Annotated in this window: 58 protein-coding genes (2 of these 58 running past the window's edge); 33 read left to right on the top strand and 25 right to left on the bottom strand. The window is 74.6% G+C overall.

Features of this window, described 5'->3' with window-relative positions; genetic code table 11:
* A protein-coding gene (locus tag LN652_RS21760; protein WP_230444788.1) for a sensor histidine kinase crosses the window boundary here: on the bottom strand, positions 1–116 show its 5' end (the start). Its footprint begins 1621 nt before the window's first position; the window shows 116 of its 1737 coding nt (coding positions 1–116); the start codon lies at positions 114–116; the stop codon falls past the left edge of the window.
* Positions 117–296: 180 nt separating this feature from the next.
* Here LN652_RS21760 and LN652_RS21755 point away from each other — a divergent pair, with 180 nt between their 5' ends.
* The 11 genes from LN652_RS21755 (at position 297) to LN652_RS21705 (ending at position 14292) form a co-directional block, all read left to right on the top strand.
* Complete coding sequence (locus LN652_RS21755) at positions 297–980, top strand: hypothetical protein (RefSeq protein ID WP_230442663.1); 684 nt, start codon at positions 297–299, stop codon at positions 978–980.
* Between the two features lie 24 nt (positions 981–1004).
* Positions 1005–2585, top strand: coding sequence for a Y-family DNA polymerase (locus LN652_RS21750; protein WP_230442662.1), 1581 nt, complete (start codon positions 1005–1007; stop codon positions 2583–2585).
* Positions 2586–2628: 43 nt separating this feature from the next.
* Positions 2629–6024, top strand: coding sequence for an error-prone DNA polymerase (locus LN652_RS21745; protein ID WP_230442661.1), 3396 nt, complete (start codon positions 2629–2631; stop codon positions 6022–6024).
* 35 nt (positions 6025–6059) lie between these two features.
* Positions 6060–6701: a TetR/AcrR family transcriptional regulator gene (locus LN652_RS21740; protein ID WP_230442660.1), complete on the top strand. Its 642-nt coding sequence runs from the start codon at positions 6060–6062 to the stop codon at positions 6699–6701.
* Positions 6701–7696: an NADP-dependent oxidoreductase gene (locus LN652_RS21735; protein WP_230442659.1), complete on the top strand. Its 996-nt coding sequence runs from the start codon at positions 6701–6703 to the stop codon at positions 7694–7696. The genes LN652_RS21740 and LN652_RS21735 overlap by 1 nt, the downstream gene beginning before the upstream one ends.
* Complete coding sequence (locus LN652_RS21730) at positions 7693–8535, top strand: SDR family oxidoreductase (RefSeq protein ID WP_230442658.1); 843 nt, start codon at positions 7693–7695, stop codon at positions 8533–8535. The genes LN652_RS21735 and LN652_RS21730 overlap by 4 nt, the downstream gene beginning before the upstream one ends.
* A 9-nt stretch (positions 8536–8544) precedes the next feature.
* Positions 8545–9438, top strand: a complete 894-nt coding sequence (locus LN652_RS21725; protein WP_230442657.1) for an alpha/beta fold hydrolase — start codon at positions 8545–8547, stop codon at positions 9436–9438.
* Positions 9435–10898 carry a protein adenylyltransferase SelO gene (locus LN652_RS21720; protein WP_230442656.1) on the top strand — a complete coding sequence of 488 codons (1464 nt, stop codon included), beginning with the start codon at positions 9435–9437 and terminating at the stop codon, positions 10896–10898. The genes LN652_RS21725 and LN652_RS21720 overlap by 4 nt, the downstream gene beginning before the upstream one ends.
* A gap of 61 nt (positions 10899–10959) precedes the next feature.
* On the top strand, positions 10960–12525 hold the full coding sequence (locus tag LN652_RS21715; RefSeq protein WP_230442655.1) for a peptide chain release factor 3: 1566 nt from the start codon (positions 10960–10962) through the stop codon (positions 12523–12525).
* An 85-nt stretch (positions 12526–12610) separates the two neighbouring features.
* A complete protein-coding gene (locus LN652_RS21710) occupies positions 12611–13618 on the top strand; it encodes a permease (RefSeq protein ID WP_230442654.1) in 1008 nt (335 codons plus the stop codon).
* A complete protein-coding gene (locus tag LN652_RS21705; RefSeq protein WP_230442653.1) occupies positions 13606–14292 on the top strand; it encodes a TIGR03943 family putative permease subunit in 687 nt (228 codons plus the stop codon). The genes LN652_RS21710 and LN652_RS21705 overlap by 13 nt, the downstream gene beginning before the upstream one ends.
* Here the strand turns inward: LN652_RS21705 and LN652_RS21700 are convergent.
* The gene (locus LN652_RS21700) at positions 14289–15455 is read right to left on the bottom strand and encodes a YibE/F family protein (protein WP_230442652.1); all 1167 of its coding nucleotides are present in this window, start codon (positions 15453–15455) and stop codon (positions 14289–14291) included. The genes LN652_RS21705 and LN652_RS21700 overlap by 4 nt on opposite strands.
* 106 nt (positions 15456–15561) lie before the next feature.
* A complete protein-coding gene (locus LN652_RS21695) occupies positions 15562–15837 on the bottom strand; it encodes an HU family DNA-binding protein (protein ID WP_211732232.1) in 276 nt (91 codons plus the stop codon).
* A 159-nt stretch (positions 15838–15996) separates the two neighbouring features.
* Between LN652_RS21695 and LN652_RS21690 the strand changes: the two genes are divergently transcribed.
* Positions 15997–16416, top strand: a complete 420-nt coding sequence (locus tag LN652_RS21690; protein WP_230442651.1) for a Fur family transcriptional regulator — start codon at positions 15997–15999, stop codon at positions 16414–16416.
* An 18-nt stretch (positions 16417–16434) separates the two neighbouring features.
* On the opposite strand, the gene LN652_RS21685 is transcribed toward LN652_RS21690, so the two are convergent.
* Positions 16435–16926, bottom strand: coding sequence for a hypothetical protein (locus tag LN652_RS21685; RefSeq protein WP_230442650.1), 492 nt, complete (start codon positions 16924–16926; stop codon positions 16435–16437).
* A gap of 117 nt (positions 16927–17043) precedes the next feature.
* Here LN652_RS21685 and LN652_RS21680 point away from each other — a divergent pair, with 117 nt between their 5' ends.
* The 9 genes from LN652_RS21680 (at position 17044) to LN652_RS21640 (ending at position 21236) form a co-directional block, all read left to right on the top strand.
* Positions 17044–17298 (top strand): type B 50S ribosomal protein L31, encoded by a 255-nt coding sequence (locus tag LN652_RS21680; RefSeq protein WP_230442649.1) that lies wholly within the window; start codon positions 17044–17046, stop codon positions 17296–17298.
* Positions 17295–18368 (top strand): CobW family GTP-binding protein, encoded by a 1074-nt coding sequence (locus LN652_RS21675; RefSeq protein WP_230442648.1) that lies wholly within the window; start codon positions 17295–17297, stop codon positions 18366–18368. The genes LN652_RS21680 and LN652_RS21675 overlap by 4 nt, the downstream gene beginning before the upstream one ends.
* Positions 18369–18409: 41 nt before the next feature.
* A complete protein-coding gene (rpmF, locus tag LN652_RS21670; RefSeq protein ID WP_230442647.1) occupies positions 18410–18610 on the top strand; it encodes a 50S ribosomal protein L32 in 201 nt (66 codons plus the stop codon).
* Positions 18607–18729 carry a type B 50S ribosomal protein L36 gene (ykgO, locus tag LN652_RS21665; RefSeq protein WP_230442646.1) on the top strand — a complete coding sequence of 41 codons (123 nt, stop codon included), beginning with the start codon at positions 18607–18609 and terminating at the stop codon, positions 18727–18729. Before rpmF ends, ykgO begins: the two co-directional genes overlap by 4 nt.
* Before the next feature lie 37 nt (positions 18730–18766).
* A complete protein-coding gene (gene rpmB, locus LN652_RS21660) occupies positions 18767–19003 on the top strand; it encodes a 50S ribosomal protein L28 (protein ID WP_230442645.1) in 237 nt (78 codons plus the stop codon).
* Positions 19003–19173, top strand: a complete 171-nt coding sequence (rpmG, locus tag LN652_RS21655) for a 50S ribosomal protein L33 (RefSeq protein ID WP_230442644.1) — start codon at positions 19003–19005, stop codon at positions 19171–19173. The genes rpmB and rpmG overlap by 1 nt, the downstream gene beginning before the upstream one ends.
* Positions 19173–19475, top strand: coding sequence for a 30S ribosomal protein S14 (gene rpsN / locus LN652_RS21650; protein WP_230442643.1), 303 nt, complete (start codon positions 19173–19175; stop codon positions 19473–19475). The genes rpmG and rpsN overlap by 1 nt, the downstream gene beginning before the upstream one ends.
* A gap of 121 nt (positions 19476–19596) precedes the next feature.
* Positions 19597–20856, top strand: coding sequence for an MFS transporter (locus LN652_RS21645; RefSeq protein WP_230442642.1), 1260 nt, complete (start codon positions 19597–19599; stop codon positions 20854–20856).
* A 122-nt stretch (positions 20857–20978) separates the two neighbouring features.
* Positions 20979–21236, top strand: a complete 258-nt coding sequence (locus LN652_RS21640) for a hypothetical protein (RefSeq protein WP_230442641.1) — start codon at positions 20979–20981, stop codon at positions 21234–21236.
* A 6-nt stretch (positions 21237–21242) separates the two neighbouring features.
* Here the strand turns inward: LN652_RS21640 and LN652_RS21635 are convergent, their stop codons facing one another.
* The 7 genes from LN652_RS21635 to LN652_RS21605 form a co-directional block, all read right to left on the bottom strand.
* Positions 21243–22466 carry a glycoside hydrolase family 16 protein gene (locus LN652_RS21635; RefSeq protein ID WP_230442640.1) on the bottom strand — a complete coding sequence of 408 codons (1224 nt, stop codon included), beginning with the start codon at positions 22464–22466 and terminating at the stop codon, positions 21243–21245.
* A gap of 51 nt (positions 22467–22517) precedes the next feature.
* Entirely contained in the window at positions 22518–24332 is a 1815-nt protein-coding gene (locus LN652_RS21630; protein WP_230442639.1) for an ATP-binding protein, read from the bottom strand.
* Positions 24329–24742, bottom strand: a complete 414-nt coding sequence (locus LN652_RS21625) for a response regulator (protein WP_230442638.1) — start codon at positions 24740–24742, stop codon at positions 24329–24331. The genes LN652_RS21630 and LN652_RS21625 overlap by 4 nt, the downstream gene beginning before the upstream one ends.
* Positions 24743–24898: 156 nt before the next feature.
* Positions 24899–26707 carry a sensor histidine kinase gene (locus tag LN652_RS21620; protein WP_230442637.1) on the bottom strand — a complete coding sequence of 603 codons (1809 nt, stop codon included), beginning with the start codon at positions 26705–26707 and terminating at the stop codon, positions 24899–24901.
* Between the two features lie 20 nt (positions 26708–26727).
* Positions 26728–27123, bottom strand: coding sequence for a response regulator (locus tag LN652_RS21615; protein ID WP_230442636.1), 396 nt, complete (start codon positions 27121–27123; stop codon positions 26728–26730).
* Between the two features lie 192 nt (positions 27124–27315).
* Positions 27316–27696: a response regulator transcription factor gene (locus LN652_RS21610; protein WP_230442635.1), complete on the bottom strand. Its 381-nt coding sequence runs from the start codon at positions 27694–27696 to the stop codon at positions 27316–27318.
* Between the two features lie 164 nt (positions 27697–27860).
* On the bottom strand, positions 27861–29468 hold the full coding sequence (locus LN652_RS21605; protein WP_230442634.1) for an amidohydrolase: 1608 nt from the start codon (positions 29466–29468) through the stop codon (positions 27861–27863).
* A 57-nt stretch (positions 29469–29525) separates the two neighbouring features.
* Between LN652_RS21605 and LN652_RS21600 the strand changes: the two genes are divergently transcribed.
* Both LN652_RS21600 and LN652_RS21595 read left to right on the top strand, forming a co-directional pair.
* Positions 29526–30953 (top strand): short-chain fatty acid transporter, encoded by a 1428-nt coding sequence (locus LN652_RS21600; RefSeq protein ID WP_230442633.1) that lies wholly within the window; start codon positions 29526–29528, stop codon positions 30951–30953.
* A 248-nt stretch (positions 30954–31201) separates the two neighbouring features.
* Positions 31202–31495, top strand: a complete 294-nt coding sequence (locus LN652_RS21595; protein WP_230442632.1) for a hypothetical protein — start codon at positions 31202–31204, stop codon at positions 31493–31495.
* A 6-nt stretch (positions 31496–31501) separates the two neighbouring features.
* Here the strand turns inward: LN652_RS21595 and LN652_RS21590 are convergent, their stop codons facing one another.
* The 6 genes from LN652_RS21590 to LN652_RS21565 form a co-directional block, all read right to left on the bottom strand.
* Positions 31502–34960 (bottom strand): ATP-binding protein, encoded by a 3459-nt coding sequence (locus tag LN652_RS21590; protein WP_230442631.1) that lies wholly within the window; start codon positions 34958–34960, stop codon positions 31502–31504.
* Positions 34957–35718, bottom strand: a complete 762-nt coding sequence (locus LN652_RS21585; RefSeq protein ID WP_230442630.1) for a DUF4194 domain-containing protein — start codon at positions 35716–35718, stop codon at positions 34957–34959. Before LN652_RS21585 ends, LN652_RS21590 begins: the two co-directional genes overlap by 4 nt.
* Positions 35715–37235, bottom strand: a complete 1521-nt coding sequence (locus LN652_RS21580; RefSeq protein WP_230442629.1) for a DUF3375 domain-containing protein — start codon at positions 37233–37235, stop codon at positions 35715–35717. Before LN652_RS21580 ends, LN652_RS21585 begins: the two co-directional genes overlap by 4 nt.
* Positions 37236–37331: 96 nt before the next feature.
* Positions 37332–38294, bottom strand: coding sequence for an SDR family NAD(P)-dependent oxidoreductase (locus LN652_RS21575; protein ID WP_230442628.1), 963 nt, complete (start codon positions 38292–38294; stop codon positions 37332–37334).
* Positions 38291–39472 carry a zinc-dependent alcohol dehydrogenase gene (locus LN652_RS21570; protein ID WP_230442627.1) on the bottom strand — a complete coding sequence of 394 codons (1182 nt, stop codon included), beginning with the start codon at positions 39470–39472 and terminating at the stop codon, positions 38291–38293. Before LN652_RS21570 ends, LN652_RS21575 begins: the two co-directional genes overlap by 4 nt.
* Entirely contained in the window at positions 39469–40011 is a 543-nt protein-coding gene (locus LN652_RS21565; protein ID WP_230442626.1) for an SRPBCC family protein, read from the bottom strand. The genes LN652_RS21570 and LN652_RS21565 overlap by 4 nt, the downstream gene beginning before the upstream one ends.
* A 161-nt stretch (positions 40012–40172) precedes the next feature.
* On the opposite strand from LN652_RS21565, the gene LN652_RS21560 reads away from it, so the two are divergent.
* Genes LN652_RS21560 through LN652_RS21550 form a run of 3 tightly spaced genes read left to right on the top strand, consistent with a single transcriptional unit; the run spans position 40173 to position 42611 of the window.
* Positions 40173–40997, top strand: a complete 825-nt coding sequence (locus LN652_RS21560) for a sigma-70 family RNA polymerase sigma factor (protein WP_230442625.1) — start codon at positions 40173–40175, stop codon at positions 40995–40997.
* Entirely contained in the window at positions 40994–41845 is an 852-nt protein-coding gene (locus tag LN652_RS21555; RefSeq protein ID WP_268932280.1) for a GAF domain-containing protein, read from the top strand. Before LN652_RS21560 ends, LN652_RS21555 begins: the two co-directional genes overlap by 4 nt.
* A 43-nt stretch (positions 41846–41888) precedes the next feature.
* Positions 41889–42611, top strand: a complete 723-nt coding sequence (locus LN652_RS21550; protein ID WP_230442623.1) for a GAF and ANTAR domain-containing protein — start codon at positions 41889–41891, stop codon at positions 42609–42611.
* A gap of 6 nt (positions 42612–42617) precedes the next feature.
* Here LN652_RS21550 and LN652_RS21545 read toward each other — a convergent pair whose 3' ends face one another.
* From LN652_RS21545 to LN652_RS21525, 5 genes are all read right to left on the bottom strand, one after another.
* Complete coding sequence (locus LN652_RS21545) at positions 42618–42995, bottom strand: DUF2256 and DUF3253 domain-containing protein (RefSeq protein WP_230442622.1); 378 nt, start codon at positions 42993–42995, stop codon at positions 42618–42620.
* Positions 42996–43012: 17 nt separating this feature from the next.
* Positions 43013–43876 (bottom strand): universal stress protein, encoded by an 864-nt coding sequence (locus LN652_RS21540; RefSeq protein WP_230442621.1) that lies wholly within the window; start codon positions 43874–43876, stop codon positions 43013–43015.
* Between the two features lie 114 nt (positions 43877–43990).
* Positions 43991–45034, bottom strand: a complete 1044-nt coding sequence (locus tag LN652_RS21535; protein ID WP_230442620.1) for an NAD(P)-dependent alcohol dehydrogenase — start codon at positions 45032–45034, stop codon at positions 43991–43993.
* Complete coding sequence (locus LN652_RS21530; protein ID WP_230442619.1) at positions 45031–45846, bottom strand: iron-sulfur cluster assembly protein; 816 nt, start codon at positions 45844–45846, stop codon at positions 45031–45033. Before LN652_RS21530 ends, LN652_RS21535 begins: the two co-directional genes overlap by 4 nt.
* Before the next feature lies 1 nt (position 45847).
* The gene (locus tag LN652_RS21525) at positions 45848–46891 is read right to left on the bottom strand and encodes an amidohydrolase family protein (protein ID WP_230442618.1); all 1044 of its coding nucleotides are present in this window, start codon (positions 46889–46891) and stop codon (positions 45848–45850) included.
* A 179-nt stretch (positions 46892–47070) separates the two neighbouring features.
* Here LN652_RS21525 and LN652_RS21520 point away from each other — a divergent pair, with 179 nt between their 5' ends.
* The 4 genes from LN652_RS21520 (at position 47071) to LN652_RS21505 (ending at position 51751) form a co-directional block, all read left to right on the top strand.
* The gene (locus tag LN652_RS21520; protein WP_230442617.1) at positions 47071–48609 is read left to right on the top strand and encodes an AAA-type ATPase lid domain-containing protein; all 1539 of its coding nucleotides are present in this window, start codon (positions 47071–47073) and stop codon (positions 48607–48609) included.
* A 111-nt stretch (positions 48610–48720) separates the two neighbouring features.
* On the top strand, positions 48721–49752 hold the full coding sequence (locus LN652_RS21515) for an acyl-CoA dehydrogenase family protein (protein WP_230442616.1): 1032 nt from the start codon (positions 48721–48723) through the stop codon (positions 49750–49752).
* Positions 49749–51056, top strand: a complete 1308-nt coding sequence (locus tag LN652_RS21510; protein WP_230442615.1) for a bifunctional PIG-L family deacetylase/class I SAM-dependent methyltransferase — start codon at positions 49749–49751, stop codon at positions 51054–51056. The genes LN652_RS21515 and LN652_RS21510 overlap by 4 nt, the downstream gene beginning before the upstream one ends.
* A complete protein-coding gene (locus LN652_RS21505) occupies positions 51053–51751 on the top strand; it encodes a glycosyltransferase (protein ID WP_230442614.1) in 699 nt (232 codons plus the stop codon). The genes LN652_RS21510 and LN652_RS21505 overlap by 4 nt, the downstream gene beginning before the upstream one ends.
* A gap of 73 nt (positions 51752–51824) precedes the next feature.
* Here the strand turns inward: LN652_RS21505 and LN652_RS21500 are convergent, their stop codons facing one another.
* The gene (locus LN652_RS21500) at positions 51825–52484 is read right to left on the bottom strand and encodes a nucleotidyltransferase domain-containing protein (RefSeq protein WP_230442613.1); all 660 of its coding nucleotides are present in this window, start codon (positions 52482–52484) and stop codon (positions 51825–51827) included.
* A 131-nt stretch (positions 52485–52615) separates the two neighbouring features.
* Here LN652_RS21500 and LN652_RS21495 point away from each other — a divergent pair, with 131 nt between their 5' ends.
* Together LN652_RS21495 and LN652_RS21490 are read left to right on the top strand one after the other, a co-directional pair.
* Positions 52616–53134 (top strand): chloramphenicol phosphotransferase CPT family protein, encoded by a 519-nt coding sequence (locus LN652_RS21495; RefSeq protein ID WP_230442612.1) that lies wholly within the window; start codon positions 52616–52618, stop codon positions 53132–53134.
* Between the two features lie 16 nt (positions 53135–53150).
* Entirely contained in the window at positions 53151–54152 is a 1002-nt protein-coding gene (locus LN652_RS21490) for a 5'-3' exonuclease (RefSeq protein WP_230442611.1), read from the top strand.
* Between the two features lie 21 nt (positions 54153–54173).
* Here the strand turns inward: LN652_RS21490 and LN652_RS21485 are convergent, their stop codons facing one another.
* Complete coding sequence (locus LN652_RS21485; RefSeq protein WP_230442610.1) at positions 54174–54497, bottom strand: putative quinol monooxygenase; 324 nt, start codon at positions 54495–54497, stop codon at positions 54174–54176.
* A gap of 17 nt (positions 54498–54514) precedes the next feature.
* Positions 54515–55174: a GOLPH3/VPS74 family protein gene (locus LN652_RS21480; protein ID WP_230442609.1), complete on the bottom strand. Its 660-nt coding sequence runs from the start codon at positions 55172–55174 to the stop codon at positions 54515–54517.
* Positions 55175–55328: 154 nt separating this feature from the next.
* Here LN652_RS21480 and LN652_RS21475 point away from each other — a divergent pair, with 154 nt between their 5' ends.
* Positions 55329–55705: the beginning of a PhoX family protein gene (locus LN652_RS21475; protein ID WP_230442608.1), read on the top strand. Its footprint extends 1669 nt past the window's final position; only the first 377 of its 2046 coding nucleotides appear in the window; its start codon is at positions 55329–55331; the stop codon falls past the right edge of the window.

Genomic DNA, 55705 nt, shown 5'->3' with positions numbered 1-55705 from the left:
TCACCGACGACGTAGACGGCCACGGCCGTCAGGACCGACGCGGCCGAGAGCCACTCCCAGCCGGACAGCCGTGTGCCGCGCGGACGTGCGCCGCGGTCCACGACCCCGCGGTTCATCGTCACGGCACCACCCCCCTCGGACACCGGCAGAACTCTCGCACGGCGCGGCCCTCGCTCCGTGCGGATCCCGCGCACGTGGCCCGTTCGGGCCATGGTCGACTGACCCGGTGGCGGGGGTGGTCCCCGGGAGGTGCAACCCCGCTTGACTCGTTCGAACGCCTGTTCGATGATGGACCCATGTCCTCCGCCCGCTCGATCACGACGCTCGACCCGTCGAGATCGGTGGTCGAGCAGCTGCGCGAGCGGGTCGCCGCCATGGAGCGCAAGCCGGCGGGCGAGCCGGTCGCGACCCTACCCGGGCTGGCCGACGCCGTGCCCCTGCGTGCCGGGGCGACCTACGCCGTGGACTCCGCCTCGCTGGGCCTCGCGCTCGCCGCCGGGGCGTCGCGCGCCGGCGAGTGGGTGGGCTTCGCCGGGTGCGCCGACTTCGGTGCCGAGGCGGCCGCCGAGCTGGGCGTCGAGCTCGCCCGCACGGTGCTGGTCCCCGACCCCGGCGAGCACTGGCTCGAGGTGACCGCCGCCCTCGTCGACGTGCTGCGCGTCGTCGTGCTCCGGCCTCCCGGACGGGTCGACGAGCGCACGGCCGGACTCCTCGAGTCGCGGCTGCGGACCCGGTCGTCGGTGCTCGTGGTGCACGGTGCCTGGCCGCGGGTGGAGGCGCGGCTGAGCACCGAGGAGTCGGGCTGGTTCGGCCCCACCTCGGGGCCGGGCGTGCTCCGCGAGCGCCGGGCGCGGGTGCTGGTGCACCGCGGCGCCCGCCCGCCGCAGCGGCTCGACCTGACCTGGCCGGGCGTGCACCGGCTCGACGCCCCGGTGCGCGAGGTCCGCGAGGTCCGCGAGGTCCACCGTGCCTCGGGGTGAGGCGCCTGCGGTCGGGTGTGCACGATGCGGGTGATGGTGTTGTGGTGCCCCGACTGGTCGGTCGTGGCCGCGCTCGACGAGGCCGGGCGGTCGCTGCGCGCGCCCGCCGCCGTGCTCGCCGCCAACGTGGTGGAGGTCTGCAACGGCCCGGCGCGCGCCGAGGGCGTACGCCGCGGCCACCGCCGCCGCGACGCGCAGGCGCGCTGCCCCGAGCTGCTCCTCCTGCCCGCCAACCCCGACCGCGACGCGCGCGCCTTCGAGCCGGTGCTGGCCACCGTGGAGGACCTGCGTCCCGGGGTCGCCGCGCTGCGGCCCGGGCTGCTCGCCGTCCGGGCGCCCGGCAGCTGGTACGGCTCGGAGACCGACGCGGCCGCCACGACTTGCCAGGCGGTCGTCGAGACCGGCGTCTGGGACGTCCGCATCGGCATCGCCGACGACCTGTTCACCGCCGAGCAGGCGGCCCGGACCGCCGACGTCCAGTCGTGGGTGGTGGTCCCGGAGGGGGGCTCGGCGACGTTCCTGCGCGGGCTGCCCGTGCACGTGCTGCAGGACGACGGGCCCCGCGGCCGCGAGCTCGTCGGGCTGCTGCAGCGGCTCGGGCTCCGCACGCTCGGCGACCTCGCCGACCTGCCCGGCGACGCCGTCGAGCACCGGCTCGGCGCCTACGGCGCCTCGGTCCGCCGTCGGGCGCGCGGCGAGGACCGCGCCCTCTTCGCCGCCCGCACCCCGCCGCCCGAGCTGGAGGTGGAGGTGCCGTTCGAGCCGCCGCTGGAGTCGGTGGAGGCGATCACCTTCAGCGTCCGCATCACGACGGAACAGTTCGTGGAGCAGCTCGCCCGCCACCAGCTCGTGGCGACCGCGGTGCGCATCGAGGCGTGGTCCGACGGCGTCGTCTGCTCCTCGCGCGCCTGGCTGCACCCGCGCCACTTCACCGCGCGCGACCTCGTCGACCGGGTCCACTGGCAGCTGCAGTCCGCCGGCACCGTCGAGGGGGCCGGCGGCGCGCTCCGGGCGCGCAAGGACTCCGGCGCGGTCCGCGCGCCGGTCGAGCGCGTCCGGTTCGTCCCCGAGGTCGTGGAGCCCGCCGCGGCCCACGGCGAGGCACTCTGGGGCACCGCCTCCGACGACCTCGTCGAGCGCGGCGTGGCCCGCGTGCAGGGCATGGTCGGCTTCGAGTCGGTGCGGCGCCCCGTCCTCCAGGGCGGCCGCAGCCCCGCCGCCCGGCAGGCGCTGGTGCCGTGGGGCGAGCGACCGGTCGACCTGCGCCCGCTCGACCGGCCGTGGCCGGGGAGGGTCCCGGGGCCGGCGCCGGTCCGGGTCTTCGCCGCTCCCCCGGCCGCCGAGGTCGTGGACGACAGCGGCCACCTCGTCGCGGTCACCGACCGCGGCGTGGTGAGCGGCGAGCCGCGGCGCTTCCGCGTCGCCGGCGGCGTCCTGCCCTGGCAGCCGGTGACCGCGTGGGCCGGCCCGTGGCCCACCGACGAGGGCTGGTGGTCCGGTGGCGCCGGGCCGACCGCCAGGTTCCAGGTCGTCGGCGCCGACGGCCGAGCCTGGCTGCTCGTCCGCTCCCCGGAGGGCTGGTCCCTGGAGGCGGCCTATGACTGACCTGTCGGCACCGCAGCGAGGAACGAGCGGAGGTGCCATCTAAATGGGCTGGAACAACCCCGCCATGCACTGGAAGGAGCTCGAGCGCCGGCTCAGCGGGCTCCCCGGCGCCGACGACGCCCCCGTCTCGCGGCGCAAGCGCCCGGCCGTCGAGCCCGTCCGCGTCGAGCGTCCCGCACGGGTCACCCCCTACGCCGAGCTGCACTGCCACAGCCACTTCAGCTTCCTCGACGGCGCGAGCTCGCCGGCCGAGCTGGTCGAGGAGGCGGTCCGGCTCGGCCTGCACGCGCTCGCGATCACCGACCACGACGGGTTCTACGGTGCGCCGATGCTCGCCGAGGCCGCGGCGGCCCACGACCTGCCGACGGTCTTCGGCGCCGAGCTGTCGCTGGGGCTCGGGGGCCCGCAGAACGGCGTGCCCGACCCCGAGGGCAGCCATCTGCTGGTGCTGGCGCGCGGGGTCGAGGGCTACCACCGGCTCGCGGCCGCGATGACCGACGCCCACCTGCGCGGCGACGAGAAGGGCCGCCCGGTCTACGACCTCGACGAGCTCGGCGCGCAGGGGCGCGGCCACTGGGTGGTGCTGACCGGCTGCCGCAAGGGCCTGGTGCCGCAGGCGCTGGCCGCGGGCGGCGACGGCGCGGCCTCGGAGGCGCTCGACCGGCTCACCTCGCTGTTCGGCCTGCGCGACGTGCTCGTCGAGCTCTCGCCGCGCCCCGGCGCCGACGCCACCAACGACGCCCTGGCCCGCCTCGCCGGCGTCCACGGCCTCGACCTGGTCGCGGCCGGCAACGTCCACCACGCCACCCCCCAGCGGCACCGCCTCGCCTCCGCGATGGCCGCCGTCCGGGCCAGGCGCAGCCTCGCCGACATGGACGGCTGGCTCGACCTGGGCGGCTCCGCCCACCTGCGCAGCGGCGCCGAGACCGCGGCGGCCCTGGCGGCCCACCCCGACGCGGTGACCCGCAGCGTCACCCTCGCCGACGAGCTGACCTTCGACCTGCGCAAGGCCTCGCCCGCCCTGCCCAAGCGGCAGATCCCGGAGGGGCACACGGCCGACACGTGGCTGCGGGTGCTGGCCGAGCGGGGCTTCGCCGAGCGCTACGCCGGGGTGCCCCACGAGGCCGAGGCCCGCGCGCGGCTCGAGCACGAGCTGCGGGTCATCGCCGAGAAGGACTTCGCCGGCTACTTCGTGATCGTCCACGACATCGTCGCGTTCGCCCGCGAGCGGCGGATCCTGTGCCAGGGCCGTGGGTCCGCCGCGAGCTCCGCGGTCTGCTACGCCCTCGGCATCACCGCCGTCGACGCGGTCTTCTACCGGCTGCCGTTCGAGCGCTTCATCTCCGCCCACCGCGACGAGGAGCCCGACATCGACGTCGACTTCGACTCCGACCGGCGCGAGGAGGTGATCCAGTGGGTCTACGACACCTACGGACGCCGCAACGCAGCCCAGGTCGCCAACGTCATCGCCTACCGCCCGCGGATGGCGGTGCGCGACGCCGCCAAGGCGCTCGGCTTCTCCCCCGGCCAGCAGGACGCCTGGTCCAAGCAGGTCGACGGGTGGCGGTCGGTCGTGACCGGAGACGCGGGCGACCCGTCCGCCCACGACGTCCCGGCACCGGTCGTCGCGCTCGCCGAGGAGCTGATGGGCGCGCCGCGCCACCTCGGCATCCACTCCGGCGGCATGGTGCTCACCGAGCGGCCGATCGGCGAGGTCTGCCCGATCGAGCGCGCCCGGATGGAGCGCCGCACGGTGCTGCAGTGGGACAAGGACGCCTGCGAGTCGATGGGGCTGGTGAAGTTCGACCTGCTCGGGCTCGGGATGCTCGGCGCGCTCGACCACATGATGCGCCTGGTCGCCGAGCACCTCGGCGAGGAGTGGGACCTCGCCTCGATGCCCAAGGAGGAGCCGGCCGTCTACGACATGCTGTGCCGCGCCGACTCGATCGGCGTCTTCCAGGTCGAGAGCCGCGCCCAGATCGGCACCCTCCCCCGGCTGCGACCGCGCGAGTTCTACGACCTCGCCATCGAGATCGCGCTGATCCGACCCGGCCCGATCCAGGGCGGCGCGGTCCACCCCTACGTCCGTCGCGCCACCGGCCAGGAGCCGGTGACCTACGACCACCCCGAGCTGGTGCCGGTCCTCGAGCGCACCAAGGGGGTGCCGCTGTTCCAGGAGCAGCTGATGGCGATGGCCGTCACCCTCGGCGACTGCAGCCGCGACGACGCCGACCTGCTGCGCCGGGCGATGGGCTCCAAGCGCGGGGTGGAGCGGATCGAGTCGGTCAAGCAGAAGCTCTACGCCGGCATGGAGCGGCGCGGCATCACCGGCGACCTCGCCGACTCGATCTACGTCAAGATCCTGTCCTTCGCCAACTTCGGCTTCGCCGAGTCGCACGCGCTGTCGTTCGCCCTGCTGGTCTACGCCTCCTCCTGGTTCAAGCTCCACTACCCCGCCGCGTTCCTCGCCGGGCTGCTGCGCAACCAGCCGATGGGGTTCTACTCCCCGCAGTCGCTGGTCGGCGACGCGCGCCGCCACGGCGTCGAGGTGCGCCGTCCCGACGTCACCCGGTCGGCCGCCCAGGCCGACCTCGAGCCGCTGGTCGTCGGGCCGGCTCGGGCGGGCGGGCTGGACTCGTGCTGCCTCCCGCGGTTCGAGCGGGTCGAGTGGGTGCCCGGCACCCCCGACCCGGTCCCGGCGCACCGCCGCGACGGCGGCCACGCCGTACGCCTCGGGCTCGACTCGGTGCGCGGCATCGGCCTCGACGTGGCGCGGCGGGTCGTGGCGGCCCGCGAGGAGGCACCGTTCACCGGGATCACCGACCTGTCCCGGCGCGCCGGGCTGACCTCCACCCAGCTCGAGGCGCTGGCCACGGCGGGCGCCTTCGACGCCTGGGGGCTGCAGCGGCGCGAGGCGCTCTGGGCGGCCGGCTTCGCCGAGGGCGCCGACCACCTCCCCGGGGTCACGCCCTCCCCCGCCGCCCCGACGCTGCCCGGCATGAGCGAGCCGGAGATCACGCTGGCCGACCTCTGGGCCACCGGCATCTCGCCCGAGCGGCACCCCGTCGAGCACCTGCGCGACCAGCTGCGCAGCGCGGGGGTGCGCTCGGTCGCCGAGCTCGCCACCGCCGAGTCCGGACGTCGCGTCCACGTCGGCGGGCTGGTCACCCACCGCCAGCGCCCCGGCACCGCGATGGGCGTCACCTTCCTCAACCTCGAGGACGAGACCGGGATGCTCAACGTGGTGTGCTCCGTCGGGGTGATGAAGGCCCACCGCCACGCCGCCCGCAACCGGGTCGCGGTGGTGATCCGTGGCCGGCTCGAGCGCAACGAGGGCGTCACCAACCTCGTCGCCGACCGGGTCGAGCCGATCGACGTGGTCGTGCCCGGCGCCGGCGCGGTGCTGCAGGCGCGGGCGTCCTCGCGCGACTTCCGGTGAGCGTTCGACCTTGATTGGATTATGACCGTAATGCTATGGTCCTCGACACCACCGAGGAGAGGCACGACATGGCGAGGTACGGACCCGACCACAAGCGCGAGACGCGGCGACGCCTGCTGGACACGGCGAGCCGACGCTTCAAGACCGACGGCTTCGACGGCTCCGGGATCGCGACCCTGGTCTCCGACGCGGGACTGACCAACGGCGCCTTCTACGGGCACTTCGCGTCGAAGGACGCGCTGATCGCCGAGGTCCTGGCCGAGCAGCTGGCCCACCAGGCCGAGCAGCTGGAGTCCGCCCCGGCCGGACACGACTCCCTCGCCGCCTTCATCGGCGACTACCTGTCCCCCGCCCACCGTGACGACCGCGCCGGCGGCTGTCCGTCCGCTGCCCTGCTCGACGAGGTGGGGCGCGAGGCCCTCGCCGCTCGCGAGGCCTACACCACCGGGGCGGCACGGCTCGTGGCGGCGGTCGCAGGCCACGTCGCGGCCGCGGTGGACGTGCCCGCCGACGAGGCGACCTCCCGCGCGATCGGCGTGCTGAGCCTCCTGGTCGGCGCGCTTCAGAGCGCTCGGGCCGTCACCGACCCGACGCTGTCCGAGCACGTCCTGGCCGCCGCGCGCACCCACGCGCTGAGCCTCGCCACCGCTCCCGCACCGACGCCCGAGGCCTCGTGATGAGGGCCTTCGCCGTCACCGCCTACGGGCCCGACGGCCTCCGGGAGATCGACGCGCCGCGACCCACCCTCGGCGCCGGTGACGTGCGCGTCGAGGTCCGGGCCGCCAGCATCAACCCGCTCGACATGCTGGTCCGCAACGGCGAGTTCAAGCTGCTCATCCCCTACGACCGCCCGTTCGTGCTCGGCCACGACCTCGCCGGGGTCGTCACCGAGGTGGGCGCCGGCGTCACCGGGTTCGCGGTCGGGGATGAGGTCTGGTCCCGACCGCGCGACGGACGCATCGGCGCCTTCGCCGAGGAGGTGGCGATCGACGCCGCCGACGTCGCCCTCAAACCGGCGGCGCTGACCTTCGCGGAGGCGGCCGCCGTGCCGCTGGTCGCCCTCGCCGCGTGGCAGGCACTCGTGGAGCTCGCGGGCGTCTCGGCGGGTGACCGGGTCCTGGTCCACGCAGGCGCCGGCGGCCTCGGCGCCACCGCCGTCCAGCTCGCGAAGCACCTGGGCGCCCACGTCGCCACCACCGCCCACACCCGCGACCTCGACCTGGTGCGCGACCTGGGTGCCGACGTGGCGATCGACTTCACCGCCCAGTCCTTCACCGAGGTGGTGTCGGGCTACGACGTGGTGCTCGACTCGCTCGGGCCCGCGAGCCTCGAGAAGTCGCTGACCGTCCTGAAGCCGGGCGGGCTGGCGATCAGCGTGGTCGGACCTCCCGACCCAGCCTTCGCCCGGCAGCTCGGCAAGCCGCTGCTCGCACCGGTGATGGCGGTGCTCAGCCACCGGGTCCGCCGCCGCGCGAAGAAGCTCGGGGTCCGCTACTCCGCCTTCTTCATGCGCGCCGACGGCGCGCGACTCGCGGCGCTGGCCGGCCTCTACGACGACGGCACGCTGCGGCCCGTCCTCGACCGCACCGCCTTCGGCTTCGACGACACCCTCGCGGCCGTGGCGCACGTCGAGCAGGGCAAGGCGCGCGGCAAGGTCGTGGTGACCCGATGACCGGCCCCGGCCCGCAGCCGTCGGCACTCGTCACCGGGGCCGGCCGCGGCATCGGCCTCGCCCTCACCCGACACCTGAGCGAGCGCGGCTGGACCGTCCATGCCACGGCGCGGTCCGCCGAGGACCTCCGCGCGCTCGGCGCGCTGCCGCACGTCCACCCGGTCCGGCTCGACGTCACCGACAGGGCGGCGGTCGCCGGCCTGCGCGACCAGCTCCCCGCCTCGCTCGACGCGGTGGTCAACAACGCCGGCATCATCGTCCAGGGCCCGGTGGAGACCGTCCCCCTCGACGACCTGGCCCGGCAGCTCGACGTCAACGTCACCTCGCAGGTCGGCGTCGTCCAGGCGGTCCTGCCGCTGCTGCGCGAGTCGCGTGGCCGGATCGTGTTCATGTCGTCGGTCAGCGGACGGGTCACGCTCCCCGGCACCGGCGCCTACAGCGCGTCGAAGTACGCCCTGGAGTCCGTGGCCGACGCCCTGCGGGTGGAGCTGCGTCCCTGGGGGATCCCCGTCTCGCTGATCGAGCCCGGCCCCACCCGGACCGACATGTGGGGCGGCGCGCTCGACGACCACGACCGCATGACGGCCAGCATGAGCGCCGAGCACCGCGAGCTCTACGCCGCGCACCTCGCCGGCACCCGCGCCCTCCAGGGCCGCACCCAGAAGTGCGTGGGCGACCCGGCCAGGGTCGTGCGGGCCGTCGAGAAGGCGCTCACCGCGCGGCACCCGCGTGCCCGCTACCGCTGCGACAACGCCAGCCGCGTCCAGCTCGCCCTCGCAGCGCTCGCACCCACCACCGTGTTCGACGCGGTCCTCGCGTCCGCCACCACCAGGTCCTGAGGAGGACGCATGAGCTCCACCGCAGGACCCGTGACCACGTCGTACGCCCTGGCCCCGACCCGCACCGTCGACGTCGACGGCACGACCTACGCCTACCGCGAGCTCGGCCCACGAGGTGGCGTCCCGGTCGTCTTCCTCGTGCACCTCGCGGCGACGCTCGACAACTGGGACCCGCGGATCATCGACCCGGTGGCCCGGGGGCGCCACGTCATCGCGTTCGACCAGCGCGGCGTCGGTGCGTCGACCGGCCGGGTGGCCCGCACCATCGAGGAGGCCGCCGAGCACGCCCACGAGCTGATCCGGGCGCTGGGCCACGACCGGGTCGACGTCGTGTCGTTCTCGATGGGCGCCATGATCGCGCAGGACCTCGTCCTCGCGCACCCCCACCTGGTGCGCAGGCTGGTGCTCACCGGCACCGGACCGCGAGGTGGCGCCGACATCGACAAGGTCGTCGCCACGACCTACTGGGACATCCTCCGCGCGACCGTGACCAGGTCGGACCCCAAGGAGTTCCTGTTCTTCTCGCGCGACGCGACCGGCAGGAGGGCGGCCAAGGACTTCCTGGCGCGGCTCGCGGAGCGCACCACCGACCGCGACCGCCCCATCACCCTCTCCGCGCTGCGCACCCAGCTGAAGGCGATCCGGGACTACGGACGCTCGGCGCCGTCCGACCTCTCGCGGATCACCCAGCCCACCCTGATCGCCAACGGCGACCACGACCGCATGGTGCCCTCGGTCCTGTCCGCGGACCTGCACCGCCGCATCAACGGCAGCGAGCTGATCATCTACCCCGACGCCGGCCACGGCGCCGTGTTCCAGTTCCACGAGCAGTTCGCGCCGGCGCTGGTGGACTTCCTCGGCCCGGCCGGCGCCGACGACCCCGGCGTATCCTCGAGGGAGTGACCTCCGCACCGGCACCCGCCCTCGTCCTCGACCACCGGTTCGCCCACGAGCTGCCCGAGCTGGCGCTCCCCTGGCAGGCCCGCGAGGCGCCCGACCCGCGACTGCTCGTGCTCGACGACCGGCTCGCGACCGACCTCGGCCTCGACCCCGCCTGGCTGCGCACGTCCGACGGCCTGGGGCTGCTCACCGGCACCCGCCTGCCGGACGGTGCGACCCCGGTGGCGCAGGCCTACTCCGGCCACCAGTTCGGCGGCTGGTCGCCGCGCCTCGGCGACGGCCGCGCCCTGCTGCTCGGCGAGCTGGTGGACGATGCCGGGCGGGTCCGCGACCTGCACCTCAAGGGCTCGGGCCGCACGCCGTTCTCGCGCGGCGGCGACGGGCTCGCCGCGGTCGGCCCGATGCTGCGCGAGCACGTGATCAGCCAGGCGATGCACGCGCTGGGCATCCCCACGACGCGTTCCCTCGCGGTGGTGGCCACCGGTGACGTCGTCCACCGCGAGACGGTGCTGCCCGGCGCGGTCCTCGCCCGGGTGGCCAGCAGCCACCTGCGGGTCGGCACCTTCCAGTACGCCGCCGCGACCGGTGACGTCGACCTGCTGCGCCGCCTCGCCGACCACGCCGTCGCCCGCCACCACCCCGACGCCGCCAGGGCCGAGCAGCCCCACCTCGCGCTCCTCGCGTCCGTGATCGCCGCCCAGGCCTCGCTGGTCGCGCGGTGGATGCTCGTCGGTTTCGTGCACGGGGTGATGAACACCGACAACACCACCATCTCCGGCGAGACCATCGACTACGGCCCCTGCGCGTTCGTGGACGCCTTCGACCCCGCGGCCAGCTTCAGCTCGATCGACACCGAGGGCCGCTACGCCTTCGGCCGGCAGCCGGTGGTGCTGGAGTGGAACCTCGCCCGCTTCGCCGAGACCCTCCTCCCGCTCCTCGCCGACGACCAGGACGCCGCCGTCGCCCTCGCCGTGGCCGAGCTCGAGCGGTTCCGCCCGCTCTACTCCGCCGCCTGGACGCGGGGCATGCGGTCCAAGCTGGGGCTGCCCGACACCGTGGCCGACGACGTCGTGTCGACCTTGGCCAACGACCTCCTCGGCCTGCTCGCCGAGCACCACGTCGACCACACGTCGTTCTTCCGTCGGCTCGGCTCCGCGGCCCGCGGCGACGCCGAGCCCGCACGGAGCCTGGTCCTCGACCTCGCCGGCTTCGACGCCTGGGCGGCCCGCTGGCTCGCGCTGTCCCCCGACGCCGCCGTGATGGACCGGACCAACCCGGTCTACGTCCCGCGCAACCACCTCGTCGAGGAGGCGCTCGACGCCGCGACCGACGGCGACCTCAACCCGCTCGGACGGCTCGTCGACGCCGTCACGGCGCCGTTCGACGAGCGCCCCGGCCTCGAGGCGTACGCGGAGCCCGCGCCCGCCTCCTTCGGGGCGTACCGCACGTTCTGCGGCACCTGAGCCACCTCGCACGGTGGCCGCCGAAGCGGGGTTGTGGCCGCCCGGCCGGTAGATTCGGGCGGTGCCCGACACCCGCCCCCGCCGTACGTTCGCCGTCATCAGCCACCCCGACGCGGGCAAGTCGACCCTCACCGAGGCGCTCGCCCTGCACGCCCGGGTGATCACCGAGGCCGGCGCGGTGCACGGCAAGGGCGACCGGCGCGCGACCGTGTCGGACTGGATGGCGATGGAGAAGGCGCGCGGCATCTCGATCACCTCCGCGGCCCTGCAGTTCGTGCACCAGGACCACGTCATCAACCTCGTCGACACCCCCGGCCACAGCGACTTCTCCGAGGACACCTACCGGGTGCTGTCCGCGGTCGACTCGGCCGTGATGCTCGTCGACGCCGGCAAGGGGCTCGAGCCGCAGACCCTCAAGCTGTTCAAGGTCTGCGCGCTGCGCGGCATCCCCGTGATGACGGTCATCAACAAGTGGGACCGCCCCGGCCTGTCGGCCCTCGAGCTGATGGACCTGATCCAGGAGAAGATCGGCCTGCGGCCGACCCCGCTCACCTGGCCGGTCGGCGAGGCCGGCGACTTCCGCGGGGTCATCGACCGCCGGACCGGCGAGTTCGTGAAGTACACCCGCACCGCGGGCGGCGCGACCCGGGCGCCCGAGCGGCGGATGGCCGCATCGGAGGTCGAGGAGGCCGACGCCCTGGCCTGGGCCACCGCGGTCGAGGAGCACGAGCTGCTCGAGCTCGACGAGGCCGACCACGACCAGGAGCGGTTCCTCGCGGGCGAGACCACCCCGGTCATGTTCGCCTCGGCGCTGCAGAACTTCGGCGTCGCGCAGCTGCTCGACCTGCTGCTCGACATCGCGCCCGACCCCGGCCCGACCGCCGGCGTCGACGGCACCGTGCGCGACGTCGACGACCCGTTCAGCGCGTTCGTCTTCAAGGTGCAGTCGGGCATGAACAACGCCCACCGCGACCGGCTGGCCTACGCGCGCGTCGTCTCGGGGACCTTCGAGCGCGGCATGGTGGTCAACCACGCCGCGACCGGCAAGCCGTTCGCCACCAAGTTCGCCCAGTCGGTCTTCGGGCGCGACACCGCAGCGGTGGAGACCGCCCAGCCCGGCGACATCATCGGCTTCGTCAACGCGCAGGCGCTCCGCGTCGGGGACACGGTCCACGTCGGGGACCGGATCGAGTTCCCGCCGGTCCCGAGCTTCGCGCCCGAGCACTTCGTGACCGCCAGCGCCGGCGACATCGGCCGCTACAAGCAGTTCCGGCGCGGGATCGAGCAGCTCGACCAGGAGGGCGTGGTCCAGGTGCTGCGCTCGGACCTGCGCGGCGACCAGAACCCCGTCCTGGCGGCCGTCGGCCCGATGCAGTTCGAGGTCGTCGAGGACCGGATGACCCACGAGTTCAACTCGCCGATCCGGTTCTCCCGCCTCGACTACCAGGTGGCCCGGCGCACCGACGCGGCCGGCGCGGCCGTCCTGGCCGGCAAGCGCGGCGTCGAGGTGCTCGAGCGCAGCGACGGCACCCGCCTCGCGCTGTTCGTCGACCAGTGGCGCGCGATGGTCACCGCCCGCGACAACCCCGACATCATGCTCGAGGCGCTGCCCGCCGGGGGCGCCTGAGCCGCGACGCGCGGCCGCGCCAATCGACATCGATTATCGAGATCGTTTACGGTCGTCCGGTGATCCCGGACCCGAGGCCCGCGTCGTGAGCGGCACCACCCATCCACCCGATGCCGGCACCGCTCCGGCAGGATCCGGGGGCCGCGCAGCGTCGCTGCAGGTCTACGTCGTCCTCGGCGGGCTGGTCTCCCTCGTCCTCGTCCAGCAGTGGCTGGTCGACCGCCTCGACCACCCGGCCGTCGCGACCTGGAGCACCATCTTCGTCGCCATCGTGGTGCAGTCGGTCCCGTTCCTCGTGGGCGGCGTGCTGCTCGCCGCGGTGATCGCGACGCTGCTCTCGGAGCGCACCCTGCGGCGGATGGTGCCCTCGAACCCCTCCCTCGGCGTGCCCGTCGCCGGCCTGGCCGGCGTCGCCCTGCCGGGGTGCGAGTGCGCGTCGGTGCCGGTGGCGAGCAGCCTGATGGGTCGCGGCATCGCCCCGTCGGTCGCGCTCACCTTCCTGCTCGCCGCCCCGGCGATCAACCCGGTCGTGCTGGTGTCCACCGCGGTCGCGTTCCCCGGCCGCCCGGAGGTCGTGCTGGCGCGGTTCCTCGCCTCGCTGCTCACCGCGGTCGCGGTCGGCTGGCTCTGGCTGCGCTTCGCCGGACGGGTGCCGATGCTCCACCGGTCCCGCCCGCACGACCACGGCGGTGGCACCGTGGGGACGTTCTTCGCCAACGTCCGCCACGACTTCCTCCACGCGGCGGGGTTCCTGGTCATGGGCGCCATGCTCGCCGCGGCCATCAACACCTTCGTGCCGCGCGCGATCATCGACAGCGTCGCCGGCAACGCCGTGCTCGCGGTCCTCACGCTCGCCGCGTTCGCCTTCGTCGTCGCCCTCTGCTCGGAGGCCGACGCCTTCGTCGCGGCGAGCCTGAGCGCGTTCTCCGACACCGCCAAGCTGGTCTTCATGGTGGTCGGCCCGGCGATGGACGTGAAGCTCGCGTCGATGGAGTCCGGGCAGTTCGGCGGGGCGTTCGCCGTCCGCTTCGTGCCGCTCGTCCTCGTCACTGCCGTCCTCTCCGCCAGCGCGATCGGCTGGTGGCTGCTGTGACCCGCGCGACGCAGACCCTGCTGCTGACCGTCACCGGCGTCGTCCTGCTCCGGATGGCGATCGGCGACACGTACCTCAACTACGTCAACGCGTGGATGCGCTGGCCGCTGGTCGCCTCCGGCGCCCTGCTGGTCGTCCTCGGCGTGCTGGAGCTCTGGCACGGCGACGACGAGCAGGACACCTCCCACGTGCCGCGGGCCGCGTGGCTGCTGTTCGCGCCCTCTCTGGTCTTCTTCCTCGTCGCTCCCCCGGCCCTGGGCGCCTACTTCGCCGACCGCGCCGAGACCGCAGCCGTCGAGGTGCCGGAGGCGGGCGCCGCCGACCTGCCACCCCTGCCGGACGGCGACCCCGTGCTGCTCCAGCTCGACGAGGTGCTCATGCGCGCGTTCTTCGACGACGGCGCCACCCTCGCGGGACGACGCATCGAGGTCACCGGCTTCGTCAGCCACGACGACTCGGGCTGGTACGTCACGCAGTTCTCGATGAGCTGCTGTGCGGCGGACGCGTTCGTCATGCGCGTCGAGGCCTCCGGCGCCGACGCCCCTCCCGACGACCAGTGGGTCTCGGTCGTCGGCACCCACGTCCCCGGCACCGGCATGGACGGCGAGGGCGTGCCGGAGATCAGCGTGGAGGCGGTCGAGGAGACGGACGCGCCGCGCAACCAGTACCGCTAGCCGGCGACCGCGAGCTCGCCGTCCGCCGCCTCGCGGGTGGCCACGAGCGCCGCCAGCCCGGTCGTCACGGGGACGGCCGCGACGAGACCGATGGTCGCGACCGCGCTGCGCACGATCTCCTGGGCGATGACCTGGTCGGTCAGCACGCCTCCCCACGAGCTGTCGGCCGACACCACCAGGATCAGCAGCGGCAGCGACGATCCCGCGTAGGCGAGGATGACCGTGTTGACCACCGACGCGACGTGGGAGCGCCCGACGCGGCTGCCGGCGCGGTAGGCCTCGCGCGCGGACAGGCGAGGGTTGGCGCGCACCAGCTCCTCGACCGTCACGGCCTGGGTGACCGTGATGTCGTCGAGCACCCCCAGCGTGCCGATCACGATGCCGGCCAGCAGCAGGCCCTGGGTGTTGACCTGCCCGGACGTGCCGACGGAGGCGGACAGGTCGTCGGTGACCCCGGTCAGGTGCAGCGCCGTCACGGCCAGCGCCGACAGGACCCCGGTGAGCGCCAGGCTCGCCAGCGTGCCCAGGACCGCGACCGAGATCGCCGCACCGGTCCCGTGGGTGAGGTAGAGGACCGTCACCATGATGACCGCCGAGCCGACGATCGCGACCACGACCGGGGACTCGCCGGCGAGGATCGCTGGCACCACGAACAGCAGCAGGACGGCGAACGTGACGCCGAGCCCCGCCAGCGCGGTGAGCCCCTTCCAGCGCCCGAAGGCGACCAGGGCGAGCACGAAGGCGGCGGCGACGACCCACAACCCGGCGGCGCGCTGCTGGTCGACGATCGAGTAGACGTCTCCGTCCGGCGTGCTGCTGCGGATCATCACCACGTCGTCGCCGACGTCCACCTCCGGAGCGCCCACCCCGTTGGGCAGCGGGGCGGTGAGGGAGCGTCCGTCGTCGGCCTCCACCCGCGCGGCCCCGCAGCCGTTGACGTCATCGGGCAGCGGCTCCGGGCACGTGCGTGCCTCGACCGCCACCACCGTCCCGAACACCTCGACCGGGCGCTCCCCCTCGACCGCGGGGGTGCTCGCCGGCCAGAGCAGGACCATCGCGAGCAGCGCGACGAGGCCGAGGGGCCCGACGGCGAGGAGTGCCAGCCGGCGCGACCAGCGCGACGGACGCGACCGGGCGCGTCGGTCGCCGTGGGAGCCACCCATCGATGCCACCTTCGTCCAGCCCCGTCGTGCGCCGCGATGATACCCGGACGCGACGGAGGGGGCGTCGCGGACGACGCCCCCTCCGACCACCCGAGGGTGGAGCGACTCAGCCGTTCAGCGCGGTCTTCAGCGCGGTGGCGGGCTTGAAGCCGGCGCTGCGGGACGCGGCGATCTCCATGGTCTCGCCGGTCTGCGGGTTGCGGCCGGTGCGAGCGGCACGCTCGCGCACGTCGAAGGTGCCGAAGCCCGGGACGGCGACCTTGTCGCCGGCCTCGAGGGCCGACGCGACGGCGCCGAAGACGGCGTCGAGCGCCTTCTCCGCGTCGGACTTGGACAGGTCGGTCTTCTCGGCGACGGCGTCGACGAGCTCACGCTTGTTCATGCTCTCTCCTTGTTCGAAGTCATGGGGTGACGGTTCCTCAACCTAGCGACCTCCCCTGACGGGCCGGGGCACCCCCCGCCCCGGGACGGCGGCGCGCCGCCGCACCACCCCGCGCGTCGAGCGCCGTCGCTGTCCCGCTGCGGCAGGTAGATTGGGGCCATGCCGACGACCGAGACGACCCCCCGGGCCTTCGGCGAGAAGGGGCGCCGCGACACCCGCCAGCGACGCGCGCTGCGCGAGCACCTGGCCGCGAACGACTCCTTCACCAGCGCCCAGCAGGTCTACGACGACCTGCGCGCCGGGGGCGACAAGGTCGGCCTCGCCACCGTCTACCGGACGCTGCAGGCGATGGCCGACGCCGGCGAGGTCGACACGCTGCGTGCCGACGACGGCGAGACCCTGTTCCGCAAGTGCGGCCCTCGCCACCACCACCACCTCGTCTGCCGCAGCTGCAGCCGCACGGTCGAGGTCGACGGCCCGAGCGTCGAGCGCTGGGCCACCGAGGCCGCCGAGGACCACGGCTTCACCGACGTGACCCACGTCGTCGAGCTGTTCGGCCTCTGCCCCGACTGCCGCTGACCCGGTCCCCGCGACCCGTCAGGCCGGGCAGAACTGCGCGAGGTAGGCGCTGAACGCCGCGTCGCCGCCGGTCACGGGCGCAGCGGGCGCACCGATGGCCGCCGGGTCGAGCTCGAGACCGATCGAGTCGTAGACCCCGCCGAGCAGCGTGTCGTAGCCGCTGCGCGCCACGAGGGACATCCCCTGCGGCACGCCGGCCGCCACGAGGTCGTCGGCCGCCGCCCGCAGCGGCGCCGGGTCACCGCCGTCGCCCGTGGCGACGAACTCGCCCTGGACCTCCGCCAACCGACGGAAGCCGTCGCAGAACGCTTCGTCGGAGGTCGTCGCCGGAGGCGTGGCGGACGACGCGGACGGCGGGGCCTCGGAGGAGTCCGTCACCGTCGGGGCGACGCCCGCGCGCGCGTCGTCGTCGCTCCCTGCGGGCCGCAGCCACAGCACGAGTGCGACCGCCAGCACCACCAGGCCCAGGCCCACCGCGCGTGAGCTCCGTCCGGCCCGCGGATGGACCACGACCCCACCACCTCTCCTCGTCGCAGCACATCCTCGCACCGCCACCGCGCGACCCGGCACGCGTGGCGACGACCGCTGCGGTATAGTTGAGAACGATTCTCGTTCTAAGGAGTTGGAGTGAAGCAGGACATCCACCCGCCCTACGGCCCCGTGGCCTTCCGTGACCGGTCGACGGGTCACCTCGTGGTGACCCGCTCGACCCTCGTCGCCCGCGAGGGTGCCGAGCAGGTCGAGGTCGACGGGGTGACCTACCCGGTCGTCGACGTCGACGTCACCAGCGACAGCCACCCGTTCTGGACCGGCACCGCGCGCACGCTCGACAGCGAGGGCCGCGTCGAGAAGTTCCGGCGCCGCTACGGGGCCGCCCGATGAGGACCCGTCTGCTGGTGGTGACCGGCGTCGAGCCGGTCGCGATGGACTCCACGCTGATGACCCTGGCGTGGGACCTGCCGAGCGCCGTGTCCGTGCGACACCGCATCGACCCGCACTCGCAGGTCCTGACCCGGACCGTCAGCGACGTCAGCGGCGTCCTCGAGCAGGAGCAGGTCCAGCTCGAGCACGCCTGCGTCAGCTGCGCCCTGCGCGAGGACGTCCTGCCGACGCTCGACCGGCTGGCGCGCGACCCGCGCTGGTCGAGCATCGTCGCCGGTCTCCCCCTCGGCACCGAGGCGCAGCAGCTCGCGCACGCGCTGGGCAGCGACACCCGCCTGGCGCGCCACCTCCAGCTCAGCAGTGTCGTCGCCGCCGTCGGGGCGACCGACACCGTCGGCGACCTGCTGGGCGACGCCCTCCTGCGCGAGCGCGACGCGCACTCGAACCCCCACGACGACCGCGGGGTCGGGGAGGTCGCCTGCGCCCAGCTCGAGCTCGCCGACCACGTCGTGCTCGAGGCCGACCCGGGTCCGGAGGCGCTCGACCTCGTCCGCGCGATCGCCCGCCCGGGCGTCCCGGTGGTCACCGACGTCGCAGCCCTCGACGTGGGTGAGATCGCGACCGGGCGCCACCACCACGTCCTGGCCCGGACCTGGTGCGACCCCGAGCTCGACGCCCCGGTGCCCGACCTCGGGGAGAGCCGCGCCTGGCGCCTCGACCTGCGCTCTGCCCGGCCCTTCCACCCGGACCGGCTGCTCGATCGCATCGAGGACCTCGGCAGCGGGCCCTTCCGCTCGCGCGGCACCTTCTGGGTCCCGACCCGGCCCGGCGACAGGCTCGAGTGGTCGGGCGCCGGCGGCCAGCTCAGCATCGGCGGCTACAGCCCCTGGGGTCGACGCACCCCGGTGACCCGGCTGCTCTACACCGGTCTCGGCACGCCGCCGCGCGACCTGCGTGCCGCCTTCGACGACGTCCTCGTCACCCCGACCGAAGGCGTCGAGCAGCAGCGCTGGGACGTCGTCGAGGACGGCCTCGAGCCCTGGCTCGGCGACATCCGCGACGTCGCCTGACCCCGCCCACCATCAACCACCAGCAGTCCTCGGAGGACACCATGGCCGTACCCAAGCGACGCACGTCGCGCAGCAACACCCGACACCGGCGCGCGCAGTGGAAGGCGACGCCGCCCGACCTCGTGCCGATCACGGTCGACGGGACGGTGCGCCACGTGCCGCGCCGCCTCGTGCGGGCCGTCGAGCGCGGCCTCGTCGACGTCTCCACCGCGTCGCCCCGCTCCCCCCGGGAGACCCGATGAAGGTCCGCAACTCCATCCGCTCGGTCAAGAAGCAGCCCGGCTCGCAGGTCGTGCGCCGACGCGGGCGCACGTACGTCATCAACAAGCGCAACCCCCGGCTCAAGACCCGCCAGGGCTGAGCGACCCCGACACGACACGCACCAGAGAGAGGAACCCGTGTCCCGCACCTGCCAGGTCACCGGCGCCACCCCCGGCTTCGGTCACCACGTCTCCCACTCGCACCGTCGCACCAAGCGCCGCTTCGACGTCAACGTCCAGTCCAAGCGCTACTGGGTGCCCAGCCTGCGCCGCCACGTCACGCTCACGCTGAGCGCCCGCGGCATCAAGACCGTCGACCAGCGCGGGATCGAGGCCGTCGTCGCCGACATCCGCGCGCGGGGAGGGAGGCTCTGATGGCCGCCCGCGGCAACCACCTGCGGCCCAAGGTGAAGCTCCGCTCCACCGCCGGCACCGGCTACACCTACGTCACCACCAAGAACCGGCGCACCACCCCAGACCGGATCGTGCTGCGCAAGTACGACCCGCGCGTGCGCCGCCACGTCGACTTCCGGGAGGAACGCTGATGGCCAGGAAGTCGAAGATCGTCGCCAACGAGCGCCGCAAGCAGGTCGTCGCCCGCCATGCCGAGCGGCGGACCGCGCTGAAGGAACAGGTGCGCACGGCCGCCACCGTCGAGGAGCGCGACGCGGCCGTCCGGGCGCTGGCGCGGCTCCCCCGCGACGCCAGCCCGGTCCGCGTCCGCAACCGTGACCAGGTCGACGGTCGCCCACGCGGCCACCTCCGCAAGGCCGGGGTCTCCCGGATCACCTTCCGCCAGATGGCACACCGAGGCGAGCTGCCGGGCATCACGAAGTCGTCCTGGTGAGACCCGCCCGCCAATTCCCGGGGCGGGGTCGCGGCGCCCTAGGATGAGCGGCAGCAGAGGGTTACACGCGTCCTTGGAGGTGGGTTCGGCGCGTCGTTCCGACGCACCCTGAAGGACCCACGTGACCCCTCTCGCCTCCTACCGCCGACTCCTCGAGCTGGCGGGCCCGACCTACGTCCTCGTCGCCTTCGTCGGGCGCCTCCCGCTGGCCATGAGCCAGCTCGGCACCCTCCTCCTCGTCTCGACCGCCACCGGCAGCTACGGCCTCGGCGGCCTCAGCGCCGGCGCGCTCGCCGTCGCCAACGCCGTCGGGGCGCCCGTGGCCGGGTCGCTCGCCGACCGGGTCGGCCAGCGCCCGGTCGTCCTCGTGCAGTCGCTGCTCGGCGCCGCCGGGCTCGCCGCCCTCGTCCTGGTCGTCGACCGCGAGGCGGCCGACCTCGCGGTCGTGCTGACCGCCGCCGCGACCGGCCTGGTGCTGCCGCAGGTCGGCCCGCTGGCCCGGGTGCGGTGGCGCCCGCTCACCCGCGCCACCGGCACCCAGCAGCGCCGGCTGGTCGACGCCGCGTTCTCCTACGAGGGTGCGGCCGACGAGGCGTCGTTCGCGATCGGGCCCGCGCTCGTCGGGCTCTCGGTCGCCGCCGCCTCGCCCTCGGGCGCCCTGCTCCTGGCCGCGGTGCTGCTCGCGGTCTTCGGCTCGGCGTTCGCGCTCGACCCCTCGGCCCGCCTCACCCACGGCCAGGACCACCCGGTCGGCGGTCGCGGACGTCTCGTCGGCGCCGCGTTCGTCGTCCTCGTCGCGGCCCAGCTCACCATCGGGATGCTGTTCGGGGCCACCCAGACCGGCGCGACCGTGCTGGCCACGGACGCCGGACGCCCCGGTGCCGCCGGGCTCGTGCACGCCACGCTCGGCGTGGGCAGCGCGATCGCCGGCCTGGCGACCGCGTACGTGCCCGAGCGGTTCCCCCACCAGCGACGCGCGCTCGTGGCGGCCTGCGCGCTGCTGGTCCTGTCGCTCCCGCTGCTGCTGGTCGGGTCGCTGCTGGCTGCCGCCGGGACCGTGCTGCTGCTCGGCTTCGCGGTCGCGCCCTACATGATCGCAGTGTTCTCGCTGGCCGAGCGGGTCGTGCCGCTCGCCCGGGTCGGCGCCGCGATGACCATGCTGGCCAGCGCCACCGGGCTGGGCTACGCGCTGGGCTCGAGCCTCGCCGGCCGGCTCGCCGACCAGTCCGGCGCGACCGCGGCCTTCTGCGTGACGGTCGGCGCGACCGTGCTCGCCGTCGTGCTGATGTCGACCCAGCAGCGCCGACTCGACCGTGCGACGCCGCAGGGAGCGGCCCCGCTCGAGGCGGAGGTCCCGGCCGCCGCGACCCCGGTCGGCTGAGCCCCGACGCGCACCCGGCTCGGGTCGAATCCGAGCGGCGGCGCGGCGCGCCGGGGTAGGTTGGCGGTGTCCGCGACGCTGAGGCACCGTGCCGCCGCCCCGCCGGGCAGGTCGGAACACGCATGGAACGGGCTGGACCCCTCAACGGCGAGACTGGTCGTGACCACCTCGCCGCGCTGCTCGCCGACGTGCACCACGCGCGCCACCGGCTCGACGGGGCCCGCAACGGTGCGCGGGCCGCCGACCTGCAGGTGCTGCGCCAGGCGCTGCTGCAGACGCTCGAGGCCTACGCAGGGGCGCTCGCCGACGCCGGCGCCCCGCTGCCCTACCGCCTGCGCGACGAGATCGGCCTGCTCAAGGGGCTCGGCGGGCGCGGCTGAGGCGCCTCACGACGGGTCGGGGGCGTCGGTCTCCCAGACCCGGACCCAGTCGACCTCCAGGTGCTGGGGCAGGTGTCGCTCGCGGATCTTCGGCAGCTCGTAGTCGGCCGAGATCAGGCTGAGGATCGGGAACTGGTCGACGTCGGAGACGCCGCGCCGCATCCGTCCGGTCTCCCGGCCGTCGATCCGGAACACCAGCAGCCGCGGACGCCACTCCACCGAGAACACGTGGAAGCCGCGCGACCAGCCGTCGCGCGGTCCGCCCAGGAACGACGCCTGGTCGCGGACCCAGCCGCCGGTGCTCACCCGGCGGCGCCCCTCGTAGCGGTGCATGAAGGTCGCCAGCCCGCCCTGGGGGTGGTGGTCGCCGAAGTACTCGACCACGTCGATCTCGCTGCCTGCCGCGCCGGGGTACATCCCGCTCGCGGGCTGCAGCCAGAACGCCCCGTGCTGCCCGCGGAGCCGGTGGAAGCGGACGCGGGCGGCCGCGACGCCGTAGCGGAACGCGTAGCGGCCCTCGGTCCCGATGTGGCCGTTGAGGCGGTACGCGTAGCTGCCGCGCGCCTGCTGGCGGTCCCGGCCGCGGATCCGGCACCGACCCGTGGCGTCGGGGTCGACCAGCACGCTCAGCCGGACCGTGCCGCCCTCCACCCGGACCGCCGCGGGGTCGCCCTTGGCGCACGAGCGGCGGCTGCCCGGGACCACCTCGGGGCTGCGGGTGCTCCACGCCCCTCCGAGCGAGGTCCCGGTGAACTCGTCGCCGAACGACGGCCGGAGCCAGCGCTGGGTGCTCACCGGGCGGCTGGACAGGCCGCGCAGCCCACGGCTGGCCAGCACCCGGACCCGGTAGGTCAGCGGCTGGCCGCCGGCCGACGTCGCGGCGGCCATCTCCACGCGCCCGCGCGCGTCCTGGCGCCGGGTCGCGAGGGTGGTCCAGGTGCCGTCCCGGAGCACCTGCAGCCGCACCCGGCGCCCCTCACGTGCGGGACGGACCGTGGCGACCAGCGGCGACCGGGCGGCGTCCGCGTCGGCCGGCACGCGGCCGCGCTGCACGACCGGGGGCAGCACCTCCAGCCGCACCCGCTGGTGCGGCGTGGCCTGCAGCGACGAGCTCGGCGGGGGCTCCTCGCCGCCGCCCTCTGCGTACGACGTCGGGGGCGACACGGCGCCCGCTCCGAGCACGGCGACGAGCAGCGGCAGGGTCAGACGGGCGATCAGGCGGGGAGGCACGGCTGTGGGACGCGCCCCGCCCCGCTTCGGTTGTCGCGGACGGGGCGCGGGTCAGCAGGCGCCGGCCCGGACCGTCTCGAGCCGCTCGGATCCTGCCTGCACGGGCACGGCGGGGGCCGCCGGGTCGGGATCGCCGACGACCAGCGGGAGCTCGGCGACGAACTCGCTGCCGACCGCGAGCTCGCTGCGCACGCGCAGCGAGCCGCCCATCAGCGTGACGAGCTGGTGCGCGATCGCAAGGCCGAGCCCGCTGCCGCCGTGGCGCCGCGTGGTGGTCCCGTCGACCTGCTCGAAGACCGAGAAGATCGAGTCGAGCCGGTCGCGGGCGATGCCGATGCCCGTGTCGGACACCACCACCTCGACCCAGACCGTCGCGCCCCGCAGCGCCGGCTCGTTGTCGGAGCGACGCAGGTCGAGCCGCACCCGTCCCGCGTCGGTGAACTTCAGCGCGTTGTCGAGCAGGTTGCCCGCGACCTGCATCAGGCGGGCGGGGTCGCCGACGACCGCGCGCGGCACGTCGGGACCGATGTGGAGGTCGAGGTCGACCCGGGCGAACCTGGCCCGCGCCCGGTTGGCCTCGGCGAGCTCGGCGGCGAGGGCGTGCAGGTCGAAGGGGACCGCCGCCAGCTCGACGTGGCCCGCCTCCATGCGGGAGAAGTCGAGGATGTCCTCCACCAGCGACTGCAGCAGGCCGCCGGCCCGGCGCATCCGGTGGACGAGGTCACGCTGTGCCTGGGTGAGCGGGGTGTCCTCGAGCATCTCGGCGCAGGCCAGGACCGTGGTCAGGGGCGTGCGCAGCTCGTGGCTCATCGTCGCGACGAACATGGACTTGGCCCGCGACGCCGCCAGCGCCTCGTCGCGCGCCACCTCGAGGTCGCGCAGGACGTCCTGCTCGGCGCGCATCAGGCGGTAGGTGCGGACGAACGCGAGCGTGATCAGCACGGTGGAGCTGACGGCCAGCAGGTACGGGTGGCCCTCGCCCTGCAGCGAGTCCGACAGCACCTCGAGCGCGGGCGGGACGAACAGCGGCAGCACGCCGACGGCGAGGGGCGCCAGCCAGGCGCGCCCGGAGGTCTCGTCCGGCTCCTCGGCCGTGCCGGCCTCCCCGAGCCAGGCCGTGCGGGCCATCAGCACGACCGCGACCATCCAGCTGGCGCCGGCGGCGACGTAGCCGCCCTCCGAGGGCGCGTGGATGTAGATGATGTTGGTGGTCAGCCAGAAGCCGACGCCGATCGCGAAGCCGGGCCCGAGCATGCGACGCGCCCGCGGCACGATCATCGCCATCAGCACGAGGGCCAGCAGCACCGCCTGGAGCAGCGGGTAGGCCGCCCACACCAGCCGTACGTGGGCCGGCGCCGCCGTGGCGTTGACGAAGCGTCCGATCGCGAGGGTCCAGGTGACCAGGACACCGACCGCCACCACGGTGGTCCCGTCGATCGCCAGGGAGAGCCCGCCGCGCCGGTCCACCCCGGAACGCACCAGCACCACGAGCAGCGCCACGCAGAGCACGACGTAGCTCGCGAGCCACGCCGGGTCGGCGACGGACAGGTCGGTCGTGGCGCCGCCGGCGTCGAAGATCTTGCACAGCACGTCGCCCAGGACGGCCAGCCCGACCCCCGTGGCGATCAGGCCGGGGACCAGCCGCCGTCCGCGGGGGGCGCTCACCGTCGCGACCACCGCAGAGCCGGTGTTGAAGACGAGGACGCCGAGGTAGACGGCGTAGTGGACCAGGGTGCGCCCGTCGAGGACGTAGACCGTGATCGCGCCGACCAGCATCAGCGCCGCGAAGGTGTCGACCGCACGGGTGTGGCCCAGGACGAGGCGACGGACGCCGGACGGCGTGGCGACCCGGGAGAGCGTCGTCATGCCGACCGCTCGAGGTCCGTGCCGCTGGCGAGCGGCGCGCAGTGCCCGGTCTCCAGCAGCGACTGCACGTGGGCGTCGAGGTCACGCAGCGCGAAGGGCTTGGTGAGGTAGCCGGTCGCTCCGGCGGCGAAGGCGCCCGCGCGGGTCTCCGGGTCGGCGTGGGCGGTGACCATGAGGATCGGCGTGTCGGCCAGGTGGACCAGCTCACGCAGGCGGGCGCACAGCTCGCCGCCGTTCATCGCCGGCATGCTCCAGTCGAGCAGCGCGAGGTCGACGTCCGCGGTGCTCGCGTGCGCGAGGGCAGCGCCCGGGTCGCCCACGCTGGTCACGCGGTGGCCGAGCCGGCGCACCCGCATCGCGATCAGCTCGCGGATGTCGTCGTCGTCGTCGACGACCATCACGTCAGCCATGTCGTCCCGCCCTCTCCGTCGATTCCGTGGCGTGGGTCGGGTTCGCACGCTGCGAACCATCGCCTCTCTTGACATCAAGAGTAGGAATCATCGGCCGCCGTGGTTGAAGGTCGAAGGACGGGAGGACCTGTGTCCGCATCATCTGGCCCGACCGGGTCATCGGCCGGACGCGACCGGGCCAGCCGTCCCGGCAAGGGTCCCGGACGCGTCGTCGCGCACGACCTGCAGGCGCACGGTCGCGACGAACTCGCTGCCGCGGCCCGGCTCGCTGGTGACCGTGATGGTGCCGCCCATCAGGGCGGCGAGCTGGCCGCAGATCGCCAGGCCCAGGCCGGTGCCGCCGTGCCGCCGGGTGCTCGACCCGTCGACCTGCTCGAAGGCGCCGAACACCGCCGCGAGGCGGTCGGGCGGGATGCCGATGCCGGTGTCGCGCACGACGACCTGCACCGCCACCTCGGAGTCGTCGCGGGCCTCGACGGCAGCGTCGCCCGGTGCGCGGCGCACCTCGAGCGTCAGGCAGCCCTCGTCGGTGAACTTCAGTGCGTTGTCGAGCAGGTTGCCCGCGATCTGCTGGAGCCGGCCGGGGTCGCCCCGGACCAGGCGCGGCAGCCCGGGATCGACCAGCGCCTCGAAGGCGAGGCCCACCTCGGCCGCCCGGGCGCAGTAGGAGTGGGCGAGCTCGCCGGCGACGGCCGGCAGGTCGAAGGGGACCGTGGAGAGCTCGAGGTGGCCCGCCTCGATCCGGGAGAAGTCGAGGATGTCCTCGACGAGGGTGTGCAGCAGTCCGCCCGACCGGCGCATCCGGCGCTGCAGGTCCTGCTGGTCCTCGTCGAGGTCCACGTCGTCGAGCATCTCCGCGGTGGCGAGGACGGTCGTCAGGGGGGTCCGGATCTCGTGGCTCATGGTCGCGACGAAGGCCGACTTGGCCCTCGACGCCGCCAGCGCCTCGTCGCGGGCACGCTCGAGCTCGGCCCGTGCGTGCTGCTCGGCGATCATCAGCCGGGCGGTGCGGATGAACGCCAGCGCCACGAGGACGGCCGACGACAGTCCGAACATCACGGGCGACTCGGCGCGCCCGCGCAGGTCTGCGACGACCTCGACGGTCGGCGGCACGAACAGGGGGACCACCGCGATCGCCAGCCCGACGAGCCAGCCGTTCGACGACCGGGTGTCGGCCTGGGCGCCGAGGACGGGGCGCCAGCTCCACGCCGCGCGCGCGAGCAGCACCGGGGCCACCATCCAGGCGGCGTCCATCGTCTCCTTGCCCACGCCGTGGGGGTCGACGAGGTAGAGCACGTCCGAGGCCAGCCAGAGCAGCACGCCGACCCCGAAGGCGGCGTCGATCGCCGAACGGGCGCGCGAGCTCAGCAGGACGCGAACCACGAGCGCCAGCAGCAGCGCGTCGGCGACCGGGTAGGCCAACCAGACGGCCCGGACGTAGGACGGCGCGTCCTCGTCCACGGTCCGGCCGAAGCTGACGCTCCAGAGGACCAGGACGCTGACCACCACGATGGTCGCGGCGTCGATCATGAAGGTCGCCTCGACCCGCCGGCCGGGACCGCTCCGACCGATCACCACCCACATCGCCGCGGAGAGGGCCAGGAACCCGGCCAGCCGGGGCGGGTGGTCGACCGGGACGGCGGGCGAGACGCCGGCGGCGTCGAGGACCTGCCACACCACGTCGCCCGCGGCGGCGAGCGACACCCCGGCGGCGACCAGGGTGGGCACCAGCCGCTCGCCGTGCGGCGCTGTGCGGGCCCCGAGGCAGGCCGCGACGGCCGCGAACAGGATGGGGACGAGGTAGGCGGTGCGGTGCAGCAGCGACTCCGGGGTGACCGCGTGGACCGTCAGGGACACGACGACCAGCGCCGCCACCATCAGGTCGACGGCGAGGAAGCGGCGCAGGACGACGCCCCGGACCTCCTCGAGGGTGTGCGGCACGGACAGCGTGGTCGGCACGGGCATGGGGACCCCCCGGTCGGTCATCAGGCCCCCAGCCGGTGGGGGGCGGTGCGGCGCGCGGCCAGCTGGGCCGTCACGACGTGGTCGAGCTCGTGCAGGGAGAAGGGCGCGGTCAGGCAGCCCGAGGCACCGGCCTCGGCGGCTCGGCGCCGGGTCTCCTCGTCGGCGTGGCCCGTCACGACCAGGATCGGGGTGCTCGCCAGGTGCGGGAGCGCACGCAGGCGGGCGCAGAGGTCGCTCCCGGACTCCACGGCCGTGGACCAGCCGATGAGCGCGAGGTCGACGTGGGCGGCCTGCGCCACCGCGAGGGCGGCGCCCGGGTCGCTCACGCTCGTGACGCGGTGGCCGGCCCTGCGGGCCGCCAGCGCGAGCACGTCACGGATGTCCTCGTCGTCGTCCACGACCAGCACCTCGGCCATGTCGCAACCCCCGGTCCCCTGCTGTGTCTGCGCGGCCGCGCCCCTGTGGCGACGGCCTGCCTCACGGTCAGGCTAGGCACGCGCGAGGGGGCGGCCCGGGCGAACGAGGCGATCAGGGACCAACGCGGACGAAGTGACGCATCCGGGCTAGTGCGGGCGTGCCGACGGGCGGGACCATCGGGCCCGGCCGGGTCAGGAGGCGCGGACGGACGTCCCGAGGAGGGCGCACACCGAGCCGGCGAGGTCCTGCAGCGCGAACGGCTTCGTGAGGTAGGACGTCGCCCCCGCGCGCTCGGCGCGCTGGCGGGTCGCCAGGTCGGAGTGCGCGGTCACGATGAGGACCGGGATCCCGTCGAGGTGCGGCAGCCGGTGCAGCCGCTCGCAGAGCTCGCCGCCGTCCATCGCCGGCATGCTCCAGTCGAGGATGGCCAGGTCGAAGGTCTCGGTGGCGGCCACGTCGAGGGCGGCGTTCGGGTGCCCGACGCTGGTGACGTCGTGCCCGTCGCGACGCACCCGGAAGGTGATGATGTCGCGGATGTCCTCGTCATCGTCAACCACCAGCACCGCAGCCATGCGTCCCCCGGATCCGTCCATTGCGCTCCGGCTCGAGCCGGGCGACCACCTGCACGGGCCCGTCCCTGGACCCGAGCACCCACGCTAGCTGCTCGCGGGGCCCGCGGGGCCCGAATCGGGGAATCCACCTGTGTGACTGCTGTGACGGGTGTCGCCCGGCGTGGTCAGGCGTCGTGGACGCACTCCCCGTCGACCCACGTCGACCGGACCTGCGCCGCCCCGAGCTCGTCCGGCGCCGCGAACGGGTCGCGGTCCAGGACGACCAGGTCGGCGACCGCGCCCGGCGCGATCCGACCGGCGTCGTCGCGGTGGTTCACCCACGCCGACCCGCTGGTGTAGGCGGCGAACGCCGCCTCGACCGGCAGCGCCTGGCCGGGCAGGAAGGGATCGGTGCCCGCCCGGCCGGGGTCGCCGTGGGTGGTGCGGTGGACGGCGGTGTGCAGCGCCGCGAGCGGGTCGGGCGTGCTGACCGGCCAGTCGCTGCCGGCGACCAGCCGCGCGGAGGCCGCGTACAGGTCGCGGAAGGGGTACTGCCGCTGCGCCCGGTCCCGTCCGAGGAACGGGAGGGTCAGCTCGGTCATCTGCTCGTCGTGGCACGCCCACAGCGCCTGGATGTTGGCGGCCACGCCGAGGGCGGCGAACCGCGGCACGTCGTCGGGGTGCACGAGCTGGAGGTGGGCGACGTGGTGGCGGCGGCGCGGGTCGGTCCCCTCGAAGGCGTCGAGCGCCTCGCGCACGCCCCGGTCGCCGAGCCCGTGGACGTGCACCTGGAAGCCGAGCCGGTCGAGCTCCGCGACGTGGCGCCGCAGCTCGGCGGGGTCGACGAAGGAGATCCCCGTGTTGGCGGTCGCGTGCCCGCAGCGGTCGAGGTACGGCTCGACCAGCGCGGCCGTGCCGTTCTCCGCGACCCCGTCCTGCATGACCTTCACCGAGGTCGCGCGGAACCGACCCCGCGTCCAGTCGGCACGCTTGTCGACGAGCTCGGCCACCTGCTCGGCCCCGCGGTCGCGGTCCCACCACAGGGCGCCGACCACGGTGCCGACGAGGTCGCCGGAGGCCGCCGCGCGGGCGTAGGCCGGACCGCAGTCCTGCATGCCCGAGTAGGCGCCGACGATCGCGTCCTGCCACGACGTGACGCCGAGCGCGAGCAGGTGGCGCTGGCCCTCGAGGAGCGCGGCGTGCACGTCGTCCTCGCCGGCCACCGGCAGGACGTCGTCGAGGAGACGCATCGCGCCCTCGTGGAGCACCCCGGTCGGCGCGCCGTCGGCGTCGCGCTCGATCCGGCCGTCGACCGGGTCCGGCGTCGCGGCCGTGATGCCGGCCAGGGCCAGCGCCCGCGAGCTCACCCACAGGCCGTGGTGGTCACGGTTCGCCAGCGCGACCGGCCGGTCGCCGACCACGCCGTCGAGCGCGGCCGCCGTCGGCAGACCGCCGGGGAAGGCGGCCATCGCCCAGCCGCCGCCCTGCACCCAGTCGCGGACCAAGCCGGCGGCGTACGCCCCGACGTGCTCGAGGTAGGCGGTCGCGTCGGCGGGCAGATCGCTGAGGTCGCAGCCGAGCCGCTCGAGGCCGCCCTGCACCGGGTGGACGTGGGCGTCGGTGAAGCCGGGCAGCAGCAGCCCGCCGTCGACGTCCACGACCCGGGCGCCCGGGACGGTGACGTCGGGGCCGACCGCGGTGATCCGGCCGTCCTCGACCAGGACCTCCCCGACCCGGCCGCGGTGGCGGAACCCGTCGAAGACGGCGGCGTGGCGGAAGACGGTGGTGCGCACCGGGCCATCCTGCACCCCGCCGCCCGACGAACGGCGCGTCCGATACGTTCGCGCACCATGTCGACGATCCCGGGCACGACCGACGAGCGAGGGCTGGCCCGCCTCGCCCAGCGCAGCGCAGCATGGACCGAGAAGTGGTTCCCCGACGCCTACGTCTTCGCCCTCGCCGGCGTGGTGCTGGTGTCGGTGGCCGCGATGGTCAACGGCTCGAGCCCGGTCCACGTCGCGGAGACGTTCGGCGGCGGGTTCTGGGACCTCGCCACCTTCACCCTGCAGATGGCGATGGTCGTGCTCACCGGCTACGTCGTGGCCACCTCTCCCCCGGTCGCCCGGCTGATCGAGCGGATTGCGCTGGTCCCGTCGACGCCACGCGGCGCGGTGGCGTTCGTCGCGCTGCTGTCGTGCGTGGTCTCGATGCTCAACTGGGGCCTCAGCCTGGTCTTCAGCGGCCTGCTCGCCCGCGCCATCGCGCGACGCGGCGACCTGCGCGCCGACTACCGCGCCCTCGGGGCCGCGGCGTACCTCGGGCTCGGCGCCGTGTGGGCGCTGGGGCTCTCGTCGTCGGCCGCCCAGCTCCAGGCCACCCCGGCCTCGCTGCCGCCGGAGCTGCTCGAGATCACCGGCGTCCTCGACTTCGGGGCCACCATCCTCACCTGGCAGTCGCTGCTGATGGCCGCGGTCCTCATCGCGCTCAGCGTCGCGGTCGCGTGGGCCTCGGCGCCGCAGGGCGCGGCCGTCCGCACCGCCGAGGACATGGACGTCGACCTCTCCGACGACGTGCAGCCGCTCGCCGAGCGCACCCGGCCCGGCGAGTGGCTGGAGTACTCCCGCATCCTGCCCGCGCTCGTCGGCCTGCTGACCCTCGGCTGGCTGGTCCAGCAGCTCGCGACGCTGCCGTTCCTGTCGGTGATCAGCAGCCTCAACGGCTACCTCATGGTGTTCCTCGTGCTCGGCCTGGTGCTCCACGGCACGCCGCGCGGCTTCCTCAACGCGGTCACGCGCGCGGTCCCGACGACCGCCGGGGTCCTCGTGCAGTTCCCGCTCTACGCGGCGATGGCCGCGGTCCTCACCCGCGCCGAGGGTCGCGGCGGGGTGACCGTGTCGGAGCACCTCGCCGACCTGTTCACCAGCATCGGCGGCGGCGGCGGCTTCGCCGTGGTGATCGCGCTCTACACCGCGCTGCTCGGCCTGCTCGTCCCGTCGGGCGGCGGCAAATGGCTCGTCGAGGCGCCGTACGTCATGCAGTCGGCGACCGACGTCGGGATGAACCTCGGCTGGACGGTGCAGATCTACAACGCCGCCGAGGCCCTGCCCAACCTGGTCAACCCGTTCTTCATGCTCCCACTGCTCGCGGTGCTCGGCCTGCGGGCGCGCGACCTGGTCGGCTTCACGTTCCTGCAGTTCCTCTTCCACCTGCCGGTGGTGCTGCTCCTGCTCTGGCTGCTCGGGATGACCTTCGAGTTCGTGCCGCCGGTCGCGCCCTGACCCGACCGACCACGGGCGGGGTCGAGCGGACCGTGCCGGAGCCGGCACGTCGAAGAACTGCGGCGGTACGACCGCCTGGACGGCCGCCGACCCGTCGTACCGCCGCAGTTCTTCCGGTCCAGGCCTCGTCCCGCCCGTCCAGCCCTGCCTACACCCGGACCCGACCGACCACGGGGCGGGGTCGAGCGGACCATGGTCCGAGGTCGCGCGGCAGCAGCGCGTGACGCACCCCGGCCTACGCTGGCGGGGTGAGCGACGAGACCCGGCGCAGGGCCGCGGACGCGGCGATGCTGCCGATCCGCGCCTCCCTCGCGCCGGCCGGGGTGACCGGCGTCCACTGGCTGCCGGACGCCGACGGCGACCCGGTCGTGTGGATCGAGGTGTCGACCGAGGCGGGGCGGGTCGCGGTGGAGTCGTACCCGTGGGTGCTCCCCCAGGTGCAGGTCGTGCTGTCGCGGCTCGGCCTGGCCCCGGAGAAGGTGCAGGCCCTGCGGCTGCAGGTCACCTCCGCCGAGGCGCAGGACCGGTTGTTCGAGGAGTAGCCCGGGTCAGGTCCGCGCGTCCGTGATGGGCGTGATCCAGGACTGGTGGGTCCGGCTGTTCTTGGTGATCGCCAGCAGGTCGTCCATGTGCGGCTCGAGTCCGGTGACCTTGTCGAGCGGGACGCCGATGACGAGCTGGAAGCCCAGCCCCTTCCACGCCCGGACGGCACGGCCTGCGAACTCCGAGTCGGCCTTGACGAAGCCCTCGTCGAGGAACACCGGCGCGAACCGCGGCCGCGAGCGCATCTCGTCGCCGAGGCGGAAGCGCAACGCCGAGCCGACGATGAACGCCACCAGCTCCTGGCTCTCGCCGCCGCTCTTCTCCCCCAGCGTCCGGTAGGTCGCGCGCAGCTCGCCGGACAGCGCGTCGTAGCGCTCGGCGCTGACCTCGACGTGCCGGCGTACGTCGAGCAGCCGGTCGCGCTCGCTCGGGCCGGCCCCGGGCCCGTCGCCGACGGCCGACGGCTTGCGGAGCTGTCCCATGAACCGGCTGAGGTCGGCGAAGCGCTGCTCCAGCCCGGCCTCGTCGAGCTCGGCGGTCGGACGCTGGGTCAACACTCTCAGGTCGCGGAGGAAGACCTGGACGTGGGCGGGCGAGAGCCGCCGCAGCCGGATCCGGAGGCGGTCGCCGGCGCCGCCGAACTCGAGGCGGCGCAGGATCGCGTTGATCGGCTCGAGCCGGTCCTCGATCTCCTCCACCGACGCGGCCATCGCGCCCAGCAGCGGCACCAGGTCCTGGCCGCTCCACTCGGTGAGCCGGCGCCGCCACTCGGCGCGCCGCCCGGCCAGTCCGGTGCCGCGGATCTCCTCGAGGATGCGGGCGAAATCGCCGTAGGAGTCCGGCGTGGCGCCGAGGTTGGGCGACTCCCACTGCAGCTTGTAGGCCCGGAAGACCGTCGTGAGCTCGTCGTCGGCGCGACGCAGCTCGGCCTCGGCGTCGCCGACCGCCTCGCGCAGCCGCTCGGCCAGACGGTGCGAGGACTCGGTGAACCGGTCGAGGTCCTCGGGGTCGGCGGGCGCGGCCGCGGCGCGGAAGTCCGACGCCAGGGCGGCCTCCTGCTCCTCGGTGAGGACGGCGTCGCCGACGGCGGCGAGCCGGTCGGTGACCAGGTCCTCGTCGTCGACGAGGCGTCCGTGGACCTCGTTGAGCTCGCGCTGGCGCCGCTCGAGCTCGAAGCGGGTGCGCCGCGTCGTCTCGAGCTGCTCACCGAGCTCCTCGATCTGGCGCTCCAGCACCTGCAGGCCGTCGTCGGCCGACAGGACCTCCTCGCGGCGGGCCTCGAGCTCGGCGATGCGCCGGTCGCTCGCCTCGACGTCGAGGTCGTCGAAGCGCGCCGTGGCGACCGCGTCGTAGGCCGCGCGCTGGTGCTCGAGCACCGACGCGCGGCGGTCGAGCTCGGTGACCTCGGCGTCGATCGCGTCGAGCTCGGCCTCGATCCGGGCGAGCTCGGCGTCGACCTCGCCGATGGCGTCCTCGTTGGAGAAGCCGATGATGTCGCGGGCGTCGCCGCGCCCGTGCGCACCGCGGCGGCCGTTGCGGGTCTGCCCGGCCAGCGTCACGCGGAGACCGGGGCCGTCGAGGTCACGGGCGTCCGCGACGCACAGGGCGTTGCGCGAGGGCTCCGCGACGTGTGCCTGGACCCAGCCGGAGAACGGGCTGTCGCGGAACAGCAGCTTTCCGGCGATCCGCTCGGGGTCGTCCGGCGCCCGGTCGGGCAGGTCGAGCTCGACGCCCTCGAAGACCAGGCGGCCCCGCAGCCGCAGCCCGTCGATGGCGCGCGAGAAGCGGGCGAGCTCGTCGAGCGGGACCAGCATCGTGCGGGCGCTCGCCCCGAGGACGGTCTCGACGGCCGTGCGCCAGCGCGCCTCGTCGGGGGCGACGTCGACCAGCTCGGCGAGGAACGGGAGGTCCTCCTCGGTCAGGCCGCTGGCGCGGGCGACCTCGGCGCGCAGCTCCTGCATCCGCGAGCCGACCCGGCCCGCGCGTCCCTCGAGGGCCTCGCGCTCGCGGCGCAGCTCGGCCCTGCGGTGGCTGAGCGGGTAGCGGCGGTCGCGCGCGCCGTCACGCGCGCGGGTCAGCCGCTCCTGCTCGCGGTCGCGGCCGGCGAGCCACTGCCGCGCGTGCAGCTGGAGGACGGTGAAGGACTCCACCGACATCAGCGCGGAGTCGACGTCGGGCGCGTGGGCGTCGGAGACGTCGATCAGCGGCAGCATCCGGTCGCGCAGCACCGCGCGCCGGCCTTCGCGGTCGGCGCGGACCGCGTGCTCCTGCTCGACCGAGTGCGCCAGCGCCTGCAACGACGAGCCGCCGGCGGCGCGGTGGGCGTCCTTGGCGGTCTCGAGGTCACCCTGCAGCGCGCGCTCCGCGGCCGCGGCCGACGCCAGCTGGTCGGCGACCGCCGCCCGGTCGACCCGGTTGGTGGTGACGGCCTCGCCGATCAGCCGCAGGTGGGTGCGCAGCAGCCAGGTCCGCAGCGGGGTGTCGCCGGTGCGGGTGACGCCGAAGGAGTCCAGCTCGGCGAGGCGCCTCGCGGCGCGGACCTTGCGCTCCTGGATGCCGGTGATCGGGGCCAGCAGCTCGAGCTTCTGCTCCTCGGTGCGCATCGCGGCGTGCGCGGCGTCGAGGTCGTCGAAGTGCTCGATGGCGCGGTCGGCGGCGGCGTAGGTCGAGGGCCGCTCGAGGACCATGTCCTTGTAGAGCTCGTCGACGCTGCGGACCTGGTTGCCGGACTGGATCCGGGCGAGCAGCCGCAGCGCCTTCGCGCCGTCGCCGTTGGCCCCGATGCCGAGCCGGGCGTGCAGGACCGCGGCGAACTCGGCGTACGTCCGGTGCACCCGGACCCCGGGGAACAGCTTCTTCAGCGTGGTGGCGTGGAAGCGGTCCGGCACCGCGACCTCGAGCGTCTCGAGGGCCAGCGGTCCGTCGTGGGTGACCAGCTGCATCTGCACGTCACCGGAGCGGGTGGCGCGCCGCGGGACGTAGTAGGTGCGCAGCACCGTGAACTGCCCGCCGCGGTCGTTGACGTAGGTCATCGCGACCGCGCCCCACGTGTCGCTGCCGCGCCCGCGGAGCAGCTTCTCGACCGGCCGCCCGGTGCGCGGGTCGTCGACGACGTCCACTGCGCCGCGCAGGTAGGACAGCAGGTTGCGCTGGCCCATGCTGCGCGCGCGGCCGGCGACCGCGTCGTTGGAGGCGCCGTTGAACTTCGTGTCCGACGGCATCATCAGCGCGGTGTAGGCGTCGAGGATGGTGGACTTGCCGACGCCCGAGGCGCCGGAGATCATCGTCGCGTCCCCGCCCAGCGGCACGGTCGTGAGGCCGGAGAAGCCGCCCCAGTTGACCAGCTGGAGCAGTCCGGCGCGCCACTGCATCGTGTCGTCGGCCGGCGTGGTGACCGTGTCCTCGGCGAACAGCCCGTCGCGCCCGTCAGCCACCTCCTGGTGGCGGGTCCCGTCGACGCTCATGCCTGCTCCCCCGCCTCGTCGCGGCCGCTGGGGTCCGTCGGGTCCGGGGCGAACAGGTCGTCCTCGGCCGCGGGCTCCTGCGGGGTCGTGCCGTTGGTCCGACGCAGCGCGTCGAGCAGCTCCTGCAGCAGCTCGAGCGGGAGCAGCGGCTCGACGGCCTCGCTGATCTCGAACCGGTCGTCGCCGGGCGCGCCGATCAGCAGCCCGGCCTTGACGATGCTCGTCACCGCGTTGCGGGCCCGCTTCTCGTCGCCCGCCTCGTCGGTCGCGTGCGCCGGGCGGAAGCTCTCGACGTGGTCGACCACGTCGTCGCGGTCCACGAAGACGCGGGTCTCGCCGCCGGCGTGCCCGGCACGCAGCCGGTCGCGCAGGTGGACCAGCACCAGCGTCTCCTCGCGCGACCACGCGGCGTCGTAGAGCAACGTCGGGAACCGGCTGCCGGTCTCGGACGTGGCCTGTCGCTTCCACGCGACCTCGCGGGCGCGGTCGACCTGGAGGTCGAGGAACAGGTCGTTGAGCCGGCCGCGCAGGACCCGCTCGTGCTCGACGAGCACCTTCCAGTCCCGCGGGTGGGTGCGCGCGCTGATGAAGCGCTGCTTGAGCAGCGTCACCAGGGCGTGGCGCTGCTCGTGGGCGAGGCCGCCCTCGTCGCCCTCCCACAGCGACACCGACGCCAGGTCGCCCGCGTCGGCGTCGTCGGTCGCGCCCTCGCCCAGGTCGAGGTCGAGGTCGGTCTCGAGGTCGGTGTCCACGCTCATGCGCGGGCCTCCTGCGGGTCGTGGGTCGGGACGTCGGGGAGCTCGTCGGGCAGCGCGACCCGCGGTACCGCGAAGGTGCGGGTGCTGCCGTCGTGGCGGACGGCGGCGTACGCCTCGGGCTCGAGGTCGGGCGTGGGGCCGCCGGCCCGGGGCGCGGACAGCTCGGCGGCGAGGTGCAGCAGCCCGAAGATCTCCACCGGCCGGCGCAGCGACGGCTCGAGCCCGTCGAACAGCTGGCCCAGCGTCCGCGCGCCGCGGTGCGTGCGGGTCTCGTGCAGCCGCTCGCGCAGGGCGCCGAGCTGGGGCCCGCCGTGGGCGACCAGCTCCTCCAGCGACAGGCCAGGCGCGTCGGCCGGGTCGGCGACGGTGATCGGCTCGGGCAGCACGTCGTCGGCCGGGTCGTGGAACCGCTCGCGCAGGTGCTCGACCGACGCCCGCGCCGGCAGCAGCGGCACGTCGTGGGTGGCCCGCGGGCCGGTCGTGGCGAACCACGTCATCAGCTCGGACTCGACCTGGCGGAGGGTCTGCTCGAGCTCGCGGTCGCGCACGGCGTCGTGGGAGACGATGTACTCCTTGAGCGTCGCGGTGACCCGCGACCGCTGCGACAGCACCCGGTCGAGGCCCTCGCGGACGAGGGAGACGGTGCCGCGGAGCTCGGCGCGGTCGGCATCGCTGAGCAGCCGGTCGGCGAGCGGGTGCTCCAGCAGCGCGGTGAGGTCCTCGCGGAGCTGCGTGACCAGCGCGTCGTCGCGGAGCAGCGCGAACGCCCCCTCGAACGCGCGGCCCTCGTGCGTGGCGGTCATCAGCGCGTCGGCGCGCGCGAGGTAGGCGTCGACGATCTCGCCGGCCGGGCGGTCCTCGGCCCGGAACGCCGCGAGGATCTCGCCGCGGATTGCCCCGAAGCGCTCCTCGACGCGCGCGAAGTCGCTGGGCAGGGCGGAGATCAGCGACAGCAGCTCGGTGAAGCCCTCGTGCATGTAGTCCTCGGTGGCGCCGAGCATCTCCTCGCCGTCGACGAGGCGGTCGCGCTCGGCGCGCAGCCGGGCGATCTCCTCGTTGAGGATGCTGACCCGCGAGGTGCGGTCCGGGTTGGCCTCGGAGTTGAACCGGCGCACCGTGCCGAGGATGGTGGCGATCCGGTGCTCGCTGAGCGTCGCCCGGTCGCGGCTGAGGTTCTTGACCAGCTCGAGGGCCTGCTGGGCGTGCGAGGTGAGGGTGTAGACCTCCTGGCCCTGCTCGTCGAGCGCGCGGACCAGCCACTGGCCGCGCATCCACCGCTGGCAGATGTCGCGCCCGCTGCCGACCGGGAGGTCGGACTCGCCGGCCTCGCGGACCGCGGCGAGGTGCTCCTCGACCTGGGTGTGGAGCCGCGCGGTCGGGATCGGCCGGTTGTTGCGGCCGAACGCGGCCCGGAAGATGGTGATGACGACGGGGGCCTGCCGCTGGTGGAGCAGGGTCAGCGTCGGCTGGGCGAAGGCGCCCTTGACGCGCGCCAGCTCGCCGGCGATCTCGCTCACCTGCTCACCTCCGTGGACCACGCACCCTGCCGCGACGGGCAAGCATCCCAGAGCCACCCGGGTCCCCCGGCAGCCAGGGTGTCCGCGTGTCGCGGCTCAGCCGCGGGTGGGCACCGGCCGGACCCGTCGCCGCCCACGCACGAGCGCCCGGACGTTGTGCGCCATCGCCGCCGCGGCGCCCGGCTGCGCGCCGCGCAGCGTGTGTCCCTCGGCGCCCGCGGTGAGGACGCGACCGGGCCCGGGAGCGGTGGCCACGGTGCGGTCGACGCCCCCGACGGCGAACAGCGGACCGACCAGCCGGTCGTAGACGGCGGGTGCCAGCGTGAAACCTGCCCGCATCACCCCGTTGGCGATGCCCACCTGCCTCCGGTCGCGCGGGCGGGCCAGCACGGCCAACACCGTCCGGGCGACGCGCTCGGGCGAGGTCACCGGCGGCGGCGGACGCCCCGGGAGCCCGAGGTAGTTGGCGGCCGTGTCGTAGATCGGGGTGTCGACGGCGCCGGGCGACACGCACGAGACGTGCACGTGCGCGAGGTCGCGGTTCTCCAGCGCGAGCTGGCGCGCCAGTGCCCGCACGCCCCACTTGCTGACGACGTACGCCGTCATGCCGGGGACGGCGACGTCGCCGAGCACCGAGCCGACGAGCAGCAGGTGCCCCCGTCCCTGCTCCCGGAAGACCGGGAGGGCGTGCCGGGCGAGGTTGGCCGAGCCGAGCAGGTTGGTGCGCACCACGGTGTCGAAGACCTCCGCGGGCACGTCCGGCAGCGCCCCGTAGGCCACCACCCCGGCGACGTTGACCACCGCGTCGAGCCGACCCTCGCGCTCGACAGTGTCCCCGATCGCGCGGGCGACGGCCGCGTCGTCGCCGACGTCGAGCGCCTCGACGACCACGCCGACCGCGCCACGGGTGCGGCACTCGCGGGCGGTGTCCTCCAGCGCCTCCGGCTCCCGCGCCACCAGCACCAGGTTTGCGCCGGTCACCGCGAGCCGGTGCGCCACCGCGCGGCCGATGCCGCTGGAGGCGCCCGTGACCAGCACGACCGGTGCCGTGGGCGTCACGGCTGGAGCACCACCTTCACGCAGCCGTCCTTCTTCTGCTGGAACATCTCGTAGGCCTCGGGGGCGCTCTCCAGCGGCAGCCGGTGCGTGGCGAGGGTCTCGACGCCCAGGACGTCGTCGTCCTGGTCGAGCACCTCGCGGATCGCGTCGGTCCACCGGCGCACGTGGCACTGGCCGAGCCGCATCGTGATGCCGCGGTCGAACATCTCCATCAGCGGCATCGGGTCGACCTCGCCGCCGTAGACGCCGGAGACCGACACCGTGCCGCCGCGACGCACGGACTTGATCGCCGCCACGAGCGCGGCGGTCCGGTCGATGGCCATCTTGTCGGTCAGCGGCCGGGCCAGCCGGTCCGGCAGGATCCCGACCGCCCCGATCGCCTTCTCGGCGAGCGGCGACCCGTGGGCCTCCATGCCGACCGCGTCGAGGGTGCCGTCGGCTCCGCGGCCACCGGTGGCCTCGAGGATCGCCTCCGCGACGTCGTCGACGCCGTCGAGGTCGATCGTCTCGACGCCGTGGGCGGCTGCCAGGGCGAGGCGCTCGGGCACCCGGTCGACGCCGAGCACGCGGCAGCCCTTGCGCAGCGCGATCCGGGCCGAGAGCTGGCCGACCGGGCCGAGGCCGAGCACGGCGAGGGTGTCGCCCTCCCCCACGTCGGCGAACTCCACGGCCTGCCACGCGGTGGGCAGGATGTCGGAGAGGTAGAGGTAGCGCTCGTCCGGGACGCCCTCGGGCACCTTGATCGGGCCGAACTGGGCCTGCGGCACCCGCAGCAGCTCGGCCTGCCCGCCCGGCACCGAGCCGTAGAGCGAGGTGTAGCCGAAGAGCGACGCCCCCTTGCCCATCTCGCGCACCTGGGTGGTCTCGCACTGCGCGAAGAGGCCGCGCGAGCACGTCCAGCAGGTCCCGCAGGAGATGTTGAACGGCACGACGACGCGGTCGCCGACCTGGAGGTCGCCGGCCTCGGGCCCGCGCTCGACGACGACGCCCATGGTCTCGTGGCCGAGCACGTCACCCTTGCTGAGGAAGGGGCCGAGCACCTCGTAGAGGTGCAGGTCCGACCCACAGATCGCCGTCGACGTCACCTCGATCACGACGTCGTTGGGCATCTCGATGACGGGGTCGGGGATGGTCTCGACGCTCACCTTGCCGCGGGCCTGCCAGGTCAGTGCTCTCATGCGTGCTCCTCGTTGCGCTCGTGGGTGACGGTGTCGGACGTGTGATGGGCCAGGGCGACGCGGTTCTCGACCACGAAGGCGAGCCGGCGCAGGGTCTCGGTGTTGCGCCAGGCGAGGAGCGGCGTGCGCAGGAGACGGGGCACCAGCACGCCCGGACCCCGCACCGCGTCCTCCCGCAGCGAGATCTCGGTCCCGGCCGCGACCGGGCGCAGCGTGATCCGCACCTCGGCCTCGCCGACCGGCCAGCCGCGGGTGCGGAGCACCAGGAGCTCGCCGGGCCGGGCCTCGCGCACCTCGCTGTCGTCGTCGATCAGGCCGGGCCACACCCCGACGGAGTGGTGCAGGCGGGCACCGACTCCCGGCCAGTGCTCCTCGACGTGCCGCATCCGGGCAGCACCGACCACCCAGACGGGGTAGAGCCACCCGTCGGCGAGCACCTCCCACACCTCGTCGGGCGACGCGGCGACGGTGCGGACGACGTGGCTGCGGAGGACGGGCGTGCTGGACGGCGGGACGTGCGACTCGGCTTGGGGGACCATGACCACCCCGTACCCCGCCGGGCCCGCGGCATCCGGGCCGCGGTCCCTTCGCAGGGGTGTAGGACGGTGGGCCGCCGGTTGCTACCGTCGACGCGCGGGGCATCGACGGTGCCCGACCATCCCGGACCTCGATGGCGCGTCCATCGAGCATGGGAGAGTCCATGGACTCGCGCACGTCCACGCCTGCCCGCCCGCCCGCCCGCTCCGACGGGGGGCGGGAGCGCACCACCGAACGGCTGCTGGCCCGGCTCCACGACCCGTCACTGCACCTCGACGACGGGGAGCGCAAGGATCTGGCCGATGCGGTCGTGGTCGCCAACCTGCCGGTCGCGCGCAGCATCGCGGGCCGGTTCGCCCGGCGCGGCTGCCCGCTGGAGGACCTCGAGCAGGCCGCCAGCCTGGCGCTGGTGCGTGCGGTGCAGCGCTACGACCCCGGCGCCGGCCACCACTTCATGTCCTACGCCGTCCCGTGCATCACCGGCGAGGTCAAGCGGCACTTCCGCGACCGCGGCTGGATGGTGCGGCCCCCGCGGCCGGTGCAGGAGCTCCAGCCGCTGGTCGAGCGCGAGCTGCTCCGTCACGACCCGGACACGGGCCGCTCGCCGGGCCACGCCGAGGTCGCCGCACGCCTCGGCGTGCCGGTGGCGGGGGTCCGGCAGGCGCTGCTCGCCCGCGGTTGCTTCTCCCCCGCGTCCCTCGACAAGCCCGTGGCCGGCCACGACGACGTGCTCGTCCGCGACACGCTCGTGTCGCCGCACGCCGAGCGGGACTACCTCGCTGCCGAGGCCCGGGCCGTCCTGGAGCCCGTCCTGGACATCCTGGACGAGCCCGAGCGACGGCTCCTGCAGATGCGGTTCGTCGACGAGCTGACCCAGACCGAGATCGGCGCCGCGCTCGGGATGAGCCAGTCGCACGTCTCCCGCCAGGTCAACGCGCTGCTCAAGCGGCTGCGCCACGCCCTCGAGCACCAGTCACGGGCCGCCTGAGCAGTGTCCGGACGGCCGTCCCGGCCGCACGACCGACCGGCGGCGTAGAGTCCCGCACGTCGCGGGACCCTGCGTCGCCACCGGACCGAGGTGATCGCATCACCGATCCACCGCACGACCAGGCCGCGAGGTCTGCGCTGCAGTGGTGCCGCGCCCTGGTCGACGCACAGCCGGCCGGGGCGGCCGGGCCGGTCGCCGACCGCCTGCGCCGGGTCTGCCTGGCCGTGCCGTCCGGGCTGCGACTGTCGGGTGCCGTGGTCATCCTCCGGGCCGACGAGGACACCGAGACGGTCGCGGCGTCGTCCGACCCCGGGAGCGCGAACGCCGCCGACCTCGAGCACGCGCTGGGGGAAGGGCCCTCGCGCGACGCCCTGGCCCGGGGACGGCCCGTCCTGGTGGGCGACCTCGAGGGGTGCGGCACCGTCTGGGTCGCGTACGCCCACGCCGCCGGCGCCCAGGGCGTCCGCGCGGTCTTCTCCTTCCCCCTGCAGGTCGGCGCCGCCCGCTTCGGGGCGCTCACGATGTACGCCGGCACGCCCCAGCGGCTCGGGCGCACGCGCACCCAGCGCTGCCTGGCGCTGGCCGAGATCGCCACCGAGACCCTCCTCGACAGCTCCGACGGGGTCTCGTCGTCCCGGCTGGAGGCGTCGCTCGACGGGCTCCTCGACCTCCGCGTCGAGGTCTTCCAGGCCCAGGGGATGGCGATGGTCACCCTGCGCAGCGACCTCGCCACCGCGCTGGCCCGCATGCGGGCCCACGCCTACCGGACCGACCGGAGCCTGTACGAGGTGTCGCTGGACATCCTCGCCGGACGCTTGACGCTCACCGACGAAAGGTCAGACTCATGATGGGGACCCGCGCGGGCCGCCTCGCCCGACGCACGAGGAGGGCATGCCGATGATCCCGACCGACCAGCTCTCGGCGCTGTTCGTCGAGGTCGCCGACACCCTCGTCGACGACTTCGACCTCGTCGACTTCCTGCACAACCTCACCGAGCGCGCGGCGGAGGTGAGCGGTGCCGACGCCGTCGGGCTGCTGCTCGCCGACCACGCCGGCGTGCTGCGGTTCATGGCGGCGTCCAACGACACCGGTGAGGTGATGGAGCTGTTCCAGCTGCAGAACTCCGAGGGTCCGTGCCTGGACTGCTTCACCACGGGTCGCCCGGTGGTCAACGTCGAGCTCCGGGGCTCCGCCGCCGAGCGGTGGCCGAGGTTCGCGCCGGCCGCGGAGTCGGTCGGCCTGCGCTCCGTGCACGCCTTCCCGCTGCGACTGCGCGACGAGGTCATCGGGGCGCTCAACCTGTTCAGCCGCTCCGGGACCGAGTTCGCCGACGACGAGGTGCGCATCGTGCAGGCGCTCGCCGACGTCGCCACGATCGCGATCATCCAGGAGCGCAGCATCTGGCGCGCGGAGATCCTCACCGAGCAGCTGCAGGGCGCGCTCAACAGCCGCGTCCTGGTCGAGCAGGCCAAGGGCGCCCTCGCCCAGCTCGAGGGCAGCACCCCCGAGGAGGCGTTCCAGCTCATGCGTACGCGCGCCCGCGCGAACCGGCAGCGCCTCGTCGACGTCGCGACCGAGGTGCTGGAGGGCATCCAGCGCGACGCGGCGCGCTGACCGGGGTCAGCGCGCGCGTCGGATCCGGATCGCGCCCTTCGCCGTGGACGGGTCGACCACGCGGCCGCCCTGGGTGATCTCCACCTCACCGCTCGCGACGAGCCGTCGTGCCGCACGGCGCGCTGGCTCCATCAGCTCGCGCCAGGCGTCCTCGTCGTCGCCGCCGACCGCACGCGCCGCGTCGGACGGGCAGATCGACGACGTGCGCGCCCGCTGGGCGAGCAGGTCGGTGATCGCCTGCTCGAGCCGCCGGTCGACCTCGCCCACGCCCCGCTTGCGGCACGCCGTGGAGCAGTAGCGGACCTGGTCCCAGTCGCGCTCCCACTTCTTGCGCCACTCGATGGTGCGACCGCACGACTGGCAGGTCTTCGGCTCGGGAGGCATGCCTCCAGTGTGCCGGGTCAGCGGATGACGACGACCGGGCAGTCGGCGCGGTGCAGCACCGCCTGGCTCACCGAGCCGAGCAGCAGGCCGCTGAAGAATCCGAGGCCGCGCGCGCCGACCACGACGAGCGAGGCGCCGGCCGACGCGTCGGCGAGGGCCCGGGCCGGCGAGACCGGCACCGCCTCCTGCTCGAAGGCGACGTCGGGGTGCTCCGCGCGGACGCCGGCGACGCTCTCGGCGAGCAGCAGCTCGCGCTCCTCGGTCTCCACGCTGCGCGGCTCGGCGTTCCAGACGTCCGTCGACGGGACCCGGACGTGCCAGGCGTGCAGCGCGACGACAGTCTCCACGGTCGTCTCGGCCCGCTCGAAGGCGTACTCGAGGGCCTCCGCGCAGGGCCGCGAGCCGTCGATGCCGACGACGATCCGGCGCGCGTCGGGGTCGCGCTGCTCGCGCACGACCGCCACCGGGCAGTGGGCGTGCCGGGCGAGGTGCTGGCTGACGGAGCCGATGAGCACCTCGGCGGCGGCGCCGTGCCCGTGGCTGCCGAGCACCACCATCGAGGAGGACTCGGCGGCGCGCAGCAGCTCGTCGACGACGTGGCCCGTGCGGTGCTGCACGGTGGCGTCGAGGACTCCTGCGTCGGCGAGCTCCTTGCGGACGTCGTCGACCAGCGACGGGTAGTCGCCGACCGGCACCTGGAGGCTGCCGGCCATCGGCGCCCACCCGTTGGCGCCGCCCCACGGCGGCGGGAGCACCTCGTCGACCATCAGCACCCGGACCGGCACGTGTGCGCGCAGGGACTCCGTCGCGGCCCAGCGCAGGGCGCGCCCGGCCTCCGCGGAGCCGTCGTGGGCCACCAGGATCGGGAGGTTCGTCGTCATGCCTCCACGCTCCCGCGGCGGCACCCTCGCGGTCAGGGGCGAAGGTCCCCGCGCCCGAGCCACAGGTCCCGGTCCCGGGGGTGTGGACCGGGGCCGTGGCCCGGGCGGCGTGGCTCAGGGGGTGAGGATCGCGCGGCCGCGGACCCGGCCGGCGTCGAGGTCCGAGATGGCGGACTGGAAGTCGTCCAGGGCGTACTTCTGGGTGTGCAGCGTGACCAGGCCGCGAGCCGCGAGTGCCATCAGGTCGCACAGGTCGTTGTAGGACCCGACGAGGTTGCCGATGACGTTCTTCTCCGCGGAGATGAGGTCGATCGTCGGGACGTCGACGTTCTCGCCGTAGCCCACGACGTGGTAGTCGCCGGCACGGCGGGTCATCGCGATGCCCTCCGAGGTCGACCCGCCCTCCCCGACGAAGTCGAGCACCACCTCCGCGCCGAGGCCGTGGGTGAGGTCGAGGACCTCCTCGACCTGCCGGCCCTCGGCGACCACGCCGTGGTCGGCGCCGATCGACAGGGCGAGCTTGAGCGCGTCCGGGTTGCGGTCGACCACGACCAGCGTGGCCGGCGAGAGCGCCTTCATCACCTGGATGCCGATGTGCCCGAGGCCGCCCGCGCCGATGACGACGCACGTGTCGCGGGGGGTGAGCCGGCGCGCCGCCTTGGCCGCGGCGTGGTAGGCCGTGAGGCCGGCGTCGGCGAGGGCCGCGACGTCGGCCGGCTCGAGCGCGTCGTCGATCGGGACCACGCTCCGCGCGGACGTCTTGAGGTACTCCGCGTAGCCGCCGGCGGTGTCGATGCCCGGGAACCGGCTGTCCTCGCAGTGCACGTCGTCGCCGCTGCGGCACGCCCGGCACAGGCCGCAGGTGATGAGCGGGTGGACGATCACCTTCTGCCCCTCGCGGACGTGGGTGACCGCGGAGCCGACGGCCTCGACCCACCCCGCGTTCTCGTGGCCGATCGTGTAGGGCAGCTCGACCTGGGACTTCTCCGCCCACTGGCCCTCGAGGATGTGCAGGTCGGTGCGGCACACGCCGGCGCCGCCGATCCGGACGAGCACGTCGAACGGGCCGGTGACCTCGGGGACGGGGACCTCGGTCATCTCGAGGTCCTGGTGGTAGCCGACGACCTGGACGGCGCGCATCTTCGCGGGGGTGCTCATCGCACGTGCTCCTTCGTGAGGGAGGTGAGGGGGATGAAGGTCGGGTCGTACGCAGCGTCGGCGGGCTCGGCGCCGTCGGTGCGGTGCTGCTGCTCCTGCTCCGACCCGGGGTAGCGGGTGCGCAGCAGGCCGCGGCAGAAGTGCGCGTTGCCGTCGATCGAGATGCGCGTCGAGCGGGCGCGGCGCAGCGCCATCGAGACGTCGTCGGGGCGACGACCGAGGTGGTCCACCAGCACCGGCGCGTCGGGGTCGAGCGGCAGGTCGAGGTCCCACCGGCGTCGCAGCAGCGCCTCGAGGTGGCGTCCCGGCGCGAGGTCGCCGAGGACGACCTCGCCGACCGTCGCCACGTCGCGCTCGGGCTCGCTGCGCAGCAGCGCCGTGAGGCACCGCTCGGCTGCCGCGGTGTGCGCCTTGCGGCGGAAGGTCGCGCGCAGCTCGTCGAGGTCGTGCTCCGCCTCGCTGCCGAAGGTGCCGCGGAAGCCGGCGTCGGCGGCGAGGCCCGCGTTGATCTTGTCGGAGTCGTGGTGGTCGTCCAGGGCGACGACCACCGTGCGGGTCCACGGCAGGGTGGCCAGCGCGTCCTTGGCGTCGGAGGCCATCAGGTAGGCGAAGTTCGGCGAGCAGAACGAGGTGGGCAGGCGCAGGTGCACCTCGAGCTCCCCGCCCTCGCCGAGCGCCACCGAGCGCACGAAGCCGAGGTCGGTGATCGGCTCGTCGAGCTCGGGGTCGAGGACCGTCGACAGCGCCTCGCGCACGTCGCCGAGACGCTCCTCGCGGGTCCGCGGCGGCGCGTCGAGGTGCAGGACGATCACGTCACACCGCCGCGAGGTCGGCGGCGTCGGGCTGGCGCGGGCCCGTCTCGGTCTCGTCCGCCTCCGGCAGCCGGAGCTCGACCGGCACCTCGACGTCGTACATCGCCGCCGCGTTGAGCCCGAGGATCTTCTTCTTCTGGGCCGTGGAGATCGGGGCGTACTCGCTCAGGTCCTCGGGGATCTGGAAGTCCACGAACGACTCCACCAGCCAGCGCGGCGTCCACAGCGCGTAGTCGGAGGAGAACTGGATCCGGTCCTCGCCGATCCAGTACAGGAGCTCGCCGAGGATCTGCGCGAAGTAGCGCGGGCGGGTGTGGATGAACGGCATCGCGACGGCGAGCCCGGCGTGCACGTTGGGCTCCTGGGTGGCGATCCAGCAGAAGTCCTCGAGCCGCGGCAGCCCGCAGTGCTCGACCACGAAGGTGAGGTCGGTGAAGTCGGTGGCGACGTGGTCGACGTCCGCGACGTCGAAGGCGTCGCGGTCGAGCGGGCGGATCGTCGGGCCCTTGTGGATGTGGATGTTGGTGATGCCGAGCTCGCGGCAGGCCTCGAGGTAGCGGTAGGACCACGGGTCGTCGAGGCGCCAGCCTCGCGAGTCGCCGTGCCACTCCGCGGTGTAGAGCTTGACGCCCTTGAGGCCGAACCGCTCGGCGTCGGCGCGGAGCTGCTCGAGGCCGGCCTCGCCGTTGCGGGGGTCCCAGTGGTGGTTGTAGGTGAGCTTGTCCGGGTGGGCCGCGGCGAGCGCCGACGCCTCGGCGGTCTGTCCGAAGCCGGAGTGGTAGAACTCGCCGAGGTGGGCCGGCTGGAAGACCGCGTGGTCGACGTAGCCGTCCTCGAAGAGGTCCTTCATCAGCCGCTCGCCGCCCTGGTAGAGGTAGGACTCCTTGGGCCACACCTCCGACTCCGGCGACAGGTTGCGGTGGTAGTCGTAGAAGCAGTCGATGAACTGCTGGCCGTGCACGTTCTTGATGTTCTCCGGGCGGGCGTCCCACAACGCGATGTGGGCGTCGACGATGAAGTAGCTCTCGCCGTCCTTGGTGTACATGGGTCCTCCGTGTCGGGTGCAGGACCGGGAGTGACGCCGGTCACGTGCTGGTGCACCCGACGCTAGGCGCGACCGTGGACGGAGGGACCGGGTCGGACGTCTCAATATGAGACGGAGGTCGGATGCCCCTCCCGCGCGCGCGATGTAACGTCGGTCACATCGCGAAGGGGGTGGTTCCCGTGGCCGACGGAGCCCTTCCGGAGCGCGCCTTGCGCCACCGCGCGCTGCGGGGGTCGCTCGCCCCGACCGCCCTGGAGCCGCTGCACGGGCACGTGTCCGAGCGGCTGGTGGCGTCGTGGCAGCGCAGCGAGGACTACGGCGTCTCGCTGGAGGGCGTGGTCCCGCTCTTCACCGGCACCGTCGACCAGGAGTCGCTGTTCTTCGAGTGCGGCCGCCAGGTCCTGGCCGACCTGCACGCGACGCTGGTCGGCGAGCCGGTCTCCCTGATGCTCACCGACGCCGACGGCCTGGTGCTCAACCGGACCAGCGGCGACACCGCGCTGCTGCGCGCCCTCGACGCCGTGCACCTCGCCCCCGGCTTCGCCTACGCCGAGCGCACCGTCGGCACCAACGGCCTCGGCCTCGCCATCGCCGACCGCGTCCCCACGGTGGTCCGCGCCGAGGAGCACTACTCGCTCAGCCTGTGCGGCTACACCTGCGCCGCCGTCCCGGTCCTCGACCCGCTCACCGGCAGGCTCGAGGGGGCGGTCAACCTCACCACGTGGTCCGACCAGTCGAGCGACCTGCTCCTGGCCCTGGCCCAGTCCGCCGCCAGCACCACGTCCGCCCTCATGCTGGCCCGGTCGAGCGGTCACCGGCCGCGGCCGCCGCAGCGCGGAGAGGTCTTCCGGGTCGAGGCGCCGCGGCTCGAGCCCGGGTCGGGCACGCTCGACCACCTCGGCGGCGCCTGGCAGGAGGCGCTGGCACAGGCGGACGCCGCGATCCGGGACGGCCGCGTGGTGGCGGCCGTCGGCGAGGACGGGACCGGGCGGGCGACGCTGCTCGGCCAGGCCATGCGCCGCGCCTTCCCGCGCGAGCGGATCCTCGCCGCCTCTCCCCCGGCGCCGCAGGACAGCGAGGCGTGGATCGGCCTGTGGACCCCCGAGCTCGGCAAGCCCGACACGGGCGTCCTGCTGCGCGACGTCGACCTGCTGCCCACGTGGGTGGCCGAGCACGTCCGCGACCTCGTCGTGCGGGCCCGGGTGCAGGCCTCCGGCCGACCCGGCTCCGGACCCGGGCGGGTGCCGTTCTGCGTCACCGCCACCGGGTTCGACTCGCTGCCGCCGGCGCTCGCCGGACTGGTCGAGACCGTCGTGACCGTCCCGCCGCTGCGCGAGCGCACCGACGACGTGGTGCCGCTGGCCCACCACGTCGCACAGCGGGTGCGCGGACGCGAGGTCACGCTGACCGCGGCGGCGCAGACCGCGCTGCGGGCGTGCGGGTGGCCCGGCAACGTGCGCCAGCTGACCGACGAGGTGACCCGGGCCGCGACCCGCAGCGACACCATCGACGTGCGCCACCTCTCCGCGGAGGTGCTGTCGGGGTCGTCGCGCCGGCTGAGCCGGATCGAGGCCTTCGAGCGCGACGAGATCGTCCGCGTCCTCACCCGCCCCGGGACGTCGGTCCAGGAGGCCGCCACCGAGCTCGGGATGAGCCGCGCCACGGTCTACCGCAAGCTCGCCCAGTACGACATCCAGCTCCCGCGCGCCGGCGGCTGACGGCGACGACCGCACGCCGCCCCGCCCCCACGGAGGTGACCGTCGCGGAGAGGGCGGCCTAGCGTCGACGAGGAGCGGCGCGACCCGTCGCCGCGACCCCGAGGAGCCCCTGTGCCCGACCCCGCCGTCCTGCTCGGCGCGCCGACCGACGACGAGCGCGAGGAGCTCGAGGACCTCCTCGACCGTGCCCGCGAGGCGTCGGCCGACGTGCCCGCCGCGCTCGACCTCGCCCGGACCGTCGGGACGCAGCTGCCGACGCCCGGCTCCGGCCGGACCGCGCACCTGTGGTCCGCGCTGGCCAGCGTCGCGGCGGTCGACCTCACCGTGGCCCGCACCCTCGAGCCGCACCTCGACGCGCTGGCGATCCTCGAGCAGGCAGGACGCGACGCCGGGCCCGGTGCCTGGGGCGTCTTCGCCGCCGAGGGGCCGGGCGAGCCGTTGCGCGCGGAGCCGGACGGCGACGCGCACCTCCTCCACGGGCGCAAGCACTGGTGCTCGCTCGGCGGGGTCCTCGACCGTGCCCTCGTCAGCGCGTGGGTCGGCGACGAGCGCCGGCTCTTCGCCGTCGACCTGACCCAGCCGGGCGCCTCCGCGGTCCCCGGCACCTGGGTCGCCCGTGGCCTGGCCGACGTCGACTCGGGGCCGATCGACTTCTCCGGCGCGACGGCGTACGCCGTGGGCGCGCCGGGGTGGTACCTCGAGCGACCCGGGTTCGCCTGGGGCGGCATCGGCGTCGCGGCCGTGTGGTTCGGGGGCGCCGTCGGTCTCGCCCGGCGGATGCTCCGGGCCGCCGGCTCGCGACCGCCGGACCAGGTCGCGCTGGTCCACCTCGGCGCGGTCGACGCCGGCCTGCACGCCGCGGCGACCGTCCTGGCGCGGGCGGCGCACGACGTCGACGCCGGTCTGCTCGCCGGCGCCGACGGGTGGCGCGCGGCGCTGCGGACGCGCGAGGTCGTCGCCCTCGCCGCCGAGGACGTGCTCACCCGCGCCGCGCACGCCCTCGGCCCGGGTCCGTTGGCGACCGACGACGACCACGCACGACGGGTCGCCGACCTGGGGCTCTACCTGCGCCAGTGGCACGCCGAGCGCGACCAGGCCGCCCTCGGGCAGGAGCTGCTCCGGCACGGGGCGCGCGGGTGGTGAGCGCGCCCGACTTCCGCCACGACCGCGCCGGCACCCCCGCCACCGACTGGGACGCCGCGGTCGCCGCGCTCCCGGAGCTGGCCCTGCCCGCCGCCCGCCGCCGGGTGGTGGTGGCCGGTGCCCACCCGGACGACGAGACCCTCGGCGCCGGCGGGACGGTCCACGCCGCCGCCCGTGCCGGACGGCAGGTGCACGTGGTCTCCGCGACCGCGGGCGAGGGGTCGCACCCGCGCTCCCCGACCCACCCTCCCGGGGTGCTCGCCTCCGTCCGCCGCGACGAGCTCCGCGCGGCGACCACGGCGCTGGCCCCGGGTGCCGACGTCCGCTGCCTGGGCCTCCCCGACGGCGACGTCGCGGCCCACGAGGAGGAGGTCGTGGCCGCGCTGGTCGACGTCATCGGCACCGCCGGCTCGGACGTGGTGCTGTGCGCGCCGTGGCGCGGCGACGGCCACCCTGACCACGAGGCGGTCGGTCGCGCGGCCGCCGTGGCCGCGTCCCGCACGGACGCCCTGCTGCTGGAGTACCCCGTCTGGGCGTGGCACTGGGGCGACCCGGCCACGTTCCCGCCCGGGACGTCCCGGGTCGCGCTCGGACCCGCCGACCTCGACGCCAAGCGGACCGCGGTGTCCCGGCACGCCAGCCAGGTGGCGCCGCTGTCCCCCGCGCCGGGCGACGAGGTGATGCTCGGCCCGGACCTGCTCGCCCACTTCGCGCGACCTGCCGAGGTGTTCCTCCGGGTGCCCCCCGTCGACGACGACGCGCTCGACCGGGTGCACCGCGACGACCCCGATCCGTGGCAGGTCGACTCGCCCTACGAGCGCCGCAAGCGCGCGGTGACGCTGGCCAGCCTGCCGCGCGAGCGCTACGCCGACGCGCTGGAGGTCGGGTGCTCGGTCGGCGCGCTGGCCGTCGACCTGGCGGCGCGCTGCGACCGCCTGCTGGCGGTCGACGCCAGCGAGTCCGCGGTCGCGCTCGCCCGGAGGCGTACGGCCGACGTCGCCCACCTCGACGTGCGACGCGCGCGGGTGCCGTCGCAGTGGCCCGACGGGCACCGTGACCTGGTCTGCATCTCCGAGGTGGGCTACTTCCTCAGCCCGCGCGGGCTCGCGGAGGTCGTCGACCTCGCGCTCGGCTCGCTGACCGCGGACGGCCACCTGCTGCTGTGCCACTGGCGCCACCAGCCGGTGGGCTGGCCCCTCGCCGGTCCCGCCGTGCACGACGCGTTCCTCGCGAGCGGGGCGCCGGTCCTCGTCGAGCACCAGGAGCCCGACTTCCTGCTCCACGTCCTGGGGCGGCCGACGTGACCGCACCCGCCGCCGTCGCGATCGTCGTCCCGGCCCGCGACGAGGAGGCGCTGCTGCCTGCCTGCCTCGACGCGGTCGAGGAGGCCCGCGCCGTGCTGTGCGCCACCCACCCGGACGTGGCCACCCGCACGTTCGTGGTCCTCGACGTCTGCCGCGACGGCACCGCCGGCATCGTCGCCGCGCGTCCCGACGTGGTCGGCCTGCCGAGCCTCGCGGGCAACGTCGGTGCGGCGCGCGCCCTCGGCGTCGAGGCCGCCGCGCGCTGGGCGTCGGCGACCACCGACGGCCCGCTCTGGGTGGCCGGCACCGACGCCGACAGCGTCGTCCCGCCGCACTGGCTCGCGACACAGGTCGAGATGGCGGCCCTCGGGCGCGACCTGGTCGTCGGCACCGTCCAGCCGCGTCCGGGCGACCTCCCGGCCGACCTGCTGTCCACCTGGCACGCGGCCCACGACGCCGCCGACGGGCACCCGCACGTCCACGGCGCCAACCTCGGCTTCTCGCTGCGCGCCTACGAGCACGTCGGCGGGTTCCCGCCGCTCGCGGCCCACGAGGACGTCGCGCTCGTCGAGGCAGTCCGGCGGGCCGGGCTCGACTGGGTGGCGACCGGGGCGATCGCCGTCACCACCTCGGGTCGCCGCACCGCCCGGGCGCCGCACGGGTTCGCGGGCTACCTCGAGGGCCTCGGCGCCTGACCGGAACCCGGGACGTCATGGGATCCGGCTGCCCGGACCGCCAGATCTCGTGACGTTGTCGAACAGGCAGTGGTCAGCTGAGGACCCACGGGTGCTGCGCGTCGATCCGCGCCACGGTGTCGGACAGCCACTCCCGCGCCGTCGCGTCCAGCCGCGGGAGCGCGACCTCCGCGTCGACCCGGTCCTTCGCGCGGGCCTGGGCTGCCTTGAACATCAGCGTGACCTCCGGCCGCGCGTAGCGCAGGCCGTCCGGAGCGACCCACGTCACGTCGTCGAGGTCCTCGGTGTGTGCACCGTGCCGCTTGTTGGTCCACCGCCCGTCGGTGTCCGGCGTGAAGGGCACGTCGAGCACCCAGGGCGACCGGGCGTCGCGCCGCACCCAGACCTGACTGTCGGGACGTACGTCCGTGAACCGGTGGTCAAAGGGGCGGAACCAGCCCTCGTCGACGTTCCACGGTGTCCACCGATCGCCGAGGAACGTCCGGAATGCCTCGGAGTCGCTGGAGAGGATCGAGATGTCCATGTCCTCGTGGTCGCGGTGGACGCCGGTGAACACCTCGATGCTCCAGCCGCCGATGATCCACCACGGCCTGTCGAAGCCGTCCATGAAGTCCGCGATCGTGCGCGGGTCGAGCGGGTCCCACCCGCCGTACCAGCGGTGGAACTCGTCGGGACCGAGCGGTCCCGCCGCCCGTGGCTCCGGCAGGGGGACGTGCGACGTGTGGGGCGGCATGCCCGGATGCTGCCACGTGAACGGGGGTTCCACGGCGGGTCGAGCGGTGCACCGCGACCCGGACGTCATGGGATCCGGCTGCCCGGACCGCCGATTCCCCTGACGTCCCCAGCCCGGCGAGACTGGCGGGCGTGACGGTCGACGTGGTGGTGCTGAACGGCGGGTCGAGCGCGGGCAAGACGAGCATCGGGCGCTGCCTGCAGGACCTGCTCCCCCGCCCGTGGCTCCTGATGGGCGTGGACCGGCTCATCGAGGTCGCGCCGGCCTCGCTGGTCTCCTACGGTCCGAGCGGCGAGGTGGTCCTCGGCGAGTCCTGGCGTGAGCTGGAGACCGCATGGTCGGCGGGCGTCGCGGCCATGGCGCGTGCGGGGGCAGGGGTGATCATCGACGACGTGTTCCTCGACGGCGCCGCCTCGCAGGAGCGGACCCGGTCACAGCTCTACGGCCTGCACGTCCTGTGGGTCGGGGTGCACTGCTCTCCCGAGGCGGCCACGGCGCGGGAGCTCGCGCGCGGGGACCGGCCGGCCGGGATGGCGGCCTTGCAGGCGACCGTCGTGCACCGGGACGTCGACTACGACCTCGTTGTGGACAGCAGCACCGCCAGCGCAGAGGAGTGCGCCCGCCGGATCGCGGACCGCCTCGACGTCTAGGCTGGCGCCGATCACCATGACCGTCACCTCCCCCGACCATCGCCCGCGCCGGCTGCTGCTCGTCGTGGACGCACCGTCGCTGCTGCACCGCAACCACCACGCGCGGGCGCAGACCGGGCTGCGCGACCGGCAGGGCCGGCCGATCTGGGCGCTGCACGGGATGCTGCGCCAGATCCTGGAGTCGATCGACACCTTCGCCCCGGACGCGGTGCTCTTCGGGCTCGACGACCGCACCGGGTCGCTGCGCCGCGACGCCTACCCCGACTACAAGGCGGGCCGGGCGGAGAAGGACCCCGAGCTGGTCGACCAGCTCGACCGGGCGGGCGCGCTGCTCGACGCGCTCGGCCTCGCCACCCTGACACCGCCCGGTCTCGAGGCCGACGACGTCAACGCGTCGGGCGCGACGTGGGCCGAGCGCCACGGCTGGGACTGCGTGATCATCACCTCCGACCGCGACGCCTTCGCCCACATCAGCCCCCACACCCGGGTGCTGCGGCTCATCGACGGCGGCATCCACGGCTCGCCGCTGCTCAACCCGGCGCGGCTGTTCGACCTGTACGGCGTCCGACCGGCCAACTACCTCGCGTTCGCCGCGCTGCGCGGCGACGCCAGCGACAACCTGCCGGGCGTGCAGGGCATCGGCGAGAAGACGGCCGCGATCCTGCTCGACGTGGCGGGCTCGATGGACGCGGCCTGGGCCGACGTCGACCACGAGGAGGGGCGCAACCTCCTCGCCGCCCTCGACGACTGGGCGGCCGAGACCGGGGGCCGGCGGGTCGGCGCGAGCGTCGTCAAGCGGCTGCGCGCCGACGGCGCGCGGGAGCGCTACGACTTCAACGTCGAGATGATGTCGGGGCGCCACGACCTCGACCTCGGGCTCACCCCCGACGTGCCGGGCTCGCGGGGGCTGCTGCCGCTCGACCTCGACCGGGTGACGCGGGTCGTGGGCTTCCTCGACAACGACTTCACGACCGACCTGGCCGTGCGGGTGCTGACCGGGCGGCCGGCGTCGGCCTGACCGCCCGGTCCGCGGCGTCGGTCAGCCGACCCGCATCTCGCCGAGCTCGTTCCAGCCGGTCTGGTCGACCTCGGTGCTGACGATGTCGGGCGTGCGGGTGAGGTACTGCGGGAGGTCGCGCTGCGCGGCCTTGAAGTGGTCGGACTGCACGTGGGCGGCGCCGGCGTCGCCGTCGCGGAACGCCTCCACGAGGACGTAGGTGTTCGGGTCGGTGACGCTGCGCGACCACTCGAACCACAGGCAGCCCTCCTCGGCGTTGCAGGCCTCGGTGAAGGCCCGCGAGAGCTCGGGCCAGTCGTCGGCGTGCTCGGGCCGGACGGGGAACTTGGCGGTGATGAAGATCAACGGACTCTCCTTCTCGATCAGCTGCCCGAGACGATCACGGGCACGAGGACTGCGGTCATGACGGCGACGTTCATCGCCTGGACGGCCTTGGCGACGGCGGCGCCGGCGCGTACGTCGGTCGACACCTCCTCGATCCGGCTCTTGAGCTCGCGCTTCCCGAGGACGCCCTTCTCCTCGGCGAGCACCTTGCCGGCCAGGTCGAGGCCCTGGAGCACCGCCAGCAGCGTGGCGTCGGCAGGCTGCGGCGTGCCGCCGGCGAGCACCGTGCGCAGCCGCTCGCGCACCCGGCGCTCGGGCTCGGGGTCCAGGACGGGGTAGCGCGCGGGCACCAGCCCGAGGGCGCGCTTCTCCTCCACCCGGATCACCCCGGCGGCCGACAGCGCGGCGGCGACGTGCGCCTCGACGGCCAGCTTGCCGTCGGTGACGAGGGACGACAGCTTCCTGCCGTCCTTCTCCACCATCCGGGACAGGGCCGCGTCGAGGGCGGGGTGGCCCGTGGGCGCGGACGACACCACGCTCATCCGCGGGTCCTTGTCGTCGCTGAGCGTGATCCGCTCGGCCAGGACCAGGTCGGTCACGACGGCGGCCGCGAGGCCGTAGCCGTTCTGCGACATCGAGCTCTCGGCCTTGCCGTCGTCGCGCCGCAGCAGCAGGAACAGCTCCTCCACGATGACCATGCCGATCACCCTACGGACCCTCCCACCACACGACTCCGAGCGGCGTCCGGCAGTTCACCTGATGTGCACCTGACGTCCGCCCGGGCGTGGCCCTCGGAGAACAGGGTGGATCGGCAGCACACCCCGCACCTCACTCGGCATCGGAGACACCTCAATGACGGACACCACCTCGCGCCCGCTCCTCCCGATGGCGGGCCTGACCCACGGCAACCGCAGCCCGGTGACCTGTCACCTCCGGTGCGGCGACGCCTGCTCGGTCGCGGCCCCGAACACGACCGACACGACCTACTTCCGCGACGTCGCCGCGCAGGCCCTGCGCCGGCGGACCGTCGTCGGTGCCTCGCTGACCGCCGCCGCGATCGGCGTCGCGGCGGGCGCGCCCGCGGCGGCCCGACCGACCTCCGACCTCCGGCCCGGCCACGGCGGGCACGGCGGCCACGGGCACCCGTCGCGCGACAGGCTGGCGTTCACCGCCATCGCCCCCGTCGCCACCACCGTCGACGACGTCACGGTCCCCGTCGGCTACGAGTG

Origin of the sequence: Nocardioides okcheonensis (assembly GCF_020991065.1) — a bacterium.
In the GTDB taxonomy this organism is placed as follows: Bacteria; Actinomycetota; Actinomycetes; order Propionibacteriales; family Nocardioidaceae; genus Nocardioides; species Nocardioides okcheonensis.
Note: the sequence above shows the minus strand (reverse complement) of the source record. Positions and strands in the feature narration are given on the sequence as shown.

Excerpts from the sequence above, each read along its gene's own strand:
- LN652_RS21755 (WP_230442663.1), top strand. The coding sequence starts at position 297 with ATGTCCTCCGCCCGCTCGATCACGACGCTCGACCCGTCGAGATCGGTG.
- LN652_RS21750 (WP_230442662.1), top strand. The coding sequence starts at position 1,005 with ATGCGGGTGATGGTGTTGTGGTGCCCCGACTGGTCGGTCGTGGCCGCG.
- LN652_RS21745 (WP_230442661.1), top strand. The coding sequence starts at position 2,629 with ATGGGCTGGAACAACCCCGCCATGCACTGGAAGGAGCTCGAGCGCCGG.
- LN652_RS21740 (WP_230442660.1), top strand. The coding sequence starts at position 6,060 with ATGGTCCTCGACACCACCGAGGAGAGGCACGACATGGCGAGGTACGGA.
- LN652_RS21735 (WP_230442659.1), top strand. The coding sequence starts at position 6,701 with ATGAGGGCCTTCGCCGTCACCGCCTACGGGCCCGACGGCCTCCGGGAG.
- LN652_RS21730 (WP_230442658.1), top strand. The coding sequence starts at position 7,693 with ATGACCGGCCCCGGCCCGCAGCCGTCGGCACTCGTCACCGGGGCCGGC.
- LN652_RS21725 (WP_230442657.1), top strand. The coding sequence starts at position 8,545 with ATGAGCTCCACCGCAGGACCCGTGACCACGTCGTACGCCCTGGCCCCG.
- LN652_RS21700 (WP_230442652.1), bottom strand. The coding sequence starts at position 15,455 with ATGGGTGGCTCCCACGGCGACCGACGCGCCCGGTCGCGTCCGTCGCGC.
- LN652_RS21695 (WP_211732232.1), bottom strand. The coding sequence starts at position 15,837 with ATGAACAAGCGTGAGCTCGTCGACGCCGTCGCCGAGAAGACCGACCTG.
- LN652_RS21690 (WP_230442651.1), top strand. The coding sequence starts at position 15,997 with ATGCCGACGACCGAGACGACCCCCCGGGCCTTCGGCGAGAAGGGGCGC.
- LN652_RS21675 (WP_230442648.1), top strand. The coding sequence starts at position 17,295 with ATGAGGACCCGTCTGCTGGTGGTGACCGGCGTCGAGCCGGTCGCGATG.
- rpmF (WP_230442647.1), top strand. The coding sequence starts at position 18,410 with ATGGCCGTACCCAAGCGACGCACGTCGCGCAGCAACACCCGACACCGG.
- ykgO (WP_230442646.1), top strand. The coding sequence starts at position 18,607 with ATGAAGGTCCGCAACTCCATCCGCTCGGTCAAGAAGCAGCCCGGCTCG.
- rpmG (WP_230442644.1), top strand. The coding sequence starts at position 19,003 with ATGGCCGCCCGCGGCAACCACCTGCGGCCCAAGGTGAAGCTCCGCTCC.
- rpsN (WP_230442643.1), top strand. The coding sequence starts at position 19,173 with ATGGCCAGGAAGTCGAAGATCGTCGCCAACGAGCGCCGCAAGCAGGTC.
- LN652_RS21640 (WP_230442641.1), top strand. The coding sequence starts at position 20,979 with ATGGAACGGGCTGGACCCCTCAACGGCGAGACTGGTCGTGACCACCTC.
- LN652_RS21630 (WP_230442639.1), bottom strand. The coding sequence starts at position 24,332 with ATGACGACGCTCTCCCGGGTCGCCACGCCGTCCGGCGTCCGTCGCCTC.
- LN652_RS21625 (WP_230442638.1), bottom strand. The coding sequence starts at position 24,742 with ATGGCTGACGTGATGGTCGTCGACGACGACGACGACATCCGCGAGCTG.
- LN652_RS21620 (WP_230442637.1), bottom strand. The coding sequence starts at position 26,707 with ATGCCCGTGCCGACCACGCTGTCCGTGCCGCACACCCTCGAGGAGGTC.
- LN652_RS21615 (WP_230442636.1), bottom strand. The coding sequence starts at position 27,123 with ATGGCCGAGGTGCTGGTCGTGGACGACGACGAGGACATCCGTGACGTG.
- LN652_RS21610 (WP_230442635.1), bottom strand. The coding sequence starts at position 27,696 with ATGGCTGCGGTGCTGGTGGTTGACGATGACGAGGACATCCGCGACATC.
- LN652_RS21600 (WP_230442633.1), top strand. The coding sequence starts at position 29,526 with ATGTCGACGATCCCGGGCACGACCGACGAGCGAGGGCTGGCCCGCCTC.
- LN652_RS21590 (WP_230442631.1), bottom strand. The coding sequence starts at position 34,960 with ATGAGCGTCGACGGGACCCGCCACCAGGAGGTGGCTGACGGGCGCGAC.
- LN652_RS21585 (WP_230442630.1), bottom strand. The coding sequence starts at position 35,718 with ATGAGCGTGGACACCGACCTCGAGACCGACCTCGACCTCGACCTGGGC.
- LN652_RS21570 (WP_230442627.1), bottom strand. The coding sequence starts at position 39,472 with ATGAGAGCACTGACCTGGCAGGCCCGCGGCAAGGTGAGCGTCGAGACC.
- LN652_RS21565 (WP_230442626.1), bottom strand. The coding sequence starts at position 40,011 with ATGGTCCCCCAAGCCGAGTCGCACGTCCCGCCGTCCAGCACGCCCGTC.
- LN652_RS21560 (WP_230442625.1), top strand. The coding sequence starts at position 40,173 with ATGGACTCGCGCACGTCCACGCCTGCCCGCCCGCCCGCCCGCTCCGAC.
- LN652_RS21550 (WP_230442623.1), top strand. The coding sequence starts at position 41,889 with ATGCCGATGATCCCGACCGACCAGCTCTCGGCGCTGTTCGTCGAGGTC.
- LN652_RS21545 (WP_230442622.1), bottom strand. The coding sequence starts at position 42,995 with ATGCCTCCCGAGCCGAAGACCTGCCAGTCGTGCGGTCGCACCATCGAG.
- LN652_RS21540 (WP_230442621.1), bottom strand. The coding sequence starts at position 43,876 with ATGACGACGAACCTCCCGATCCTGGTGGCCCACGACGGCTCCGCGGAG.
- LN652_RS21535 (WP_230442620.1), bottom strand. The coding sequence starts at position 45,034 with ATGAGCACCCCCGCGAAGATGCGCGCCGTCCAGGTCGTCGGCTACCAC.
- LN652_RS21525 (WP_230442618.1), bottom strand. The coding sequence starts at position 46,891 with ATGTACACCAAGGACGGCGAGAGCTACTTCATCGTCGACGCCCACATC.
- LN652_RS21500 (WP_230442613.1), bottom strand. The coding sequence starts at position 52,484 with ATGCCGCCCCACACGTCGCACGTCCCCCTGCCGGAGCCACGGGCGGCG.
- LN652_RS21490 (WP_230442611.1), top strand. The coding sequence starts at position 53,151 with ATGACCGTCACCTCCCCCGACCATCGCCCGCGCCGGCTGCTGCTCGTC.
- LN652_RS21480 (WP_230442609.1), bottom strand. The coding sequence starts at position 55,174 with ATGGTCATCGTGGAGGAGCTGTTCCTGCTGCTGCGGCGCGACGACGGC.